This window comes from Pseudomonas tructae (genome assembly GCF_004214895.1).
Lineage (GTDB): Bacteria > Pseudomonadota > Gammaproteobacteria > Pseudomonadales > Pseudomonadaceae > Aquipseudomonas > Aquipseudomonas tructae.
The window spans coordinates 1254385-1307500 of the sequence record NZ_CP035952.1 but is presented as its reverse complement, the minus strand read 5'-3'; the positions used below and the strand labels follow the sequence as shown (position 1 = coordinate 1307500).

56 protein-coding genes and 1 pseudogene (2 of these 57 running past the window's edge) are annotated in these 53116 nt (G+C 61.6%); 19 read left to right on the top strand and 38 right to left on the bottom strand.

The window, feature by feature from the left end:
• The 5 genes from EXN22_RS05960 to EXN22_RS05940 form a co-directional block, all read left to right on the top strand.
• Nucleotides 1-353, top strand: the 3' portion of a protein-coding gene (locus EXN22_RS05960) for a GNAT family N-acetyltransferase (RefSeq protein WP_130263196.1). It extends 142 nt beyond the left edge of the window; only the last 353 of its 495 coding nucleotides appear in the window; the start codon falls outside the window, past its left edge; the stop codon is at nucleotides 351-353.
• A 136-nt stretch (nucleotides 354-489) separates the two neighbouring features.
• Complete coding sequence (locus EXN22_RS05955) at nucleotides 490-1155, top strand: hypothetical protein (RefSeq protein WP_130263195.1); 666 nt, start codon at nucleotides 490-492, stop codon at nucleotides 1153-1155.
• Between the two features lie 96 nt (nucleotides 1156-1251).
• Nucleotides 1252-1761, top strand: coding sequence for a sigma-70 family RNA polymerase sigma factor (locus EXN22_RS05950; RefSeq protein WP_130263194.1), 510 nt, complete (start codon nucleotides 1252-1254; stop codon nucleotides 1759-1761).
• Nucleotides 1758-2750 carry a FecR domain-containing protein gene (locus EXN22_RS05945; protein WP_165392187.1) on the top strand — a complete coding sequence of 331 codons (993 nt, stop codon included), beginning with the start codon at nucleotides 1758-1760 and terminating at the stop codon, nucleotides 2748-2750. Before EXN22_RS05950 ends, EXN22_RS05945 begins: the two co-directional genes overlap by 4 nt.
• Before the next feature lie 113 nt (nucleotides 2751-2863).
• Complete coding sequence (locus tag EXN22_RS05940; protein WP_130263193.1) at nucleotides 2864-5407, top strand: TonB-dependent siderophore receptor; 2544 nt, start codon at nucleotides 2864-2866, stop codon at nucleotides 5405-5407.
• Here EXN22_RS05940 and phnE read toward each other — a convergent pair whose 3' ends face one another.
• The 4 genes from phnE to EXN22_RS05920 are packed head-to-tail and all read right to left on the bottom strand — an operon-like array spanning nucleotide 5408 to nucleotide 8638.
• Complete coding sequence (gene phnE, locus EXN22_RS05935; protein WP_130263192.1) at nucleotides 5408-6175, bottom strand: phosphonate ABC transporter, permease protein PhnE; 768 nt, start codon at nucleotides 6173-6175, stop codon at nucleotides 5408-5410.
• Nucleotides 6172-6999 carry a PhnE/PtxC family ABC transporter permease gene (locus EXN22_RS05930; RefSeq protein ID WP_130263191.1) on the bottom strand — a complete coding sequence of 276 codons (828 nt, stop codon included), beginning with the start codon at nucleotides 6997-6999 and terminating at the stop codon, nucleotides 6172-6174. Before EXN22_RS05930 ends, phnE begins: the two co-directional genes overlap by 4 nt.
• The gene (locus EXN22_RS05925) at nucleotides 6993-7787 is read right to left on the bottom strand and encodes a phosphonate ABC transporter ATP-binding protein (RefSeq protein WP_130263190.1); all 795 of its coding nucleotides are present in this window, start codon (nucleotides 7785-7787) and stop codon (nucleotides 6993-6995) included. The genes EXN22_RS05930 and EXN22_RS05925 overlap by 7 nt, the downstream gene beginning before the upstream one ends.
• Nucleotides 7784-8638 carry a putative selenate ABC transporter substrate-binding protein gene (locus EXN22_RS05920; RefSeq protein ID WP_130263189.1) on the bottom strand — a complete coding sequence of 285 codons (855 nt, stop codon included), beginning with the start codon at nucleotides 8636-8638 and terminating at the stop codon, nucleotides 7784-7786. The genes EXN22_RS05925 and EXN22_RS05920 overlap by 4 nt, the downstream gene beginning before the upstream one ends.
• Before the next feature lie 123 nt (nucleotides 8639-8761).
• On the opposite strand from EXN22_RS05920, the gene selD reads away from it, so the two are divergent.
• Both selD and mnmH read left to right on the top strand, forming a co-directional pair.
• On the top strand, nucleotides 8762-9796 hold the full coding sequence (gene selD / locus EXN22_RS05915) for a selenide, water dikinase SelD (RefSeq protein ID WP_130263188.1): 1035 nt from the start codon (nucleotides 8762-8764) through the stop codon (nucleotides 9794-9796).
• The gene (mnmH, locus tag EXN22_RS05910; RefSeq protein WP_130263187.1) at nucleotides 9796-10899 is read left to right on the top strand and encodes a tRNA 2-selenouridine(34) synthase MnmH; all 1104 of its coding nucleotides are present in this window, start codon (nucleotides 9796-9798) and stop codon (nucleotides 10897-10899) included. Before selD ends, mnmH begins: the two co-directional genes overlap by 1 nt.
• Here the strand turns inward: mnmH and EXN22_RS05905 are convergent, their stop codons facing one another.
• Together EXN22_RS05905 and EXN22_RS05900 are read right to left on the bottom strand one after the other, a co-directional pair.
• Complete coding sequence (locus tag EXN22_RS05905; RefSeq protein ID WP_130263186.1) at nucleotides 10900-11283, bottom strand: lysozyme inhibitor LprI family protein; 384 nt, start codon at nucleotides 11281-11283, stop codon at nucleotides 10900-10902.
• Between the two features lie 86 nt (nucleotides 11284-11369).
• Nucleotides 11370-12269 carry a LysR family transcriptional regulator gene (locus tag EXN22_RS05900; RefSeq protein ID WP_130263185.1) on the bottom strand — a complete coding sequence of 300 codons (900 nt, stop codon included), beginning with the start codon at nucleotides 12267-12269 and terminating at the stop codon, nucleotides 11370-11372.
• A 90-nt stretch (nucleotides 12270-12359) separates the two neighbouring features.
• On the opposite strand from EXN22_RS05900, the gene EXN22_RS05895 reads away from it, so the two are divergent.
• The gene (locus EXN22_RS05895) at nucleotides 12360-12842 is read left to right on the top strand and encodes a DMT family transporter (RefSeq protein ID WP_130263184.1); all 483 of its coding nucleotides are present in this window, start codon (nucleotides 12360-12362) and stop codon (nucleotides 12840-12842) included.
• Here EXN22_RS05895 and EXN22_RS05890 read toward each other — a convergent pair.
• From EXN22_RS05890 to alaC, 5 genes are all read right to left on the bottom strand, one after another.
• On the bottom strand, nucleotides 12839-13390 hold the full coding sequence (locus EXN22_RS05890) for a hypothetical protein (RefSeq protein ID WP_130263183.1): 552 nt from the start codon (nucleotides 13388-13390) through the stop codon (nucleotides 12839-12841). The genes EXN22_RS05895 and EXN22_RS05890 overlap by 4 nt on opposite strands.
• On the bottom strand, nucleotides 13390-13923 hold the full coding sequence (locus tag EXN22_RS05885) for a hypothetical protein (protein WP_130263182.1): 534 nt from the start codon (nucleotides 13921-13923) through the stop codon (nucleotides 13390-13392). Before EXN22_RS05885 ends, EXN22_RS05890 begins: the two co-directional genes overlap by 1 nt.
• Nucleotides 13924-13992: 69 nt before the next feature.
• On the bottom strand, nucleotides 13993-14562 hold the full coding sequence (locus EXN22_RS05880; protein ID WP_130263181.1) for a GNAT family N-acetyltransferase: 570 nt from the start codon (nucleotides 14560-14562) through the stop codon (nucleotides 13993-13995).
• A 54-nt stretch (nucleotides 14563-14616) separates the two neighbouring features.
• The gene (locus EXN22_RS05875; RefSeq protein WP_038997055.1) at nucleotides 14617-14991 is read right to left on the bottom strand and encodes a YkgJ family cysteine cluster protein; all 375 of its coding nucleotides are present in this window, start codon (nucleotides 14989-14991) and stop codon (nucleotides 14617-14619) included.
• Between the two features lie 180 nt (nucleotides 14992-15171).
• Nucleotides 15172-16392 (bottom strand): alanine transaminase, encoded by a 1221-nt coding sequence (gene alaC, locus EXN22_RS05870; protein WP_130263180.1) that lies wholly within the window; start codon nucleotides 16390-16392, stop codon nucleotides 15172-15174.
• 211 nt (nucleotides 16393-16603) lie between these two features.
• On the opposite strand from alaC, the gene EXN22_RS05865 reads away from it, so the two are divergent.
• Nucleotides 16604-18790: a TonB-dependent siderophore receptor gene (locus EXN22_RS05865; RefSeq protein WP_233281684.1), complete on the top strand. Its 2187-nt coding sequence runs from the start codon at nucleotides 16604-16606 to the stop codon at nucleotides 18788-18790.
• Between the two features lie 3 nt (nucleotides 18791-18793).
• Here EXN22_RS05865 and EXN22_RS05860 read toward each other — a convergent pair whose 3' ends face one another.
• From EXN22_RS05860 to EXN22_RS05815, 10 genes are all read right to left on the bottom strand, one after another.
• Nucleotides 18794-19924 (bottom strand): hypothetical protein, encoded by a 1131-nt coding sequence (locus EXN22_RS05860; RefSeq protein WP_130263179.1) that lies wholly within the window; start codon nucleotides 19922-19924, stop codon nucleotides 18794-18796.
• 105 nt (nucleotides 19925-20029) lie between these two features.
• Entirely contained in the window at nucleotides 20030-21790 is a 1761-nt protein-coding gene (locus EXN22_RS05855) for an isocyanide synthase family protein (protein WP_130263178.1), read from the bottom strand.
• Between the two features lie 27 nt (nucleotides 21791-21817).
• Nucleotides 21818-22495, bottom strand: coding sequence for an HAD family hydrolase (locus EXN22_RS05850; RefSeq protein ID WP_233281683.1), 678 nt, complete (start codon nucleotides 22493-22495; stop codon nucleotides 21818-21820).
• A 26-nt stretch (nucleotides 22496-22521) separates the two neighbouring features.
• The gene (locus EXN22_RS05845; protein WP_130263177.1) at nucleotides 22522-23517 is read right to left on the bottom strand and encodes an isocyanide synthase family protein; all 996 of its coding nucleotides are present in this window, start codon (nucleotides 23515-23517) and stop codon (nucleotides 22522-22524) included.
• Between the two features lie 216 nt (nucleotides 23518-23733).
• A complete protein-coding gene (gene cyoE / locus EXN22_RS05840) occupies nucleotides 23734-24621 on the bottom strand; it encodes a heme o synthase (protein WP_038997062.1) in 888 nt (295 codons plus the stop codon).
• A gap of 11 nt (nucleotides 24622-24632) precedes the next feature.
• Nucleotides 24633-24965 (bottom strand): cytochrome o ubiquinol oxidase subunit IV, encoded by a 333-nt coding sequence (gene cyoD, locus EXN22_RS05835; RefSeq protein ID WP_130263176.1) that lies wholly within the window; start codon nucleotides 24963-24965, stop codon nucleotides 24633-24635.
• A complete protein-coding gene (cyoC, locus tag EXN22_RS05830; protein ID WP_130263175.1) occupies nucleotides 24966-25595 on the bottom strand; it encodes a cytochrome o ubiquinol oxidase subunit III in 630 nt (209 codons plus the stop codon). It abuts the gene before it with no gap.
• Nucleotides 25596-25598: 3 nt separating this feature from the next.
• A complete protein-coding gene (gene cyoB / locus EXN22_RS05825; RefSeq protein ID WP_130263174.1) occupies nucleotides 25599-27617 on the bottom strand; it encodes a cytochrome o ubiquinol oxidase subunit I in 2019 nt (672 codons plus the stop codon).
• Nucleotides 27618-27620: 3 nt separating this feature from the next.
• Nucleotides 27621-28565, bottom strand: coding sequence for a ubiquinol oxidase subunit II (cyoA, locus tag EXN22_RS05820; RefSeq protein ID WP_045188200.1), 945 nt, complete (start codon nucleotides 28563-28565; stop codon nucleotides 27621-27623).
• A 565-nt stretch (nucleotides 28566-29130) separates the two neighbouring features.
• Complete coding sequence (locus tag EXN22_RS05815; RefSeq protein ID WP_130263173.1) at nucleotides 29131-29637, bottom strand: disulfide bond formation protein B; 507 nt, start codon at nucleotides 29635-29637, stop codon at nucleotides 29131-29133.
• A gap of 225 nt (nucleotides 29638-29862) precedes the next feature.
• On the opposite strand from EXN22_RS05815, the gene EXN22_RS05810 reads away from it, so the two are divergent.
• Nucleotides 29863-30126: a YebG family protein gene (locus tag EXN22_RS05810; RefSeq protein ID WP_130263172.1), complete on the top strand. Its 264-nt coding sequence runs from the start codon at nucleotides 29863-29865 to the stop codon at nucleotides 30124-30126.
• 7 nt (nucleotides 30127-30133) lie between these two features.
• On the opposite strand, the gene EXN22_RS05805 is transcribed toward EXN22_RS05810, so the two are convergent.
• Nucleotides 30134-31153 (bottom strand): Leu/Phe/Val dehydrogenase, encoded by a 1020-nt coding sequence (locus EXN22_RS05805; protein WP_130263171.1) that lies wholly within the window; start codon nucleotides 31151-31153, stop codon nucleotides 30134-30136.
• A gap of 125 nt (nucleotides 31154-31278) precedes the next feature.
• On the opposite strand from EXN22_RS05805, the gene EXN22_RS05800 reads away from it, so the two are divergent.
• A complete protein-coding gene (locus EXN22_RS05800; RefSeq protein WP_130263170.1) occupies nucleotides 31279-32085 on the top strand; it encodes a SirB1 family protein in 807 nt (268 codons plus the stop codon).
• On the opposite strand, the gene EXN22_RS05795 is transcribed toward EXN22_RS05800, so the two are convergent.
• Genes EXN22_RS05795 through hmgA form a run of 4 tightly spaced genes read right to left on the bottom strand, consistent with a single transcriptional unit; the run spans nucleotide 32006 to nucleotide 36684 of the window.
• Nucleotides 32006-33400 carry an MFS transporter gene (locus EXN22_RS05795; protein ID WP_130263169.1) on the bottom strand — a complete coding sequence of 465 codons (1395 nt, stop codon included), beginning with the start codon at nucleotides 33398-33400 and terminating at the stop codon, nucleotides 32006-32008. The genes EXN22_RS05800 and EXN22_RS05795 overlap by 80 nt on opposite strands.
• 48 nt (nucleotides 33401-33448) lie before the next feature.
• Nucleotides 33449-34075 (bottom strand): maleylacetoacetate isomerase, encoded by a 627-nt coding sequence (gene maiA, locus EXN22_RS05790; RefSeq protein ID WP_130263168.1) that lies wholly within the window; start codon nucleotides 34073-34075, stop codon nucleotides 33449-33451.
• 11 nt (nucleotides 34076-34086) lie between these two features.
• The gene (gene fahA, locus EXN22_RS05785; protein WP_130263167.1) at nucleotides 34087-35379 is read right to left on the bottom strand and encodes a fumarylacetoacetase; all 1293 of its coding nucleotides are present in this window, start codon (nucleotides 35377-35379) and stop codon (nucleotides 34087-34089) included.
• Nucleotides 35380-35382: 3 nt separating this feature from the next.
• Nucleotides 35383-36684, bottom strand: a complete 1302-nt coding sequence (gene hmgA, locus EXN22_RS05780; protein ID WP_130263166.1) for a homogentisate 1,2-dioxygenase — start codon at nucleotides 36682-36684, stop codon at nucleotides 35383-35385.
• Nucleotides 36685-36857: 173 nt separating this feature from the next.
• On the opposite strand from hmgA, the gene EXN22_RS05775 reads away from it, so the two are divergent.
• Nucleotides 36858-37649: an IclR family transcriptional regulator gene (locus tag EXN22_RS05775; RefSeq protein WP_130263165.1), complete on the top strand. Its 792-nt coding sequence runs from the start codon at nucleotides 36858-36860 to the stop codon at nucleotides 37647-37649.
• A gap of 309 nt (nucleotides 37650-37958) precedes the next feature.
• Here the strand turns inward: EXN22_RS05775 and EXN22_RS05770 are convergent, their stop codons facing one another.
• From EXN22_RS05770 to EXN22_RS05750, 5 genes are all read right to left on the bottom strand, one after another.
• Nucleotides 37959-38312 (bottom strand): hypothetical protein, encoded by a 354-nt coding sequence (locus EXN22_RS05770; RefSeq protein ID WP_130263164.1) that lies wholly within the window; start codon nucleotides 38310-38312, stop codon nucleotides 37959-37961.
• Nucleotides 38313-38386: 74 nt separating this feature from the next.
• Complete coding sequence (locus EXN22_RS05765; RefSeq protein WP_130263163.1) at nucleotides 38387-39301, bottom strand: SDR family oxidoreductase; 915 nt, start codon at nucleotides 39299-39301, stop codon at nucleotides 38387-38389.
• 124 nt (nucleotides 39302-39425) lie between these two features.
• Nucleotides 39426-40331 carry an alpha/beta fold hydrolase gene (locus EXN22_RS05760; RefSeq protein ID WP_130263162.1) on the bottom strand — a complete coding sequence of 302 codons (906 nt, stop codon included), beginning with the start codon at nucleotides 40329-40331 and terminating at the stop codon, nucleotides 39426-39428.
• Nucleotides 40332-40511: 180 nt separating this feature from the next.
• Nucleotides 40512-41198 (bottom strand): LrgB family protein, encoded by a 687-nt coding sequence (locus EXN22_RS05755; RefSeq protein ID WP_130263161.1) that lies wholly within the window; start codon nucleotides 41196-41198, stop codon nucleotides 40512-40514.
• Nucleotides 41188-41574: a CidA/LrgA family protein gene (locus EXN22_RS05750; protein ID WP_130263160.1), complete on the bottom strand. Its 387-nt coding sequence runs from the start codon at nucleotides 41572-41574 to the stop codon at nucleotides 41188-41190. Before EXN22_RS05750 ends, EXN22_RS05755 begins: the two co-directional genes overlap by 11 nt.
• A 95-nt stretch (nucleotides 41575-41669) precedes the next feature.
• On the opposite strand from EXN22_RS05750, the gene EXN22_RS05745 reads away from it, so the two are divergent.
• A complete protein-coding gene (locus tag EXN22_RS05745) occupies nucleotides 41670-42557 on the top strand; it encodes a LysR family transcriptional regulator (RefSeq protein WP_130263159.1) in 888 nt (295 codons plus the stop codon).
• On the opposite strand, the gene EXN22_RS05740 is transcribed toward EXN22_RS05745, so the two are convergent.
• On the bottom strand, nucleotides 42558-43013 hold the full coding sequence (locus EXN22_RS05740) for a flavodoxin (protein ID WP_130263158.1): 456 nt from the start codon (nucleotides 43011-43013) through the stop codon (nucleotides 42558-42560). It abuts the gene before it with no gap.
• A 141-nt stretch (nucleotides 43014-43154) separates the two neighbouring features.
• Here EXN22_RS05740 and EXN22_RS05735 point away from each other — a divergent pair, with 141 nt between their 5' ends.
• The gene (locus EXN22_RS05735; protein WP_130263157.1) at nucleotides 43155-43616 is read left to right on the top strand and encodes a PAS domain S-box protein; all 462 of its coding nucleotides are present in this window, start codon (nucleotides 43155-43157) and stop codon (nucleotides 43614-43616) included.
• A 68-nt stretch (nucleotides 43617-43684) separates the two neighbouring features.
• Complete coding sequence (locus EXN22_RS05730; RefSeq protein WP_130263156.1) at nucleotides 43685-44302, top strand: hypothetical protein; 618 nt, start codon at nucleotides 43685-43687, stop codon at nucleotides 44300-44302.
• Here EXN22_RS05730 and EXN22_RS05725 read toward each other — a convergent pair.
• On the bottom strand, nucleotides 44287-45237 hold the full coding sequence (locus EXN22_RS05725; RefSeq protein WP_130263155.1) for a MerR family transcriptional regulator: 951 nt from the start codon (nucleotides 45235-45237) through the stop codon (nucleotides 44287-44289). The two genes, EXN22_RS05730 and EXN22_RS05725, sit on opposite strands and share 16 nt — an antisense overlap.
• A gap of 238 nt (nucleotides 45238-45475) precedes the next feature.
• Here EXN22_RS05725 and EXN22_RS05720 point away from each other — a divergent pair, with 238 nt between their 5' ends.
• The 4 genes from EXN22_RS05720 to EXN22_RS05705 are packed head-to-tail and all read left to right on the top strand — an operon-like array spanning nucleotide 45476 to nucleotide 47455.
• The gene (locus EXN22_RS05720; protein WP_130263154.1) at nucleotides 45476-46045 is read left to right on the top strand and encodes an antibiotic biosynthesis monooxygenase; all 570 of its coding nucleotides are present in this window, start codon (nucleotides 45476-45478) and stop codon (nucleotides 46043-46045) included.
• 56 nt (nucleotides 46046-46101) lie between these two features.
• Nucleotides 46102-46800 carry a dihydromonapterin reductase gene (folM, locus tag EXN22_RS05715; RefSeq protein ID WP_130263153.1) on the top strand — a complete coding sequence of 233 codons (699 nt, stop codon included), beginning with the start codon at nucleotides 46102-46104 and terminating at the stop codon, nucleotides 46798-46800.
• Nucleotides 46801-46824: 24 nt separating this feature from the next.
• Nucleotides 46825-47121, top strand: coding sequence for a DUF1244 domain-containing protein (locus tag EXN22_RS05710; RefSeq protein WP_130263152.1), 297 nt, complete (start codon nucleotides 46825-46827; stop codon nucleotides 47119-47121).
• Entirely contained in the window at nucleotides 47114-47455 is a 342-nt protein-coding gene (locus EXN22_RS05705) for a HopJ type III effector protein (RefSeq protein WP_130263151.1), read from the top strand. Before EXN22_RS05710 ends, EXN22_RS05705 begins: the two co-directional genes overlap by 8 nt.
• On the opposite strand, the gene EXN22_RS05700 is transcribed toward EXN22_RS05705, so the two are convergent.
• The 5 genes and pseudogenes from EXN22_RS05700 to ampE all read right to left on the bottom strand — a co-directional run.
• Nucleotides 47439-48383, bottom strand: a complete 945-nt coding sequence (locus tag EXN22_RS05700) for an alpha/beta hydrolase family protein (RefSeq protein WP_130263150.1) — start codon at nucleotides 48381-48383, stop codon at nucleotides 47439-47441. The genes EXN22_RS05705 and EXN22_RS05700 overlap by 17 nt on opposite strands.
• 9 nt (nucleotides 48384-48392) lie before the next feature.
• Nucleotides 48393-49079 carry a GNAT family N-acetyltransferase gene (locus EXN22_RS05695; RefSeq protein ID WP_130263149.1) on the bottom strand — a complete coding sequence of 229 codons (687 nt, stop codon included), beginning with the start codon at nucleotides 49077-49079 and terminating at the stop codon, nucleotides 48393-48395.
• 180 nt (nucleotides 49080-49259) lie between these two features.
• The gene (gene fabV / locus EXN22_RS05690; RefSeq protein WP_130263148.1) at nucleotides 49260-50474 is read right to left on the bottom strand and encodes an enoyl-ACP reductase FabV; all 1215 of its coding nucleotides are present in this window, start codon (nucleotides 50472-50474) and stop codon (nucleotides 49260-49262) included.
• Nucleotides 50475-50645: 171 nt separating this feature from the next.
• Nucleotides 50646-51218, bottom strand: a pseudogene (locus tag EXN22_RS26630) (methyl-accepting chemotaxis protein); the annotation flags it as partial.
• 1659 nt (nucleotides 51219-52877) lie between these two features.
• Nucleotides 52878-53116 carry the 3' portion of a regulatory signaling modulator protein AmpE gene (gene ampE, locus EXN22_RS05680; protein ID WP_130263146.1) on the bottom strand. Its footprint extends 583 nt past the window's final position, so 239 of the gene's 822 nt are visible here — the last part of the coding sequence; its start codon lies beyond the right edge, outside the window; the stop codon is at nucleotides 52878-52880.

The window sequence follows — 53116 nt, the reverse complement described above, 5'->3', positions numbered from 1 at the left end:
AGCGCAGCGGCTCGACTGTGATTGAAGGCGATGGTGTGCTTCTGGCCTTTGCCAACTTCTATAAAGCCGAGCAGGGTGGCGTCTGCGCCCTCGGCAATGTGGTGGTGGCTCCCGCCGCCCGCGGCCATGGCGTGGCGCGCTACCTGGTGCAGAGCATGATCGAGCTGGCACGTCGCCAGTTCGAGGCTCGCGAGGTGCAGGTATCGTGTTTCAACAGCAACACCGCCGGGCTTCTGCTCTATCCACAGCTGGGCTTTGAACCCTTCGCCATCGAGGAACGCCAGGGGCCCGGAGGTATTCGGGTGGCGCTGGTGCAGATGAAGCAGGCATTTGTAGTCGATGAGCTGAAATGACGCTTGAACCCGCGGCGGCGCCCGGTCTTCTGGATCCGCTGCACGAGATTCACCGCTTGCCACAAGCCAAAGCCCAGTGAGGATTTGCCCAGTTCGGCCGTTATCCTCAAGGTAACCCCCTGTACCCGAGGTAACGATGTTTCAACAATGGAACGAAATGCTGCAGTTCTACAAACGCAGCCGCCCGAACTATTGGCATGCCATCCGCAACAATCCACTGGCACCACACCTGTTGCCGACCTGGCTGGTGGTGCTGGCAACCATCCTGGTGGCCAGCGCCTCGTTCAGCGTGCAACAGCACCCGCTGGGCCCGGTTACGGTCATGTTCAGTACCAGCCTGTGTATGTGGGCGCTGTTACTGGCCCGCGAGTATTTTGTCGCCGAGCAGTTCAAAAGCCTCTATCAACGCCACGCCATCGCCAGCCAGCCACTGCTGCAGCGCGAAAGTTACCTGCGCTATGCGCATTTCCTGCAGATGCTGGAACAGAACGCTGTCAGCTCGGCCCAGGCGGCCGAGATCGCGACATTCGCGAAGATTTCCGAGAACCCGCCCAAATCCTTGAACCTGACCCAGAATGCGATGTTCGTGGCGATCATGACCTTCCTCGCCACCATTGCCGCCGAGAAGGCCAAGCTGACCGCGTTGTGGAAGTTCGGCACAGGCAACCTGGTCATCTTGCTGACCTTCGCCGTGTTGCTGCTGCTATGGCTGGGGCTGACCGTGGTGCGTGATCATCTGCATTACAAGGAACGGATCATCCGCTACCTGGAATGGGCCAGCCATGACCTGCCCAGGCCCTGATCAACACGCAGGTCTGCATTGAGCAATTGCATCCGCCCTCCGGCCTCCAGTAGCATTGAGAACAATTATCAATAACACACTGGCGCCAGCACCTCCATGGATACGCCCAAGTCTTGGCAGCGGGATGTCGAACACCTTTATCTCGAGTACAACGGCTGGCTACGCAATTGGCTGCGCAAGCGCTTGAGCGAAAGCGCCGATGCCGACGATCTGGCGCAAGACACCTTCTTGCGGGTGATGCGCACGCATCAGCCACTCAACGAGTTGCGCCAGCCCCTGGCGTACCTGGCCACCATCGCCAATGGCCTGCTGGTCAATCGCTGGCGGCGTCAGGCGGTGGAGCGGGCTTATATTGAAGCCTTGGCGGCGCAGCCCGAAGCCGTGGCCTTGTCGGCCGAAGACCAGTACCTGCTGATTGAAACCCTGGTGGAAGTCGATGCGCTGCTGCACGGCCTGTCGCCGCGGGCGCGGGAGATTTTCCTGTTGTCGCAACTCGATGGCCTGACCTACCGGCAGATCGCCGCGCAACTGGGCCTGAGCATCGACCAAGTGCAAAAGTCCATGAGCAAGGCCTTTGCCTTGTGTTACGCCAGCCAGTTCGAATGAACCCCATGCCGGCCCAGGAGCCGCCGATTCCAGCAGCCATTCGTGATCAGGCCATTGCCTGGTTCACCCTGGCCCAGTCAGGTGAGATGTCTACGCAGGAGCACCTGCACTTGCAGCAATGGCGCCAGGCTGATCCGGATCACGAACGCGCCTGGCAACGCCTGGCGGGTATTCCCCGACAGTTGCAGCAACAGGCCCAGTTGCTCAACTCTCCGGTCGCCCGCAATGCCCTGCAGCAAACCCGCACGGTCAACCGCGACCGTCGGCAGTTGCTCAAAGCCCTTGCCGGCCTTGGCCTATTCGGCGCCAGTGCCTGGCAAGCCCGCGACAGCCTGTGGCTGCAAGGCGCGCTGGCCGACTACCGCACCGGCACCGGCGAGCGCCAACACCACACCCTGGCCGACGGCACGCAGATCTGGCTCAACACCCGCACGGCCCTTGATGTGCGCTTCAGCGCCACTGAACGGCAACTGCTGTTGCGCCAGGGCGAGCTCGACATTCTCAGCAGCCAGGACACCGCCGGCAGGCCATTGCAGGTGTACACCGCCGAGGCACGGCTGCGCCCTCTGGGTACCCGCTTTATGGTGCGCAGCGATAACAATGGTAGCGGCACCCTGCTGGCAGTCAGCAGTGGCCAGGTCGCAGCCATGCCGATCAGCGAGGTGGGCGAGCAGGTTATCCACAGTGGCCAGCAAACGCGCATCGACCGGTTCGGCGTAGCCACGCCACAGGCCCTGGACCCGAACGCCAGTGCCTGGATCGATGGTCTGATCGTTGCCCAGCGCATGCGCCTGGGTGATTTCATTGCCCAGCTGTCGCGCTACCACGTCGGCATCTTGCGCTGCGATCCGGCAGTGGCTGGCCTGTACCTGACCGGATCCTTCCCGCTCAACGATATCGAGCGCATCTTCACCCTGCTGGAAAAGAGCCTGCCCGTGCACCTGCAACGCCGTACCCCGTACTGGATCACGGTGACCGCACGAGCCTGAAAAACGGTCGATAAAAAAATCAAAAAAAAGCGGCAGGTTTCTCATTCTCGTTTGGCTTTAGAGGAAATCCCCGCCAATTACGCGCGGGCCCACTTCTGAACCCGGTATTCGTCATGATTCTGCGCCCCCATCCGCTGGCCCGTGCCATCGCTACCACCCGTGCTTCCCGGCTCAGCCTGGTGCTGATCAGCGGCTTGAGCCTAAGCGCACTTGCCGTGCCCGGAACCTGGGCCGCCGAGTCGCACCCGCAAGCCGCAGTGGACTTCAGCATCGCCTCAGGGCCACTGGATCAGGTACTTGGCCAGTTCGGCCGGCAGGCCGGCATTGCCCTGTCCACCGATGCCCGCCTCACGGCCGGCAAAGTCAGCGCGGGATTGAGCGGGCAATTCACGGCTGACGATGGCCTGGCACGCGTCCTTGCCGGGAGCGGCTATCGCGCCGAACAGCAAGCCGACGGCAGCTACCTGCTGGTGCCCCAGGCCAGCACCGGCGCGGTGCTGGAGCTGGGTGCGACGACCATTCAAGGCCAGGGCATGGGCGAGGCCACCGAGAACTCCGGCTCCTACACCACCGGCCTGACCAGCGTCGGCTCCAAGACCCCGACCAGCCTCAGGGACACGCCCCAGTCGGTCTCGGTGATCAGCCAGCAGGCCATCGAAGACCTGCGCATGACCAACCTGTCCGATGCCATGAAACGCACGCCCGGTATCACCGTGAAGAACGGCAACTTCCGCCTGCCCAAGTTTGTCTCGCGTGGCTTTGGTATCGACAACATCCAGATCGACGGCGCCGCACCGATGGATATCGGCTCGGGCATCGGCACTTTCTATGGCGACAAAATCTACGACCTGGCCGAGTTCGACCATGTCGAGATTCTGCGCGGCTCTTCCGGCCTGCTCGGCGGCACCGGCGACCCCGGTGGCATCATCAACCTGGTACGCAAGCGTCCGCTCGACCAGTACCAGCTCAAGCTCAACACTTCGGCCGGCTCCTGGGACAACTACCGCAGCGAGGTCGACGTCACCGGCCCGCTTGGCTTTGACGGCAAGCTGCGCGGGCGAATGGTCGCCGCCTATAGCGATCGCCAGTACTTCTTCGACACCCGCAGCACCGAGAAGCCACTGATCTACGGCATCCTCGAAGCTGACTTGACCGATGACACGATGATCACTGTCGGCGGTAGCTACGAAAAAACCCACGAAAACGGCACAGGCGACGGCCTGCCACGTTACAGCAGCGGGGGTGACGTCAAGTTGCCACGCCACAGTTGGTACACCACCAATCAGGCCTACATGGACGGCTACGCTCGCGAACTGTTCGCCAAGCTCGACCATAGGTTCAACGATAACTGGAAGCTCAACAGCTCCTACACCTACTCCTATGACACCTCGAACACCGAAGGGATCATTCCCTACGGATCAGTGGATGAAACCACCAATACCGGCCCTTACTGGTGGGGCAGTTATGTCGAGTCGTGGAGCAAGCAGTCGGTGTTCGACGTCAACCTTTCCGGGACCTTCCAGGCCCTGGGCCGCGAACATGAACTGCTGGTGGGTGCCGACTACCAGAAGGTCACCAGCCGCTGGCGTGCTGCCCACGGCATGCTCGGCAAAGGGGGCCTGATCGACCTCTGGGACCCGCAGTCGACGCCCTTGAGCTCGAACGCGTCCGATCATGATTTCTGGCGCGACTACAGCCCCAACACCCGCGAGCAATATGGCCTGTACTCAACGCTTAGGCTCCAGATCAGCGACCCACTGAAGCTGATCGTCGGCGCCCGTGCCCAACGCTACAAATACGAACAGGCCTACCAGTCCAAGAGTAACGATGTCTGGCGCTATGAATCGCAAATCAGCCATCGCGAGCCGACCAAAGTGGTGCCCTACGGTGGTTTGATCTATGCCTTGAACGATCAATGGTCGGCTTATGCAAGCTACGCCGAAGTATTCAAACCCCAGGCGCAAAAGCTCAAAGGGCCTGAAGGCAACAGTTCAGCAGTGGAGGCCATGACCGGCAAGACTTACGAAACCGGACTCAAGGGCGAACTGTTCGGCGGCGCACTGAACCTGACAACCGCGCTGTTCTATACCAAGCGTGAACACGAAGCGATCAACGACCCTGCCTACCCACGGGCCCCCTTCAGCTATAGCGGTGCTTGCTGTTTCATCGGCCAGGGCAAGGTGATCAGCAAGGGCATCGATATCGAGGCCAGCGGCGAGGTGCTGCCCGGGCTGGAAGTGATCGCCGGGTACACCCTCAACCTGATGGACAACCAGACCGAACAGAGCGACTACACCAGCATCACGCCCAAGCATCTGTTCAAGCTGTGGTCGGTGTATACCCTGCCCAACGACTGGTCGGCCTGGCGAGTTGGCGGCGGGGTGAACATCCAGAGCAGCAACTTCGTCAAAGGCACCGCCTACGACTTTGATGCGAAGGGTAACGCGATCAACGAGAAGCCTTACGACTTCACCCAGAGCGGCTATGCGGTGTACGACGCGATGGTTGAGTACAAGGTCGACGAACACTGGACCGTCGCCCTCAACGGCAACAACCTGTTTGATCGGCGTTACTACGCGACGGTCGGCACCTCGGAGTACGGCAACTACTATGGTGAGCCGCGCAATTACATGCTGACGTTGCGCGGGGCATTCTGATCACGCCCGCACAAAGCGCTGCCGGAGCACCTCACTCAAGGCATCCACCAGCAACACCAGCACCAGCATGGCGATGATCACCGTGCTGGCCCGGGCTTCCTGAAACAGGCTCAAGGTGGTGTAGAGCATCTGCCCCAGGCCGCCGGCGCCGACAAAGCCGAGCACGCTGGCCATGCGGATGTTGTTTTCCCAGCGGTACAGGCTGTAGGCAAGCAGCTGCGGCCAGAGGTTGGGCAAGGTGCCGAAGCAGAACGCAGTGACCTGGCTTGCGCCTTGCAGGCGAATGGCCGCAGCCGGTTCTGGCGGCGCGTTTTCCAGCGCTTCGGCGAACAGCCGGCCAAGTACGCCCGAGGTGTGCAAGGCCAGGGCCAGCGTGCCGGCATTGGGCCCAAGGCCTGCGGCCAGAACGGTCAAGGCCGCCCACACCAGCTCCGGAATCGCCCGCAAGGCGTTGAGCAACAAGCGCGCCGCCCCCTGCAACGGCCAACCGAAACGCCCGGCGGCCGGCAAGGCCAGCAACAGGCCGAGGACTACCGCAAGCAAGGTACCCAGGCCAGACATGGCCAGGGTTTCCACTGCACCTGTGGCCACTGCACGCAGATGCTCGGGGCTCAAGTCAGGGCTGAAAAATCGCAGGGCGTAGACGCCCATTTGCCCCATCCCGCCGTCGCCAAACAGCGCCTGCAGGTCAAGGCTCAGGTAGGCAAACGAACTCACCACCGCCACCAGCAGTGCCAGCAGCAGCGCGACATTGCCCAGCCGCCTCATGCCAACCTCCCGCGCAACAGGCGGCTGAGCTGGTCGGCCAGCCAGACCAGCAGCAGGAACGCCAGCAACATGCTCGCCACCTCGGCACCGGCGAACATGCGCATGGACAAGTCGATCTGCTGCCCCAGGCCACCCGCGCCAACAAAGCCCATGACCACCGAAGCGCGGATCGCGCACTCCCAGCGATACACCGTATACGACACAAGCTCTGGCGCCGCATCCGGCAAGATGCCGTAGAAGAAAGCGCTCAGTCGGCTGCTACCGGCCTGCAGCAGGGCATGGGCCGGGCGCTGGTTGACCGACTCGAAAATCTCCGCATAGACCTTGCCGAGCATGCCGCTGTAGGTGATGGCAATTGCCAGCACGCCGGCAGTCGGGCCCAGGCCCACCGCGCGGACGAACAACAGCGCCCAGACGATCTCCGGCACGCTGCGCGAAAAGATCAACAGGCCGCGCACCGGCAGGCGCAAGGTCCGCGACCAGAAGCCCAGCCGCCCGCCTCGGGAGGCGGCGCGCAACGACAGCGCGCGACTGGCCAGCAGGCTGGCCGGAATCGCCAGGAGCAAAGCCAGGGTCATGCCTGCGGTGGCCACGGCCAGGGTCTGCAAGGTGGCTTCGAGCAATAGGGCGAGAAAGTCCGGGTCATGGGCCGGCGGCCAGAAGGCGCTGACGAAGTTGCCCATTTCGCGGCGGCTATCCGCCTGCAGCAGTACGCCGGGGCTCAGTTCGCTAAGCTGGATGCCCGGCCACACCAGGGCAAGCGCCAACAGACTCAGCAGCAGTCTCGGTAGCGCCGCCGGGTCGCGGACATGGGTGTTCAGCATCGGGGAATCTGCAGGTGCAGGTCCAGCAACGGCAGTGCTGGTGAAACCAGCTGCTCGTTGGCATACAGCGCATCGAGCATTGCTTTGCAGACTTCAGCAGCCGGCCGGTCGAACACCACCTGCCCTTCGCGAAGGCCGATCACCCGGGGGAAATGCGCCAGCGCCAGTTCCACCGCGTGCAGGCTGGCGACCAGGGTGACACCGCGCTCGCTGGCGTGCTGGTTGAGGGTTTTCAGGCTGTGTTCGGCCAGCACCGGGTCCATCGCTGAAACGGGCTCGTCAGCCAGCAGAATCTGCGGTTGCTGATATAGCGCCCGGGCGATGCCGACGCGCTGCAATTGCCCGCCGGACAGTTGCCCGCACTGCACGAAAATCTTCTCGGCCATGCCCAGCCCCGCCAGTACTTCACGCACACCGGGAATGTCCGACGGGTGTAGCAAATTGAGTAGCCCACGCAGGGTGCTCCACTGCCCCAGGCGCCCGGCCAGCACCGCTGTTACCACTCGTTGCCGAGGGGGAAGCGGCGGTGCCTGATGGATCAGGCCAATACGTGCACGCAGGTGCTGGCGCGCCCGGGCAGATAACCGCCACGGCGCTTCATCGAGCAGCTCGACAGTGCCGCTACTCGGTTGGTTGGCCGTGGCGATCAGCTGCAACAGGCTCGATTTGCCCGCGCCCGACGGGCCGATGATCGCAACTCGCTCGCCGGCCGCAATCTGCAGATCCACCCCGTGCAAGGCCTGGACCTGACCATGGCGCAGGCTGGCGCCGGTCAAACGGATGCTCATTTGAGCAGGTCGGCGGCGCGCGCGGCTTCTTCGATGCCCTTGTAGTTGTCCGGTCTGGTTTCAATGAAGCGACTGGCGGCTTGCAGGTCAAGGATTGCCTTGTCGGCCGGTTTGGCCGGATCAAGATCAAGGAAGGCCTGCTTGATCTTGTCCTTGAGTGCCGGGTCGAGACTGCCGCGCACCGTCCAGTTGTAGTCGTAATAGCTTGGAGTGGTGGCGAACACCTTGACCTTGTTGGTGTCGACCTTGCCCGAGGCGACCAGTTTGTCCCAGACGCTGGCATTGAGGACGCCAGCATCGACCTTGCCAGCCTGAACCCAGGCGGCCGTTGCATCATGGGCGCCGGAATAGGCAACGCGGCTGAAGTAGTCTTCAGGCTTGATGTTGTTGTCCTTGAGCATGAAGTAGCGCGGCATCAGGCTACCGGAGGTGGACGAAATCGAGCCAAAGGCGAAGGTCTTGCCCTTGAGGTCGGCCAGGCTCTTTACGTCCGGGTTGGCGGTGATGAATTTGCTGGTGAACCTGGCGTCCTGCTCACGCTGCACCAGCGGCGTGGCGGTAGGGCTCTTCAGGTGCACCTGAACGAAGGTGAAACCACCCAGCCAGGCCATGTCCAGGCGATCGGTGGCCAACGCCTCGACCACCGCCGGGTAGTCGGCCACCGGCACGAACTCGACCTTCATACCAAGCCTCTGCTCAAGGTATTCACCCAGCGGCTTGAACTTGCGCAGCAGCTCGGTCGGCGCCTCGTCAGGGATGGCGCTGACCCGCAGGGTATCGGCCGCCTGGGCCAGGTAGGACGAGCAGGACAGCAGGAGGCCGGCGAACAGCGTCAGGGGACGTTTGAGCATGGGGACTCTCCGGTTCAATAGCGGGGAATGGGCCGTGGGCGGGCCCGCCCGGAAATTATAAGAGGCATCGGCGCAAAGACCAGCTTTGCTACACTCGGGCCTTCCGGATTTTTCGAGGTGCGTATGAGCGAGCCGATTCGCCTGACCCAGTACAGCCATGGCGCCGGTTGTGGCTGCAAGATCTCTCCGAAGATGCTCGAGGTGATTCTTGCCGACAGCGGTACCCAAGCCCTGGACCCCAAACTCTGGGTCGGCAACGCCTCGCGCGATGACGCGGCAGTCTATGCCCTGGATGACGAGCGCGGTGTGGTTTCGACCACCGACTTCTTCATGCCCATCGTCGACGATCCTTATGACTTTGGCCGCATCGCCGCCACCAATGCCATCAGCGACATCTATGCCATGGGCGGCGACCCGCTGATGGCCATCGCCATTCTCGGCTGGCCGATCAATGTGCTGGCCCCTGAAGTTGCCCGCGAAGTAATCCGTGGCGGTCGCGCTGTTTGCGCCGAGGCAGGTATTCCACTGGCTGGCGGCCATTCCATCGACGCACCCGAACCGATTTTCGGTCTGGCCGTGACTGGCGTGGTGCAAAAACGCCACATGAAGCGCAACGACACCGCCACCGTCGGCTGCCGCCTGTACCTGACCAAGCCGCTGGGCATCGGCATCCTCACCACCGCCGAGAAAAAAGCCAAGTTGCGCGAACAGGACAAGGGCCTGGCCCGCGACTGGATGTGCACCCTGAACACCCCCGGCAGCCGCTTCGGCAAGCTGGCCGGGGTCAAGGCCATGACTGACGTCACCGGTTTCGGCCTGCTTGGCCATCTGGTGGAACTGGCCGATGGCAGCGCGCTGAGCGCCCGCCTGAACTACAACGCCGTGCCGCGCCTGCCGAGCGTCGAACACTACCTGGCCGAGGGCTGTGTGCCCGGCGGCACCCTGCGTAATTTCGACAGTTACGGCGAAAAGATCAAGCCGTTGAGCGACGAGCAAAAGCACCTGCTGTGCGACCCGCAAACCAGCGGTGGCCTGCTGGTGGCGGTAACCCCTGAAGGTGAAGCAGAGTTTCTCGCCGCCGCCGCCGAACTGGGCCTGAACCTGGCACCGATTGGCGAGCTGGTCGAGCGACAGAGCCATGCAGTTGAGGTGTTTTGATGCGTGACAACTGCACCGACTACCGCCAGCTGTTTCTCAATGATGTAGCCATGATGGACATGCGCGCCCCGGTTGAATTTACCAAGGGCGCATTCCCCAACGTCATCAACCTGCCGCTGATGAATGACCTTGAGCGGCAAAAGGTCGGCACCTGCTACAAACATCACGGCCAGCAGGCCGCCATCGCCCTCGGCCATCAACTGGTCAGCGGCCAGCTCAAGGATCAACGCATTGCCGCCTGGGCCGCCTTCGCCCGGGCCAACCCCGAGGGTTACCTCTATTGTTTTCGTGGCGGCCTGCGCTCGCAGATCGCCCAGCAGTGGCTCAAGACTGACGTTGGTATCCACTACCCCAAAGTGGTCGGTGGCTACAAAGCCATGCGTAACTTCCTGCTCCATACCACTGAGCAAGCGGTGGCCGAATGCGACTTCGTGCTGATCGGCGGATTCACCGGCACCGGCAAGACCCACGTGCTGCAACGGCTCGATAACGCTGTTGACCTGGAGGGCCACGCCAATCACCGCGGCTCCAGTTTCGGCAAGCGCGCCACCGGCCAGCCGACGCAGATCGATTTCGAAAACCACCTGGCCATCGATGTGCTGAAAAAGCGCGCACGCGGTGTCGAGCAGTTCGTGCTGGAAGATGAAGGCCGCATCGTCGGCAGTTGCACGCTGCCGCTGGAGCTGTACCAGGGCATGCAACGCTATCCGCTGGTGTGGCTGGAAGACAGTTTTGACAACCGGGTCGAGCGGATTCTCGGCGATTACGTCATTGACCTCAGCGCCGAGTTTGTCGCCCTGCACGGTGATGAACATGGCCTGCGGCTGTTTGCCCAACGGCTTACCCAGAGCATGGCCAACATCCTCAAGCGCCTCGGTGGCGAGCGCTATCAGCGGCTGTCGGCATTGCTTGAGCAAGCGCTGCAAGAGCAATTGCGCAGCGCTGCGGTGGACCTGCACCGCGCCTGGATCTGCGGCCTGCTCAATGAGTATTACGACCCGATGTATGCCTACCACCGCGACAGCAAGGCTGAGCGAATCGAATTTGCCGGGAATCAGCGCGAGGTGCTTGAGTACCTGCGTGCCCGGGCTGTCCGCACCTGATCAGGGTTCGAGCAGTCTCTGTAATTCGTCGGCCCGCGCCTTGGTGCTGCTCAGTAGGCATCCTGCGCCATTGAGTTGATCGACAGTACCGCCGGTGAGGCTGTAATACAGGTTGCAGTTGGCGTCGCGGTACTTGATCCACGCCCGCTGGGCTTCACGCAACTGAGTTTGCTGCGGCTCTTGGAGGCCGGCCATGGCTTTTTTGTAGGCACTGTTGAGGCGACTGTCCTGATGCTTGATCTCGGCACCGTTGCAGTTGTTCATGGCCAGGGTGGATCCGGCGGTTTTCATGCAGGCGCTGTAAGTCGGGGAGTATTCGTCCTGGGCCTGGGCAGCCGTTGAAATGACAGTGAGCAAAGCAATTGTCAGAAGGGGGTAATTCATGAGGCGGGCTCCTTGGTTGATTGGCTCACAATGCAAGGCTTGGCGGGCGATAACAATGGTCAGGAGTTCCTTGCAACCCATCACAATCATTGGCACGCCTGCAGCACCTTCTCGCGCAACCAGCGATGCCCCGCCTCCCCTTCACGGCGTTGATGCCAGACCTGTTGAAAGGCAAACGGCCGGATAGGTAACGGAGGCGCAAACCTGCGCAGGCGTGAATCGGGCTTGCTGCTGTCCAGGCTGCGCCGGGCCACGGTAAGGATCAGGTCGGTCCTGGCAATCACTTCCTGGGCAGCCGCCCAATGCGGCATGGCCAGCACTACCCGTCGCTGGGCGCCGATCGCCTTGAGGGCCAGATCAATCTCGTTGTCGACACCCGGGCGCACTGCCACCAGCACATGCGGCCGCGCCAACCAGTCTTCCAGGCTCAGCGCACCCCGCGCCGGCAAACTGCTGCGGTCGGCAATACAGGTAAAGCGCTCCTCGAACAGGGTCTGCGCGCGCAGTTCAGCCGCCAGTTCAGGGAACACCGCCAGCGCCAGATCGGCCTCGCCATCGAACAATTGACCGAGCATGGCCTCGCGGCTGCCCTGCGAGACGATCAGGTCAATGCCCGGCGCCTCTTCGCGCAGCACCCGCATCAACCCTGGCAACACCACCCGAGCGCCGTAGTCCGACATCGCCAGGCGAAAACTGCGCTGCGCACGACGCGGGTCGAAGCCTGGGCTACCCAATAGGCCATCCAGTTGTTCCAGCGCCTGCTGCAACGGCTCGATCAACGCCTGCGCCCGCGCGGTAACCTGCAAGCGCCCACCGCGACGTACCAGCAACGGGTCGCCGAACAATTCGCGCAGTTGCGCCAGGGCGTGACTGACCGCCGGCTGGCTGCGGTGCAGGCGCAAGGCCGCACGCGAGACATGCTGCTCGGCCAGCAGGGCATGCAAGGTCAACAACAGGTTGAGGTCGATTCGGCGCAAGTCATCCATCAGGCGAATAATTCCTGTGCATCATTCGAATTTCCATTATTGGGATGGATAATAAAGACTTTGGCAAGCCACTTTTCCAGGAGCCTTGCCATGAACCTGCCCGCCATCAGCGCCACCCTGCTGCCATTGAGCATCGCCTTGCTGGCCGGCGCCGCCGTGCCCTTCCAGGCAGGCAGCAACGCAGCGCTTGGGCGTTTGCTCGGGCATCCGTTATGGGCGTCGCTGGTATCGCTGGTGGTCAGTGTACTGATGGTGATCCCGGCATTGCTGGTGCTGCGTGCCCCGCTACCGCAACTGGGCGCGGTGGCTCATGCCCCTTGGTGGGCATGGCTCGGCGGCGTGGGCGGTGTTGCCTACATCACCGCCGCCCTGGTGCTGACGCCACGGCTGGGCGCCGCCGGCTTCATCGTCTGCGTGATTGCCGGCCAGGTGCTGTCCTCATTGATCATCGACCACTGGGGTTTGATGGGTTTGCCCGAACGCCCGGTCAACGGCTTGCGCCTGGCCGGGGTCGGACTGATGGTGCTCGGCATGCTGGTGGTGCAATGGGGCACATCGACTTCAGGCCGCTAAATAGCGTCCTTGTCGATCTGCACCGATGCCGGGGGTTCGATGACTTTCTTCAGCTGAAAGTGCAGCTCAGGGCTCTGGATTGCATAGACAATGGCCACGTTGAGTGCGATTGCCAGGCCACCATCGAGCAAGTGCCAGCCTGGTATCGGTGCGCCCTTGAATACCTGTCGACACCACCAGGCCTGCGCCGCGCAGAAGAAGCCGATAGAGGCCAGCCAGAGGTAGTACCCTGGCCCAAAGCCTGTGACATCGAGAAAATCGTAGCTGTGGTTGTTGGGCAGTCGTTCGACCAGTAACGAACTCAGCGCCAGGTACAAAGCGCCAAAACCCAACAGCAGCGACAACCAGCGCCAGCGTCGATGCGCCAGGATTGCCAAGCCCAGCAGCGGGTTGGCAAACCAGGCATAGATTTGCATGACCACGCCCCAGGGCCCGTACAGCATTGCCTGCAAGGCATGCAGCCGGCTGTCGCCAGACAGATAGATGGCATCAAAACACAGGCTCAGCACGAACAAGCCCAGGGTGATTGCCACATAAAAACGTGCCATCAGTTGCCTCCACACGCGCCACAGGGTGTTTGTGCCTGCTCGGGGATCGAGCGAAACGGCACTTTGCTCCAGGGTGTGAACGCCAGCGGCACAGTCATGACGATCCCGGCAATCAGCACCCAGGCGGGCCAGCCCAGCAGCGGTACCCTGCCACTGCCCGCCGGCTCATGCCGATAGCGCCACTGGCCGAGGATGAACACCAGCATCGCCAACAGCCACACATAATAGCCGAGCAGCAGCCCCGGTCCGTTGGCCGAGTCGGGCACCGGGGTCCAGCCGAGCCAGCCCAGCGGCACCATCAGGCCACTGAGCAACAGCGCCGCGCAGCCCAGGTAGAGGGCCACCTGCGGCTTTGTGCGGTGCATCAGCAGTGCGGCGAAATACAGCGGATTGGCGTACCAGAAGGAGCCACCCAGCACCCCCAGTGCCAGGGCGTGCATGCCGCGCATCACATCGTGCTCGCGGGCGCAGGCCTGGAGGAATAGGCAAGTGAAGTAGCACGCAAGACTGAGGGTCAGATAATTCAGGGGCACCAGTAAATCCATTTGGCTGGTCGAAGAGCGCGCGACAATAACGCAGACAGCGCTGCCGCGCTTGAATATTCAACCGTCCAGCGGCGCCTGATCGAGCAGCAACCCGTACAAACCTGAGTCCGACAACTCACCGGCCACACACCAACGCTGGCGCAACAGCCCTTCGAGCACGAAACCCTGACGTTCCAGGGTGCGCGCCGAGCCATGGTTGCGCGGATCGATCTCGGCCTCCAGGCGTCGCAGGTGCAGGCCGTGGGCCAGGTAGTCGATGAAACTGGTGAGCGCCTCGTCCATGAAGCCACGGCCTTGTGCACTGCTGGCAAGGCAATAGCCAATTTCGCCACGGCGCGAGCCAGGGTCGAGGTTGAACAGCTGGGTCATGCCGATCAGTTCGCCATTGTCGCGCCGATAGATGCCCAGCTTGAGCATCTGCCCGGCGGACTGGGCATTGCGGTCGTCGGCCAGTGCCGCCTGTGCCTCTGCCAGCACTTGCCAAGGGCCATGGTTCCAATAACGCATGACCTGCGGGTCGGCCATGATGGCAAACCATGCTTGGGCATCGTCTGCCGCCATCGGCCGCAGGTGCAAGCGCGGACTTTGCAGACACAGGTCAGCGGGGAAACTGTACGTGCGGGTCACGCGGGACCTCCTGTCCGATTCATGAACCGCCCAGTGTACCCCTCAACCCACGCCTCAGGCGACTTCAGCGCCCTCGTCCGGCCAAATCGGCTCGTTGGCCTCCAGGGGCGGCAGCCCATAGGCGGCGCGAGCGGCATCGCAACTGGGGTTGGCTTCGCCATTGACCCAGGCCGCATCGAACTCCCGGCACGGGGTCGAGCGCTGCTCATACAAGGTGCAACTCACACCTTTGCCAATTTCGCCTTCGAGCCCGATGCAGCGACACGGCTTGCTGTCGGTACCGATCATCGCCACGCGGCTGGGGCTGATCTGGACCACCAGGTCGTCGGGCACCACACCTCCGGCCGAGGTGCACTCACCCCAGAAGAAAGACACACGGAAATACCCGCAGCAGGCGCCGCAGTTCAAACAGGGATTATGTTCGGACATGATGAGAAGGGGGGAGGTTGATTATCGTTATAGGGAGAAACCCGCCGCCATTCTATGCGTTGCCGCTTGTTTGAGAAGGGGGGTGATGCAGAAATAAATCGCCGCTGACGGACGGTTGCTTCGCGGGGCAAGCCGGCACCCACCGTAGGAGCCGGCTAGACCCGCGATGGGGTCTTGCGCTTACTTCTGGGTTGGCTTGGCGCCTACCCCATCAGCGCGAAACATCTGCCGGATGCCGCGCACCGCCTGGCGAATGCGGTCCTGGTTCTCGATCAGGGCAAAGCGCACATGGTCGTCGCCATAGTCACCAAAACCGATGCCCGGCGACACGCAGACCGTGGCCTCGGCCAGCAGTTTCTTGGCGAACTCCAGCGACCCCAGGTGTGCATACTCCTCGGGGATCTTCGCCCAGACGTACATCGAGGCCTTGGGGTTCTCGACCATCCAGCCCAGCTCGTGCAAGCCCTTGACCAGCACATTGCGGCGCTGGCGATACTGCTCGGCGATGTCGCGCACGCACTGCTGATCGCCTTCGAGCGCAGCAATCGCCGCCACCTGCAACGGGGTGAAGGTACCGTAGTCGTGGTAACTCTTGATCCGCGCCAGGGCGTTGACCAGTTCAGGGTTGCCGACCATGAAGCCGATCCGCCAGCCCGCCATGTTGTAGCTCTTGGACAGGGTGAAGAACTCCACCGCAATGTCCTTGGCGCCCGGCACCTGCATGATCGACGGCGCTTTCCAGCCGTCATAGACGATGTCGGCGTAGGCCAGGTCGTGGATCACCAGCACATCGTACTGCTTGGCCAGGGCCACCACCCGTTCGAAGAAGTCCAGCTCGACGCACTGCGCGGTCGGGTTGGAGGGGAAACCAAGGATCATCATCTTCGGTTTCGGGATGGATTCGCGGATCGCCCGCTCCAGCTCGTTGAAGAAGTCCACGCCCGGAATCAACGGCACCGAACGCACCTGGGCACCGGCAATCACCGCACCGTAAATGTGAATCGGGTAGCTGGGATTGGGCACCAGCACGGTGTCGCCATGGTCGAGGGTGGCGAGCATCAGGTGCGCCAGGCCCTCTTTGGAACCGATGGTGACAATGGCTTCGCTTTCCGGGTCGATCTCGACCTCGTAGCGCTCCTTGTACCAGCGCGAAATGGCCCGACGCAGGCGTGGAATACCGCGGGAAGTCGAGTAACCGTGGGTGTCTTCGCGCTGAGCGACCTGCACCAGCTTTTCAACGATATGCGCCGGCGTGGCGCCGTCGGGGTTGCCCATGCTCAGGTCGATGATGTCCTCGCCGCGACGGCGTGCAGCCATCTTGAGTTCGGCGGTGATATTGAAGACGTAAGGGGGGAGACGATCAATGCGCGCAAAGCGGCGCGGCGAACCTTGGTCAGCCATGGCTTCCTCGAAGACGTAAGCGCCCGGAACCGTCCGAGCGACGTTGGCCACTGCGGTGGCCGAAGCAGACGATAGAGCCTTTGCCGGCAGCGTGTCCAGTGCCTGCTGAAAAATCCCTCACCCAGGCTGAGTTTTATGTTACAACTCGACATATCAAATGATAATCATTTGTATCACTTATATCATTCTCATGGCATTCAAAGGAACTGCAATGCTGTCACCTTCCGCCAAGCGCCACCCTTTCAACCCAACACTGCTAGCCATTGCCCTATGCGTTGCCAGCACCAGCCTGCAGGCCGCCCCTGCGAGTGATGACACCGAAAACACCGACGAGCATAAGCATAGTGTATGGGAATTGGGCGAAACCCATGTCATCAGCAACCAGCTGGGTACGGTGACCGAAGGCAGCGGCGGCTACACCCCTGGCACTATCGCCACCGCCACCCGACTGGTGCTGACCCCTAGGCAGACGCCTCAGTCAATCTCAGTCATCACCCGCCAGTTCATGGATGACTTCAACCTCAACGCCATCGACGAGGTGATGCGCCATACACCAGGCATCACCGTCTCGACGCTGGACAGCGAGCGCACCACTTACTACGCCCGCGGCTACGCGATCAGGAACTACCAGTACGATGGCATTCCTACCCTGGACAACGGCGTCAACGCCGCCGGCAACAACCTCAGCGACACCGCCATCTACGACCGCATCGAAGTGATCAAGGGCGCCAACGGCCTGCTCTCCGGGGCCGGCAGGCCCGGTGCGGCAATCAACTTCGTGCGCAAGAAACCCACTGCCGACTTCAATGCCCACCTCGGTGCCAGCGGCGGCTCATGGGACAACTACCGCAGCGAGCTCGACGTCTCTGGTGCACTCAACGACAGTGCCAGCGTACGGGGTCGAGCCGTGGCCGCCTTGCAGGACAAGCACTCGTTCCTGGATCACTATGAACGCAAGACCAGCGTCTATTACGGCATCGTCGAAATGGACCTGGATGACACCACCTTGCTAACCCTCGGCGCCGACTATCAGGACAACGATCCCAGGGGTTCCAGCTGGGCGGCGATTCCCATGTTCAACAGCGATGGCAACCTGAACAAGGTCTCACGTTCGTTCAACCCCGGTGCACAATGGAGCCGCTGGGAGCAATACACCCGCACGGTGTTTGCCAGCCTGGAACACCACTTTGCCAATGACTGGGTGAGCAAGTTCGAGCTGAGCCACAAACTCAACGGTTACCACGCAAGGCTCGGCTCGCTCAGCGGCGGCGCGCCCAATCCTCGTACCGGCAGCGGTAGCACCCTGTACTCGGGCAAGTTCACCGGCGAGACCAAGACCGACACTGCAGAACTCTACGCCACCGGCCCGTTCGAGCTGTTCGGTCGCGAGCATGAGTTGGTGGTTGGCACCAGCTATTCGCGGGCCAGGTTCGATGCCAAGGCCTACAACGCGCAGGCGGGTTATGACAACCGTGTCGACAACTTCTACACCTGGGATGGCAACATTGCCGAGCCGGCCTGGGACTTGGCGCGCACCAACGACCAGACCACCCGTCAGACCGCCAGCTACATCACCGCACGCTTCAAGCCCAGCGATGACCTGGCGCTGATCCTCGGTAGTCGTTTCGCCAACTTCACCGGTTCTGGTGACAGCAACCAGAAAGAAAGCGGGCGTGCCGTGCCATACGCGGGCGTGGTCTACGACCTGAATCCGACCTATTCGGTCTATGCCAGCTACACCAGCATCTTCGAACCGCAGTCCAGTGAGGATCGCTTCGGCAAAATGCTCGAGCCTAACGAGGGCGACAACTACGAGGTCGGCCTCAAGGGTGAATGGTTCAACGGGCGCCTCAACGCTAGCCTGGCATACTTCGAGATTCACGAAGACAACCGCGCCGAACAGGACCGCAGCGGCCAGCCTTCGCTGGTGCTGAGCCCTTATGTTGCCACCAAGGCCAAGTCCAAGGGTTACGAAGCGGAGATTTCCGGCGAACTGGCCCCGGGCTGGCAAGTGCAGGCCGGCTACACCCATAAAATCATTCGTGACGACGATGGCGACAAGATCTCCACCTGGGAGCCCGAAGACCAGGTCAGCCTGTTCTCCAGCTACAAGTTGCACGGAGCCCTGGAAAACGTGACCGTGGGCGGTGGTGCGCGCTGGCAGGGCAAATCATGGCAAGAGGTGCGCAACCCGGTTCGCGGCAGTGAAGACTACACCCAGGAAGCCTACTGGCTGGTTGACCTGATGACCCGCTATCAATTCAGCGACCACCTCTCAGGCCAGGTCAACCTGAACAACCTGTTCGACAAGAAGTACTTCACCAACGTCGGTTTCTACAACTCCTACTACTACGGCGATCCGCGCAATGTGAGTGTCAGCGCACGTTACGACTTCTAGGTCTCAGCGAATCTCCTTGTAGGCGTTGGTTTCCCACCTGACTGCGGCCGCCAGGCCGCGATCAGGCGCAAAGGCCGTGCCGGATACACCGGTGAAGGCCCTGCCCTCGCTGCCCAGGCTTACCGCACGCTCGTTTTTGTCCGACTCGGTGAGCATGGTGTAGGAGTGGCTGCGCATCGCCTGATAGCGGCTCTCGTCCCGTACTAGCGTCTGGTGATACTGCGCAAGCGCCTGGTCGCTGAGGTTGAGCATCTTTTGCAACTTGACCCCCCAGCGGCTCAGGCAGACTTCGGCGAAGTGGCGCACGATCAGCCCAGGCTCGACCAGCACTTTGCCAGCGCCAGCACCATCAGCCGAAGCGTTGCCCACCAGCGTCGCGTGCCGGCCCGGCATCGGATAGATGTGGCAACGGGTCGAGCCATGGGTCCTGGGCACAACGCAGGCAAAGCCTTTGGACCGCTCATCACGGGAATAGAAACCGACGTACTGCTTGACGTTGTCGCCCAACTGAACCCGATGCGCCTGAAAGTTCAACAGGCCCGGTACCGGATCGATGGCAAAGATATTCACCGGGATGTGCTTGAGGCTGCTGTCCCCGAGCATGGCATTGGCCAGCATATGGCAGCTCACTCCGCCGCGGCTCCAGCCCACGAGGTTGACCTGGGTCGGCAGTGGCCCGTTCTTGCGAAACATCTTGATGATCTGCTCCTGCAGTTGCTGCGGTGTCACCACGCGATTGCCGTAGCTGTAGGTACGCCAGAACCAGGAGCCGATTTTATCGACATCCTCGATGGGAATGCCGGCGGCCTTGAGCTGTTTGTACTCAGCTTCGCTTAGGGTTTTGCGCTGCCAGGCGAACGAGCCTTTGATGACGTGCAGGGCGTGGTTGACGTTCTCTTCCCAGCCCTTGCCGAACAAGGTACCGGAAAGCCCGTAGGCCTTGGTCTGGATGAACAGTTCATCGGCTTGCAGATTGTCACTGCCTGGGCCATCGATGGCCACCCAGTGGGCAAACTCCCTGCCCTGGTCGTTGGCAGCCAGGGTTGAAACCAGCTCGCCGTTCCAAAAGTTGGGGTTCTTGTCGTCGAAGCGGTGAGAACCGGTGCCACAAAAGTAAACGGTCAAAATGCTCATGCCATGATCCTGTGAAGTTGAGGATCGGCACACACTATTGCAGCCCAGCCACCACCAACAGGCGGAAAGACACCCTGACAACGGAACCCGCTGCCAGGGCATCACTCAGTAGACCTGTACCCGCCACAGCTCGCGCGAAGCCGACGCCGGCGACATCGGCAGACGCCCGTGCAGGGTCTGGTAGTTGTCGATCAGCACCAGGTCCCCTTCGACCCAGTCGTGGGCAATCAGACAGTCCTCGTCGTAGACCAGCGCGTCGAGCTGTTCAAGCAGCGCCTGCTGGGCCTGTTCGTCATAGCCTTGGACTTCCTGGCTCAGGGTCTGCAGGGTCGAATCGGTACCTTCCTGATAGCGCAGGATGCGTTCACCGGTACGCGGATGCAGGTCCACCAGGCCGTAATGACGAGGCGACCCACCGAAGTAGGTCATGCGCGTGTAGTAGGTGATGTCCACCGCCTGCCACTGCCGCGCCACCTGGTTGCCAACCTTGCGCAGGGCGTTGCGGCTATCGACGATGGTGGTCTGGCCTTCGCCCGCTTGTGGCGGCGTCTTGCAATAGAGCATGAACTTGCTGGCGCAGAACTTCGGATCGCGCAGAACCTGGGCGTCGCTGTCGGGCAGCATGTTCAGGTCCCAGTGCAGCGGGGTCTTCTCCAGCGAATGCACGACACCTTCGGGTTTGTCGGCCGGCTTGACCACGTGCACCTTGCCAAAGGCCCACTGATAGATGGTGCCAAAGCGCTCGCAATCGCGGGCAAAGCTGTCGCGGTCCTCGAACTGACAGCCACGCAGGCAGACAAAGCCGAAGGTTTCCACCAACGATTCCAGCAACTGCGTCGAGAAACGCTCGAAGCCAAGGCCCAGCGGGTCCCGTACCAGCAAGCCGAACAGTGGCAGCTTCTGCATCTGGAACTCGAAGCCTTGCAGTGCTTCGCCAGTGGTCTGGTGATAGAGCCAAGGACGGCCCTGATACTGCACCAGCACGTGCTTGTCGATATCAACCTCGGCATGGCCGCGCAGGGTCTGGCTGCCATCCAGATGGCGCACCGGCACGGCGTGCCAGGGGCTGGACACCCGCTCCAGGCCGTCCGCCAGGGCCAGGGTGAATTTTGGCCCGGCGTTGTCGTACTGGTGCACCGACAGGCGAATGTCATCAGGGAAGAAGCGGTTGACCGCTGCATTCAGCGCCTGGCCGCGGAACATCATCTGGTAGGCCTTGTAACCGATCTGCAGCAGGTGCTCGTCCTCGCTCTGGCCGGCTTCACGGCACAGCCGCAAGTCGTTGTAGAGGTGGCTGCAAAGCTTGTCGTGGGCGTGGCTGAGGGTTTCGTCGGTGCGGCTCTGCTCGATCAGCGCCTCGACGTTCTTCCAGGGCAGGCGCGCCTGCTTGACCAGGGTCGCGCGCACGGCATCGGCGCTGCTGGCCTGGGGGAACAGGTCCTCCATGCTGACCCAGTTGATCGTGTGGGTCGTGCACAGCTCGCGCAGCGCCTGGTTATAGGTTTTGCGCACCTCGTCGGGCACACCGACGATGTCGTTGAAGGTAGTGCCGTCACTGAGGATCGACACCACGCAACCTGGTGCATGTAGCGCGGCGATGTCCTGGCCCAGTTGATCGAGGCGCTCGATGGCCATGGCTTCGCCGTAGTCGGGCAGCACACCGAAGGTCTGGTCACGGGCATTCGGCGACTTGCACGGAAAGCCAGGCAGCACCAGGCGAACGGGGGCTTGCTGTTCGTAGAAGTACGCAAGGCTCTGCGCCAGGTTGGCCCTGCCCGCCGCGTCGAAGCGATCGTCGCTGTCCTTGAGCAGATAACCCGCCAGCACGTCGCTGACCGCCTTGATCCAGGTGTCCTTGTGTTGCATGACCTATCTTCCTTGAGAGGTGGTGTTTCAAAATTGGCTGGCGAGCGTGCCAGTTTGGCAAGTGGTGTCGGCCTTGCGCAGAACGTGCAGCAAATCCACCGGTTGATCGCAGTACAGGTCCGCTGCCTGCGCCTGCAAGGCATAGAGCCGGCCGTAGCCCCAGGTCACGGCCGCAGCCTGCATGCCCGCTGCGCGCGCGGTCATCAGGTCGATCACCGTGTCGCCCACGAACAGGCAGCGCCCAGGCTCCACCGCAAGGTGCCGAGCGGCTTCCAGCGCTGCGTCAGGTTGCGGTTTGAGCGGCTGGCCAAAGCGCTGACCAAGCACAATCTGGAAAGTGCCCGCAGGGAACAACTGCGTTGCCAGCTGCAGCGCCATGTCTTGGGCCTTGTTGGTGACAATGGCCAAGGGCAGGTGCAGTTGTCGGCAACCCTTGAGCAGCTCGAGGATGCCCGCGTAGGGCTGCGAGAACTGCACCAGATGGTTCTGGTAGCAGGCGATGTAACGCTCATGCAGGGCCTTGTCGTCAGCAATGCCCAGGCGCGCAGCGACCCGTTCGAGCATCGCCCCGGTGCCACCGCCGACATAGGCACTGATGGTCTCCAGGGGCAACGGCGGGTAACCCTGCTCCTGCAGCACCTGGTTAAGGCACCAGACGATGTCCGGCAAGGTATCGACCAGCGTGCCATCAAGGTCGAAAATCACGGCGTCTGCCGTTAGCGGTGCAGGCATCATTGCGCGCTGGCGTAGTGGCAAGGACGACCCTGGCGGAACACCAGGCGACTGTAGCGCTCGTCGATGTTGCTGCGCTTGTCGAGCATCACCACGCCACGCCGCTTGATCGCCACCGAGTGCCAGGGCGTGCGCCACAGGTCGCTGGTGGGCACCAGGCGAATACCGATTTTCTGCGACACGGCCAATTGCGGGTGGATCGACAGGCGCAGGCACTGTGGATAACGCGCTTGCAGCAGCGCACTCCAGGCCTCGCTGCGCTGGATCACGCGCTGGGAGGCCGGTTTGGCGATCTTCTTCACAGCATTGAGGCTCATGCCGGTGAACTCGGCAAGGCCCGAGTAATCTTCGGACAAGAAACGGTGAATGCCGCAGTACATCAGCATCATGTGCGGCTCATCCTGAAAGCGCTGGCCGAGCGCGATCAGCGACTGACCGTACTCGATCATCAGCTCTTCGCGCATGGAGTCCAGGCAGCCTAGCTGTGGGTAGGCGTCCTTGAGGTCGAACAGAGCAAAACTGTGCGGATAGTGCTGTTCGGCGTAGCGCTGGATCTCATCGGTGTAGTCCTTGACGTGGGCATCGGGCACCCGCACCAGGTCGGAAAACACATAGCCGTCGGAGCAGATGTGGATCAATGCGCCCGGCGCGTAAAGGGCCTGGATTTCTGCGCACAGGTGCTGCAGCTCGTCGATGGCATGGCGCTCGGCAAGATCGGGCAGGTGGCTGAGGGTCTTCTGCCGGTTCGGCGATTTACCCGGAAAGGCAGGCAGCACCATTTCGATGCGCTGGCCGCTTTCGATTGCCTTGAGGACCTTGTCCAGATGCGGCTCGAGCACGTCTGCGGACAGTTCGTCATCCTGACCAGGAGCCAGGCTGCGGCGGCGGAACAGGCAGTCGAGTACCTGCAGGGCGGTATCGAGGTGCAAAGAGGTGTAGCGCTCGCGCAGCGGCGCAAGGCACGCCCGTTGAGCAACGGCGTTTGGCTCGGTCATGAACAATCCCTTGTGTGGTGGATCACGGCCAGTATCCTCTGGCCATGCGCAGATATTCCCTACCTGCGCGGCGATAAAATCCGGCAAACCCGGGGTACTTGTCAACAGCAGTTTCGGTCGTTGTGAGAGCGGGCTTGCCCCGCGATGAGACTGCACGCACAAACAAAAACGCCCCAGGCTTCGCAGCCTGGGGCGTTTTCATTACACGCTGATGAATCAGTGTGCGTAAGTCAGCAACAACTCGGTCGGCACCTTGGTGTCCAGCGACATCATCACGCTCAGGGCGGTGATGGTGAAGATCGAGAACACGAACAGCTTGCGGGCCCACAGACGATCGTCCACCGCCTTGTAGCCGGTCCAGGCCATGTACAACCAGTACATGCCCATGGCTGCGGCAACGGCCATGTAGCTCATGCCGGCATAGCCACCCAGGGTCAGCATCAGGGTCGCTACCAGGAACGCCACGATGTACCAGAGGATGTGCTTCTTGGCCACCAGGATCCCACGCTTGACCGGCAGCACCGGAATCGATGCGGCCAGGTAGTCGTTGAAGCGGAAGATCGCAATGGCGTAGGAATGCGGCATTTGCCACAGGCTGAACATCACCAGCAGGGTCAGTGCAGCCAGGTCGAAGCTGTTGCTCACCGCGCAGTAGCCGATCACCGGAGGCATGGCACCGGACAGGCTGCCAACCAGGGTGCCGTGCACCGATTTGCGCTTGAGGTACAGGCTGTAGAACCCGACGTAGATGACAAAGCCGATCAGGCCGAACAGCGCCGCCAGGGCATTGGCCTGCACGTACAGCAGGCCAAGGCCGGCCACCCCGAGCAGGGTGGCGTAGGCCAGCGCGACTTTCAGCGAGATCTGGCCCTGGACCATCGCACGGTTCTTGGTGCGCTCCATCTTGATGTCGATGTCACGGTCGATGCAGTTGTTGAACACGCAACCGGACGCCACCACCAGCGAAGTGCCAATCACCGTGGCCAGGAACAGCATGAAGTCGACATGCCCTTGCGCGGCAAGGAAAAAACCGCCTGCCACAGAAAGCACGTTACCGAAAATGATCCCCGGTTTGGTGATTTGGATAAAGTGCTTAACGGACATGTCGTCTTACCTCACTTCGCCATCATGCTGGTGTGGATGCTGAACATGATCCACAGCGACAGGCCGACCAACAGTGCAATGACCATTACCGTAAACAGGAAGGTCGACACGTTGGAGCGCTGCTCGGCAGAACGGTCCATGTGCAGGAAGTACACCAGGTGAACCACGACCTGGATGACCGCCAGGGCCACCACGACCATGATCGTGATGTCTTTGGGCATGCTCGGGAACATCACCAGGCCGAACGGAATCGCCGTCAGGATGATCGACAGGACGAAACCGATCACATAGGACTTGACGCTACCGTGGTTGCCCTCGGCGTGGCTGTTATGTGCGTTAGCCATTTACAGAACCCCCAGCAGATACACGACGGTGAACACGCAGATCCAGACCACGTCCAGGAAGTGCCAGAACAGGCTCAGGCAGCTCATGCGGGTCTTGGCGGTACCAGTGATACCGTGCTTGTTGATCTGGTACATCATGACCGCCATCCAGATCAGACCTGCGGTTACGTGCAGACCGTGGGTACCGACCAGCGCGAAGAACGCCGACAGGAAGCCACTGCGCTGCGGGCCAAAGCCCTCGGCAATCAGGTGATGGAACTCATAGACTTCCATCGCGATGAAGCCCGCACCCAGCAGGAAGGTGATGGCCAACCAGCCCAGCACGCCGCCCTTGTTGCCTTTGAACATCTGCAACATGGCGAAGCCGAAGGTGATACTCGACAGCAACAGCAGGCCGGTCTCAACCGCGACGAAGTCCAGCTGGAAAATATCGTGACCCGACGGGCCGCCGGCAAAACTGCCGGACAGCACCGCGTAGGTGGCGAAGAGCGACGCAAACAGGATGCAGTCGGTCATCAGGTACAGCCAGAAACCGAATACGGTCATCTGGCCCGAGTCGTGGTGGTGGTCGTCATGCCCATGGTCGTGACCATGAGCATGAGTATCAGCGTTAATTACATGACTGGACATTGATTAAACCCGCTCAAACGATTCGACACGTGCGCCAACCGGCGTACCGGTAGCCAGGCCCAGGGACTTCATGCGCTCACCTTCGATGCGCGCCACTTCCTCGGCTGGAACCATGTAGCCCTGGTCGTCACGAGCAGCATGGGCGACGAAGACCGCGATGGTACCGATCAGGCTTACGCCAACCAGCCACCAGATGTGCCAGATGAAGGCGAAACCGAACACGGTCAGCAGCAAGCCCATGAACACACCGGTGGAGGTGTTGTTCGGCATGTGGATCGCTTCGTACTTGGCTGGAACCTTGTACGCGATACCGGCTTTCTTGGTTTCGTGCCAGGCGTCCAGATCGACGTTCTCAGGCATGGTGGCGAAGTTGTAGAACGGTGGTGGCGACGAAGTCGACCATTCCAGGGTACGGCCGCCCCATGGGTCGCCGGTCACGTCCATGTTGTCCTTGCGGTCGCGAATCGACACGTACAGCTGGATCAGCTGGCAGGCGATACCGAACAGGATCAGCACGGCGCCGAACACGGCTACGTACAGGTAGGGTTCCCACAGTGGGTTGTCGGAATGGTTCAGACGACGGGTCATACCCATGAAGCCCAGTGCGTACAGTGGCATGAAGGCCACGTAGAAACCGGAGATCCAGAACCAGAAGGCAGCTTTGCCCCACTTCTCGTTCAGGGTGAAGCCGAAGGCTTTCGGGAACCAGAAGGCGAAGCCAGCAATGTAGCCGAACACCGCACCACCGATGATCACGTTGTGGAAGTGGGCGATCACGAACAGGCTGTTGTGCAGAACGAAGTCAGCACCTGGAACAGCCAGCAGCACGCCGGTCATACCACCGATCGAGAAGGTCACCATGAAGCCCAGGGTCCACAAGACTGGCGCGGTGAAGCGCAGACGGCCCTGGTAGATGGTGAACAGCCAGTTGAACAGCTTAACCCCGGTCGGAATCGAGATCAGCATGGTCGCCAGACCGAAGAAGGTGTTGACGCTGGCGCCCGAACCCATGGTGAAGAAGTGGTGCAACCATACCGCAAAGCCCAGTACCGCGATCGCGCCCGAAGCGTAGATCATCGACTTGTGGCCGAACAGGCGTTTGCCAGCGAAGGTCGAGGTGACTTCCGAGAACACACCGAAGGCCGGCAGGATCAGGATGTAAACCTCAGGGTGACCCCAGGCCCAGAACAGGTTGACGTACATCATCGGATTGCCACCAAGTTCATTGGTGAAAATGTGGAAATCCATGTAACGGTCAAGCGTCAGCAGTGCCAGGGCGGCGGTCAGGATCGGGAACGACGCGACGATCAGAACGTTGGCCCAGGTGCAGGTCCAGGTGAAGATCGGCATGTCCATCAGCTTCATGCCAGGCGCGCGCATTTTCAGCACGGTGGCGAGGAAGTTGACACCCGTTAGCGTCGTACCCAAGCCGGACAGCTGTAGCGCCCAGATGTAGTAATCGACACCCACGCCAGGGCTGTACTGGATACCCGCCAGCGGCGGATAGGCAACCCAGCCGGTCTTGGCGAACTCACCGACACCCAGGGAGACGTTGACCAGCACGACGCCGGACACCAGCAGCCAGAAGCTCAGGGAGTTCAGGAACGGGAAGGCAACGTCACGCGCACCGATCTGCAGAGGCAGGGCCAGGTTCATCAGGCCGGTGAAGAATGGCATTGCCATGAAGATGATCATGATCACACCGTGAGCGGTGAAGATCTGGTCATAGTGTTCGGGAGGCAGGTAGCCCTCGGAGCCGCCAGTGGCCATGGCCAACTGCGTACGCATCATGATGGCGTCGGCAAAGCCGCGCAGCAGCATGATCATCGCGACGATGATGTACATCACCCCGATTTTCTTGTGGTCGACCGAGGTCAGCCACTCGGACCACAGGTAGGTCCATTTCTTGAAATAGGTGATTGCACCGATCAACGCGAGACCGCCGAGCGCGATCATGGCAATGGTCACCATGACTATCGGCTCGTGATACGGAATCGCATCCAGACTTAGTTTACCGAACATCTCTTACTCCTCTGCCCCAGCAGCTGAATGCATACTCACGTCCATCCCTTCGGTACCGGCCGCTTCTTTGCTCTGCTCTTTTTCGTGGACCGGCCGACCGCGGTTCATGCCTTCGTACTTGTCGACGATGGACTGGAACTGCTCTGGCGAGGCCACGCTGTACAGCGCGACTGGATTGTTTTCGCTCGTTTTGGCCAATGCCGCGTATTCAGCCGCATCCAGCTGTTTCGGCGATTGCTTGACTTCGTTCACCCATGCTTCGAAATCAGCCTGGGAAGTGGCGGTTGCCTTGAACTTCATACCGGTGAAACCGGCGCCGCTGTAGTTGGCGGAGATACCGTCGAACTCACCGTTCTCGTTGGCGATCAGGTGCAGTTTGGTGGTCATGCCAGCCATTGCGTAGATCTGCCCGCCCAGGCCCGGAATGAAGAACGAGTTCATCACCGAGTCGGAGGTCACGCGGAAGTTGACCGGGGTGTTGGCCGGGAAGACGATCTTGTTGACCGTGGCAATGCCTTGTTCCGGGTAGATGAATAGCCATTTCCAGTCCAGGGCGACCACGTCGATCTGCACCGGTTTCACATCGGAAACCAGCGGACGATACGGGTCCAGCTCGTGGGTGGTTTTGTAGGTCACGTAACCCAGGGCGATGATGATCAGAACCGGGATGGTCCAGACCGCCACTTCGATCTTGGTCGAGTGCGACCAGTCAGGCGTGTAGGTCGCAGCCTTGTTGGAAGCGCGATACTTCCAGGCAAACGCCAGGGTCATGAAAATGACAGGAATCACCACCAGCAACATCAAGCCGGTAGCGATCAGGATAAGGTTCTTTTGCTCAATGCCGACCTGGCCCTTCGGGTCGAGCAGGGTCCAGTTGCACCCACTGAGTAAAAGCATGCCTAAAAAGGGCAGAATGCCAAACAGTCTGGGGTAACGCTTTTTACTCATCTCACGACCTCTAGAGCAGCTTGCTTCAATGCAATTTGTGTTTTGGTCGCCAACACTTCGTCCTGCCAAGCGTTAGCATTTATGGGATCGAATACGGTCATGCCTTGAGGCCAGCTGCGGCGGCTCGGCATAAACCAGGTATTGCGGTGTTTATTATTTTGACTTCAGTAGGCAACGGGCCTGTCTTCAGACCAATTCCATTTGGTGCGGGAAATCACGGAGGGGGGTCAGCCCGGCATCGCCGCAGGCGATGCTCGTCAGAGTCAGCGAAAAGAGCCCTGAAGCTCCTTTAATCCTGCGACTCACAAGCGGTGCCGAACGGAAATTGGGGGCGATTGTAGATAGGTAACCTATCGTTGACTATGACTTATTGAGCAACAGTCCTTTACCGATTATGTAATAATCGTGCGCAAAAAATCAGTTTCGCGACAGTTTGTCGCACCCCTTTCAATACCCCTGGAACGCCCGTTCTACAAGGGCTTGAACTTGATCAAGATCAAGTTTGGTGCGACAAACCTGGCAAATCTCATTGCACAATGGGCTTGCGTCAATACATGACTTTTGTCTAAGCCTGACGGCGGTTGCGGTAGATACCCAGGGGCACCAGAACGGCGGTCAGTATAAAGGCTACGAGCGCCCATTGTGCCAGGGACAGGCCCATGACCGGTGGGTAGGGGGTGGAGCAGAAGCCATCGACCTGGAACACCAGCGGCAGCACCGAAGCCAGTGGCAGGCCGTCGACGATCGGTTGCAGGGTGTCGATGCCGCAACTGATCGCAGGATTGGCCAGGACATACACATGATTGCCGGCGGCAGCGATGCCACCAATGGCGCTGAGCACCACCAGGCCTTCGAGCAGGGTCAGGCTGCGCTTGCCAGGCATCGCCGCGCCGATGAAGGCGAACAGTGCGATCAACAACAAGGCATAACGTTGCAGGATGCACAGCGGACATGGCGCCTCGCCCAGCACCACCTGCATGTACAACGCACCACCGATGAGGGCCAGGCAGATCACCCCCAGCAGCACCAGAAAGCGCCGTTCCCGATTCAGGTGCGATGTTTGCTCGTTCATTGCTAATCCTTCGTAGACTGGATGGCTCGACTGCCGATGCGCAATTCTACACGCTCAAGCAGACCATAGAGAGCGGCAAAAGTGCCGCGCCAGGCGGCATGGAGAGTGGCGCAAAGCAGAATATTGATTTGCCACTATCTTAGTCCTGTGGATTACCCTATCATTAACACTGTACAAATAAACAGTATCGAATACATCGATTACCAAAGGCATGTGAGGTGATGAATGGCCGTCGAAGTGGTATACCGCAGCAGCCGCGACCTGGAGCGCTTGTTCATGGATAAAGCCGAAGCAGACCGTCACGACAAGATGCTCGAACTGGCTGAACTGCTGGCCGAGGTCCTGAAGAAAGCCGTGCCGTCGCTGAGCGAACAGCAGGTCGAGGATGCCGGTATTTACATGGCGAAAAACCGCGACATATTCGCCAGGGCCTTCAAGAGCCAGCCTGACGCCTTGTCCGAGCTGCTTGGCGACGGCGCCGCCCAGTAAGCGCGGCTCAACGGTAGATCAGCCCCTCGGCGAGCATTTGCGCCACCCGCGCCGGCGAGCGCTTCTCGGCCTGGGCGTGGGCAAACACTTCGGTCAGGCGCGAGGGGATGCGCGCCAGGTGCGCGGTGATGGTGCCCAGGTCTTCGCCACGGTGCTTGAGTGCCACGTAGATCAGCCCTCCCGCGTTGATCACATAATCCGGCGCATAGAGGATTCCGCGGCTTTCCAACTGGTCGGCGACCTGCAAGGTGGTCAGCTGGTTGTTGGCCGCTCCCGCCACCGCTGCACAGCGCAGTTGCATCACGCTCTGGCCATTGAGCACCGGCCCTACCCCGCACGGGGCGAAAATGTCGCAGGGCGTACTGATCAGCATGTCGTTGGCTACTGGCCGGGCATTGAACTGCTCGATCGCCAGTTGCACCCGGCCCGGATCATGATCACTGACCAGCAGCTCGGCGCCCGCCGCATGCAGTTGCTCGGCCAGCGCATAGCCGACGTTGCCCAGGCCCTGCACGGCAATGCGCAAGCCTTCTAGGTTGTCGCTACCCAGGCGCGCCATCGAGGTAGCGCGAATGCCGGCGAACACGCCCATGGCCGCATGCGGTGAGGGGTCGCCTGCGGCGGTTGTACTGGTGACGTGCTGGGTGGTCTGGGCGATGCAATCCATGTCCAGGGTCGAGGTACCGCTGTCTACTGCGGTAATGAAGCGCCCCTGCAGGGTTTCGACAAAGCGCCCGAACGCTTCGAACAAAGCCGCGCGGTTTTCCACGTGCGGGTTGCGGATGATCACCGCCTTGCCACCGCCAAGAGGCAACCCCGCCAGTGCAGCCTTGTAGCTCATGCCCTGAGCCAGGCGAATGGCGTCGATCATCGCGCTGTCGTCGTCTGGATAGGCCAGGTAGCGGCAGCCGCCCATGGCCGGCCCCAGGTGCTCGCTATGAATCGCGACCACAGCCTTGAGGCCGGTCGGCGGGTCGATGCACAGGTGCAGCGATTGCGTACGGGTGCTTTGCATAAGTGCAAACATCGGCAGGCTCCTCGATGAGGTGCTGATCCCAGTATAGGCCGCGCTTTCCCCCCTGACGGCCACACTCGGACCACTGGACGAAAGGCCCCGCCAGCGCTACAACAGAAGCTTGAGCGGAGATTGCCATGAACCCACGTAATGCCTGTCTGGCTTGCCTTGAGCGTGACCCGGTCGCCCTGCTGGAAGCAGCGCTGTGGATCGCCGCGGAGCACGACAACAGCGTGGTGCCGGCCAAGGTACTGGACGAGGTGAAGGCCTTGCAGCAGGAGGTCAGCGCCGGATTGCCGATGCTGCCGCTCAGCGAACTGGCCCAGCCGTTGTTGCGCCGCCTCAATGCCCTGGGCTTCCAGCAGGACGAGTACCATCCCCTGCGCCCCCAGGCGGCGTTGCTCGACAAGGTCATGCAACGTCGTCGCGGCCAGCCCCTGGCGCTTGCGTTGCTGACCCTGGAACTGGCCCGTGGCCTGTCGATCCCCCTGGAAGGTGTAAACTTCCCCGGGCATTTCCTGTTGCGCGTCCCCGGCGCCGACCACCTGCTCGACCCCTGCGGCGGGCGACGCCTGTACCCAGCCGATTGCCGTGAACTGCTGGGCCGTCAGTTCGGCCCGCAACTGGCGCTCAGTGCCGATCACCTACTCAGCGCAAGCCCTGTGCAGATGCTTCAGCGCCTGTCGCGCAATCTGCGTCAACTGCACGCCAGTCATGATGATGACCTGGAAGCCCTCAAGGATGCCGAACGGGTGTTGCAACTGGGTCCTGGTACCGCCGCCGACTACATGGCACGCGCCACCCTCTATCAACACCTGGAGTGCCCGCAGGCCGAGCGCTTCGACCTGGAGCACGCCTTGCTGCTCAGCGACGATCCAATCCAGCGCTTGCGCCTGACCGAGCGCTTGAATCATCTTCCGCCTGCCTCACCTTTGGTGCACTGAGCGCCTCGCCCGGGCTGCGTACCTGGATGATCAGCAAGGCAGCCAGCACCGCCGGAATCGCGCAGAAGAAAAATATCTGCTCGACCGGTAAATGCATGGCCAGCAACAGGCTGCCGAACAGCGGCCCGAGGATCGAACCGAAACGCCCCACCCCCAACGCCCACCCCGTGCCGGTGGCACGTACCTGGGCCGGATAGAAATTGCTGGTAAAGGCATTGAGGGTCAACTGACCGCCGATGATGCAAAAGCCTGCGGCAAATACGCAGACCACCAGCCAACGCGGATTGTCATGGTTCAGGCCGAGCAACACGGTGAACACCGCCGCCGCCAATAGCACGGCGCCGAGCAGGCGCACTTTACGCTTGAGGCGATCGGCGATCCAGGCCATGAACACCGCACCCAGAGTGCCAGCAAACAGGAACATCGAGGTGGCCAGATTGGCCTGGTTCAGCGCCAGGCCGCTTTCCAGCAACAGGGAAGGCAACCAGCTGATCATGAAGTACAAGAGGATCAAGCTGACAAAGAAGGTCGACCAGATAAACAGTGTCGACCTGGCATAGCCGTCGCGAAACAACGCCAGCACGGTGAGTTTGTTATGGTTTTCTGCCTGGGCCCGCGCAGTGGCCGCAGGCGGCTGCCAGCCCGGGAGCATCTTTGCCGTGACCTTGAGCAAACGCGCATAGGGTGGCACATCGCGCAGCAGTCGCGGCAACGACTCGGGCAGGTACACAAGCAAGAATGGAAACAGCAACAGCGGCGCGACACCGCCAGCGAGGAATACCGCCTGCCAGCCGAAGCTGTCGATAAACCCGGCAGCAACAAAACCTCCCGCTGCGCCACCCAACGAAAAGCCGCAAGCCGCCAGGGTGACCATCAAGGTGCGCAAGCGCGGCGGTGCATACTCGGACATCAGCGCCATGGCGCTGGGCATCGCCCCACCCATGCCGATGCCGCAGACAAACCGCGCCAGCATCAGGCTGTTGAGCGAGTTGGCAAACACCATCAGCAGGGTCAGGCTGGAGTACAGCAGCACACAACACAGCAGCACCCGGCGCACACCGAAGCGATCTGCCAGGGGCGTCACTGCCAGCGAGCCCAGGGTCAGGCCCAGCAGGTTGGCGCTGAACACCGGCCCGAACGCGGCCTTCTCCAGGCCCCAGTCCTGGGCCAGGGAAGGAATGACATAACCCAGCACCTGAGCATCATAACCATCGGTAACCAGCAACAAAGCGAGTAACAACAGCAGTAACCACTGATAACGCGACACGGGCCGGGCATCCAGCGCCGTGCGAAAGCTGGCAATCTGATTGTGCATCGCAAGGTACCTTTTATTGTTATGGGTATCAGGTGCGGGCAGCCAGGTTTATGGGGTGTCGGGCTGCCTCGAAGGGTGGGCCTGGGCAAATGCCGAATGCGCCTCGGCCAGGGCGGCGACCCGGCGAATGCGCGGGAAGCCACTGAGGTCGATATTGAAGCGCTCGGCGGCGTACAGTTGCGGGATCAGGTAGACATCGGCCAGCCCGGGCGTATCGCCGAAGCAGAAGCCTTTGTCACCAATCAACTGCTCGACCGCAGCCAGGCCCTGGCTGATCCAGTGACCAATCCACTGATTGACCTCGCCGTCGTCATGGCCCAGCTCGCGCAATTGATTGAGCACGCTGACGTTGTGCAGCGGATGAACATCGCAGCCGATCAGCGCCGCCACACCGCGGGCGTGGGCCCGGCGAACCGGGTCCTGAGGCAGTAGTGCCGGTTGTGGATAAACCTCTTCCAGGTATTCAATGATCGCTGGCGACTGCACCAGGATCTCACCCGAGTCGGTCTTCAGCGCCGGCACCCGCCCTTGTGGGTTGCGGGACACGAAGGGTTCTTCGCGCTGCTCGCCCTTGAGCAGGTTGACCGGCAGCGACTGGTAATCCAGCCCCTTGAGCGCCAGGGCAATCCGCACCCGGTAGGATGAAGTCGAGCGGTAGTAGGTAAAGAGTTCCATGGCCCCTGCCCTCAGTGCGCAGCAAGAATCTTGCCGCGGCATTCGCCGAAACCGATCGAGGCCACGCCATCGCGCTTGCAACGGGCGCGCAGAATGATCTCGTCGCCGTCTTCGAGGAACTTGCGTACCTCGCCCGACGCAAGCTCAACCGGCTCCTTGCCGCCCTGGGTGATCTCCAGCAGGCTGCCGAACTGGCCAGGCTGGGCGCCGGAGAGCGTGCCCGAACCGAACAGGTCGCCCGGCTGCAACTGGCAACCGTTGACACTGTGGTGGGCAACCATCTGCGCCACGGTCCAGTACATGCTCAAGGTGTTGCTCAGGGTCAGGCGATGGGCCGGCAGGTTCTGCTCGCGCATGCGCTCGGTCAGTAGCAGTACTTCCAATTCGATATCGAAGGCGCCGCCGGCCTGGTCGCGCTTGTCGAGCAGGTACGCCAGTGGCTGTGGGTCGCCCTCCGGACGTGCTGGCTGGGCGCAACGGAACGGTTCCAGGGCTTCGGCGGTCACCACCCATGGGGAGATGGTGGAGATGAAGCTCTTGGACAGGAACGGTCCAAGTGGCTGGTATTCCCAGGCCTGGATATCACGCGCCGACCAGTCGTTGAGCAGGCAGAAGCCTGCGATGTGTTCAGCGGCTTCGGCCACCGGGATCGAATCGCCCATATCGTTGCCCTGGCCGATCCAGATACCCAGCTCAAGCTCGTAGTCCAGGCGCGCGCACGGGCCGAAGCTCGGCTCGCTCTGGCCGGCAGGCAGGGTCTGGCCCTTTGGCCGGCGTACGTCGGTACCCGACGGGCGAATGGTCGAGGCGCGGCCGTGGTAGCCGATAGGTACGTGTTTGTAGTTGGGCAGCAGCGGGTTGTCGGGGCGGAACAGCTTGCCGACGTTCTTGGCGTGCTCGATGCCGACATAGAAGTCGGTGTAGTCACCGATGCGCGCCGGCAGGTGCAACTGGCACTCACTGGCCGCATGCAGCAGCGGCTTGAGCGCCGCCTGGTGTTCGCTGTGCTCGCCGAGCAGTTCCAGCAGGCGCTCGCGCAGGGCTACCCGGGCACCACGGCCAAGGGCGAAGAAGGCGTTCAACGCACCACCACGGGTGGCCTCGACTGCGGCGCGGGCCTGGCCGTCGAACAGGCCGGCGGCCAGCACCGCTTCAAGGTCGAGGATGGCGTCACCGATCGCCACGCCACAGCGTGGTGCCTGATCCTTGCGGCTGAAGATGCCCAGCGGCAGGTTCTGCAGCGGGAAGTCGCCGTGGCCATTGGCGTGTTCTACCCAACTGCGGGCAAGGGCGGACTGATTCATGGGTTATCTCCGATTCGGGGTGAAGGTGCTCGGCAACGAGGCCCAGCAACTATCGTAGTCGGCCTGCAATTGCGGGCATTCAAGCGCATGGCGGCTCGGACGCAGCACCTGGCTGGTCTCGAACATGAAAGCCATGGTGTTGTCGATCTTGTTCGGCGCAAGCTCCACGGCAATGGCCTTGCCACAGGTTTCGGCATCCGGGCCATGGGCACTCATGCAACTGTGCAACGAGGCACCACCGGGTAGAAAGCCATCGGCCTTGGCGTCGTACTCGCCCTTGATCAGGCCCATGAACTCGTTCATCAGGTTGCGGTGGAACCATGGTGGACGGAAGGTGTTCTCGGCCACCATCCAGCGCGGCGGGAAGATCACGAAGTCGAGGTTGGCCATGCCCGGCACGCTGGTCGGCGAAGTCAGCACGGTGAAGATCGACGGGTCCGGGTGGTCGAAACTGACCGTGCCGATGGTGTTGAAGCGGCGCAGGTCATATTTGTACGGCACGTTGTTGCCGTGCCAGGCGACCACGTCCAGCGGCGAATGCTTGAGCTCACAGCCCCACAGCTCGCCGAGAAACTTCTGCACCAGTTGCACCGGAGCATCGACTTCCTCGTAATGGGCCACAGGGGCCAGGAAGTCGCGCGGGTTGGCCAGGCCATTACTGCCGATCGGCCCCAGGTCCGGGATACGCAGCGGCGCACCGTGGTTTTCCGCCAGGTAGCCACGGGCCTGGCCGTCGAGCAGTTCGACACGAAACTTCAGGCCGCGGGGCAACACCGCGATTTCCAGCGGCTCGACCTCCAGTACGCCCAGCTCGGTGACGATGCGCAGGCGGCCCTGCTCGGGCACCAGCAACAGTTCACCGTCGGCGCTGAAGAACACCCGCTCCATGGAGCGATTAGCGCAATAGGTATGGATGCTGATACCAGCAGGTTTCTCACCAGCCGAGTTGGCCGCCATGGCCACCCAGCCGTCAATGAAATCGGTTGGCTCGCTGGGGATCGGCTGCGGGCTCCAGCGCAGGCGGTTAGGCGTCACCGCTCCTGGCGGGCCGCCGGCCAGTTGACGCTCCAGGCGCTCGAAGCGCGGGTGCAGGGCCGAAGGCCGAATGCGGTACAACCAGGTGCGCCGTTGCTCGCTGCGTGCCATGGTGAAAGCGGTGCCAGAAAACAGTTCGGCATACAGACCGTACGGGGCCTTTTGCGGCGAGTTCTGCCCGACCGGCAAGGCGCCGGGCAAGGCTTCGCTGGCGAATTCGTTGCCGAAGCCGCTCTGGTAATCGAGGACGGGGGTGTTATCGAGGTTCATCGAGCCTCCGGGCCCACTGCAGGCCGGTGATGGCAGTTGGCTGCAGGCCTTGAAGGGAGGGCAGCGCTTCTGCGTTATTTTTATCGTAATTACATTACGCATAACGTAATTTGATTGGTGAACAGCGTCAAGTTATAAAGGCGCCCACTTGCACTCCCCGGATCAACTGCACCATGGCCAAAGCCAGCTCCCCCGCCGACAGTTCCAGCAAACAGAAGGTCCGCTCGGCCGAAGTCGGTACCGACATCCTCAAGGCCCTGGCGCAGCTGTCGCCCTCCACGTCGCTGTCGCGCCTGGCCGAGCATGTGGACATGCCGGCCAGCAAGGTGCACCGCTACTTGCAGGCACTGATTGCCAGCGGTTTTGCCGAGCAGAACCCGGCCACCAACCATTACGGGCTGGGGCGTGAAGCGTTGCGTGTCGGTTTGGCGGCACTGGGCGCGATGGATGTATTGAAAGAAGCGGCACTGCCGCTGTCGCAGCTGCGCGATGAACTCAACGAAAGCTGCTTTATCGCCGTGTGGGGCAACCAGGGTGCGACCGTGGTCAACATCGAGCCGGCGGTACGCGCGGTTACCGTAGTCACCCAGATCGGTTCGGTACTGCCCTTGCTGAGCTCCTCGACTGGCCTGGTGTTTGGCGCCTACTTGCCAGAGCGCGAAACCATCGACCTGCGCGAGCAGGAACTGGCAGCCTCGGGCCAAGGTTTCAACGACTACGAAGCATTGTTCACAACGATCCGCCAGCGCGGCCTGCACCATGTTCATGGCTTGCTGATGCCAGGAGTCGATGCTCTGTCGGCACCGGTATTCAATGCGGTGGGCAAGATTGCAGCGGTGCTGACCGTGGTTGGCCCGACATCCATCTTCCATGCCGACGAGCAGGGGCCGGCAGCGCAACGACTGTTGTCAGCGGCCAGGTTGATCAGTTGGCGCATGGGTTACGAAGAATCACCCGCTGGTTGAACTGCCTGACAGACGGTCCCGGCATTTCATCAGGCCAGCGCCTGATCTAACCAGCAGCACTGTTACTAGACCTGTAACAGTAAATGTCACAAACGGCTATTTTTCCTCACTGATCAGCGGCTTATCCTGAACTCACTTACCCAGTAACGGCCGATTCCCACAGGCCAGGTGTCTAGCCCGGACATCTTGAGCCTGATCGCAACGCGCCAGCCAACGGTATGACCGAGTTCACCGACGTTGATTTTGAAGCTCCTTGATCTGCGTCTTACTTGGCCGCTGCACTGCAGCGGCCTTTTTTATGCCTGCAGGTCAATCGTCACCGCCGTCGTCAAAATGAAAACGGTGCAACAATCGGTGGGCGATGGGGGCCAGGATCAGGCCGATAGTGGCGACAAACACCAGCCCGACATACAAGCCGTAGCCTGCGAAAAACAACTTCCCGCCAATCGACTCGGGGAGAATCACCGGCCCCACCCCTCCCAGCAGCAGGGTGGCGTTGAACACCGCGTCGTGCCAGGGCACCTGCGGCTCGAAATACAGGTGGCCGACCACCCCGAACAGGATCGAGCCGATCAGCAGCAGGCAGGCCGCGATGCCGTGCCGCATCAGACGGTAGCCAAACTGTCGAGTAGAGATGACAGCGTCCGCTCTGGATTCGTACATTCACTGTGCTCCTGCAACCTGGGTGACCGTCCAGCATAGGCAACTTCAGCCGGTGGCCACAACCTTCGCAAGGTTCAGCCCTGTGGGTACTTCTGCAGGTTGGCCATCATCTGCTGCAAGGCTTGCAGGCTGTCTTGCGGGTGCACGGCGTTGTCGAAGTTGCCAATCTGCTCCCAGTTGGCGGCAACATCTTGCGCTGAAAAACCCTCACGCGGATCAAAACCGACGCCCAGGCTACGCTCCCAGCGGACCTTGCCGACCCAGCCACCACCCACTTCATACAAACCGCCACTGTCCTGGCACTCGCCGCTGCCCAAGTACACCACCAGTGGGCTGACCAACTCCGGCTTGAGCTGCTCGAATACCTGCGGCGGTATCAGCCCTTCGGTCATGCGCGTGCCGCCGGTGGGGGCAATGGCGTTGACCAGGATGCCGTGCTTGCGCCCCTCGATGGCCAAAGTCCGGGTAAGCCCGTAGAGGCCGAGTTTGGCCGCGCCGTAGTTGGCCTGACCAAAATTGCCGTAGATGCCCGAGGTCGAGGCGGTGAAGATCACCCGCCCCCAGTTCTGCTCGCGCAGGTGGGGCCAGGCGGCGCGGGTGACCTTGTAGGCACCCTCGAGGTGAACCTGGTAGACCTGCTCCCAGTCGCTGTCGTCCATCTTGTGAAAGGTCTTGTCACGCAGAATGCCGGCGTTGTTGATCACCACGTCGACCCGGCCGAAGCTGTCCATGGCCTGTTCGACAATGCGCTGGCCGTCGCTGACCGAGTCGTGGTTGGCCACGGCCGTGCCACCTTCTTCACGGATCTGTGCCACCACCCGGTCGGCGGCTGAAGCGCTGGCGCCTTCACCATGGGTCGAGCCGCCCAGGTCATTGACCAGCACGTTGGCGCCATGCCGGGCAAACAGCAGGGCATGGGCGCGACCCAGGCCGCCACCGGCCCCAGTGACAATCACCACTTTATCGTCCAGGCGAATCGACATGCGCATTTCTCCAGCAAAACCAGACAGGGGTGGGCCGAGTGTCAGCCAGCAGGGGCCTGTACACAATCAAGCAGGCAGGCGCTGAATGGCAGACGATAAAGACAGACGATGATGGCGCAAACCTGGCGACTCAGAACCAGGCGACCTTCTGCGGCACATGCACCAACGGCTGCTCACGAAACGCCAGGTAATGACGCAGCACCTGCACCGGTGCTTCGGTGTGAGGATAGTGACCGATGCCCTGGAGCATCACGGTGTCGGCGTTGGGCACCAGTTCCTGGTAGCGTTCCACCATGTGCGCGCCGGAAATCGGATCGACCGCACCATTGATCAACCGCAACGGCACACCGTCGGTCTGTAGTGCTGAGACCCAACGCTCGCGGTGGGCAACCCGCTCGGGCAGGTAGGCGATCAGCTTGTGCAGGATCCGCGTGCCACGGTTGGAGGCAATCAGGCTCCAGTAGTCGTCCAGCGCGCTTTCGCTGGGATGGGTACAAGGGCCGTAGATCTGCGTCACGCTGCGAACCAGGTCATCGCGCCCGAACGAGCAACCCACCAGCCAGCCCAGGCGGCTGAGCAGCAGTTTCTGAATCAGCAGCGGTCGATGGCGCTCAGGGAACAGGCCGCCATTGAGGAATACGCAACTGGCGATCTGCGCCCGTCCCTCGTGGTGGCGGGCGAGCAATTCCTGGGCGACGCTGCCGCCGTAGTCATGTCCGAGCACATGCACGGGTTGATCGACCTGCAAGTGCGTAAGCAGCGCCTGTTGCAAGTCGGCCTGCTCCAGCAGGCTGTAGTCATGGCGCAACGGTTTGGCCGAGTCACCAAAGCCGAGCATGTCACAGGCGATGACGCGAAAACGCTGGGTCAGGGGCGTCCACAGGTAATGCCAATCCCAACTGGCGGTGGGAAAACCATGAATGAGCAGTAGCGGCTCGCCCTGCCCCGCAGTCCAGTAACGGATGGTCTGGCCACGGAACGAGAAATTCAGGCCCCGGGTCCGCCAGACGCACAATGGAATCTCGGCCAAGGGCATCACAATGGTCCCGTCAGGTGGTAGGTCGTCGTGTTGGGCAAGGCTGCGATCATTGCAATCACCTCGGCACATACGTGTGCTCTACTGATCGACAGTCTAGTCAGACCCGCCACGGCCGAGAGTTGCATTGGCAGCCAGCTTATTGACCCTGTGAGTCAGCGGGCAAAATAGCGCAGTGCATCACAGCAGCATTGTCAGCACCGGCGCGGCAAACAGATTGAGCAGACCGGTCAGGACCATGACCAGGCCGGCCACCGAGCCCTCTTCACTACCCACTTCATGGGCGCGGCTGACACCGGCGCCATGGGCACCGACGCCAAACAGCGCGCCACGGGCCAGGGGCGTGCGCAGCGGCAGGTATTTGAGCAGCACACCACCCAACATCGCTCCGAGTACGCCGGTGAACATCACGAACACCGCCGTCAGCTCAGGCACCCCACCCAGGTCCCTGGCCAGGGGCATGGCAAAGGGCGTGGTGATCGAGCGCGGCACCAGCGACAAGCTGACCGTGCTGTCCAACGCCAGCACATGCGCCAGGCCCCAGGAACTGCCAATCGAGGCCGCACTGCCAACCAGCATGCCCAGGCTCAGGGCCGGCCAATGGCGAGCCAGCAAGGCGCGCTGTTGCCAGATCGGCACGGCAAACGCCACAGTCACCGGGCCCAGCACCGACATCAGCCAGTGGGTGTTGCGGGCATACTCTGCATACGCGGTATGCAGGGGCACGGCGATCGCCATCAGCACGGCCGGCACCAGAATCAGTGGCGACAACAGGTAACGTCCGCTAAGTCGGTACAACCAGCGGCTACCCAGGTAAGCCAGCAGGGTCAGGGCCAGCCAGAACAGCGGCATCGGCTCAAGCGTCATGGCGCAGCCTCCAGCGGCAGATCCACTCCACCGTCAGCGCCGTCACGACCATCACCAGCAAGGTGCTCACACCGATCACCAGCAAGATGCGCCAGCCTTCATCGCGCAGCAGGCTGCCGTAATCGAGCAGGCTCATCAGCGCCGGAATGAAAAACAGCAGCATCTCGGCCATCAGCACCCCGGCACCCAGCTGCAGCATCGCCGGCTTGAGCACGCCACCGGCGAACAGCAGCAACAACAGCGCCAGACCAATAACCCCGCCCGGAATCGGCCAGGCCAACCAGGCGGCCAGCACACCACCCAGCTTATAAAGAGCAAGCAACACTGCAAGCTCGCTGAGCAGGCGGATAAATCGTTTCAACGCAGGGGGTTTCATCGCGGGGTCCTCTGAGGCGTTCATTTTAGAAGCCCGCTCCCCACGCCAAAAGCGAATTGTTAGACTGCAAAGTATTCCAGATTGGAATTGAGCGAATGGAATTCAAACAGCTACGCAGTTTTCTTGAAGTGGTGCACCGTGGCGGCTTCACCCAGGCTGCGCAGACCTTGCACATCAGCCAATCCGCCGTAAGCAAGCAAGTTGCGCAGCTGGAACAGGACCTCGGCGTACCGCTGCTTGAGCGCCAGGGATCGCAGTTGCACCTGACCGCCGCTGGCAAGGTCGTGCTTGAGCGCGGCGAAGCCATGCTGCGCCTGCGTCAGGAGCTTCTCAGCGAGCTCGATGACCTCAGCCAGCTGGCACGCGGCGAACTGCGCCTGGGCTTGCCGTTGCTCGGCAGCGACGCGCTGTTTGCCCGGCTGTTCGCCGAGTACCGGCGGCGCTACCCGAACATCAGCATTCAACTGCTCGAAGGCGGCAGTCGCAGCGTCGAACAGGCCGTACTCAGTGGTGAACTGGAGCTGGGCGGCAGCCTGACTCCAAACGATCCGGCCTTCGCCTACCAGCCCTTTTGCAATGAACCCCTCGATGCCCTGCTGCCCAGCAAGCACCCATTGGCCGCCGCAGACCGGGTCAGCCTGGCACAACTGGCCGACACGCCATTCCTGCTTTATCAACGCAGTTTCGTGCTCAATGACCGGCTCCTCAGCGCTTGCCAACAGCTGGGCTTCACCCCCAAAGAGGGTGGGCGCAGTGGTCAGGCCGACTTTCTCGCAGCGTTGGTGGCGGCGGGCCAAGGGGTGGTGTTGCTGCCCCGGGTGGTTGCCCGTGGCCTGGAGCGGCCCGGGGTGGTACGCCTGGCACTGAGTGAGCCAACGGACTTGCGCTGGGACATTGCCTTTATCTGGCGTCGGGGCGCCTATCTCTCCCAAGCGGCCCAGGCCTGGCTGCAACTGCTGCGCGAGCAACCGCAGCCGCAATGATCAGCCGCGCAGTTTGTCGGCCAGTTCGGCCAGCCAAGGTTCGGCATCGGTTTCCGGGGTGACGGTTTCGCTGGCATCCAGGCGCAGCATCGGCTGCACCTCTTTCAGGCCCATCTCGGCGAACAGTTCACGCAGTTGCTCACCGCCGCCACAGAAAGTGTCGCCGTAGCAGGAATCGCCCAGGCCGATCACCGCGCCAGGCAGTCCGCGCCACTCGGCGGGCAACTGATCACGCATGGCACTGAACAGCGGCATGAGGTTGTCCGGAAGCTCGCCCATGCCAGTGGTCGAGGTGACTGCGAGAAACGCCTGCGGGGCAAAGCCCTGGATGTCCTGCAGGGTGGCCCGGTTAGCGTGCCAGGCTTCAAAACCTGCGGCGCTGAGTAATTTCGCGGCGTGCCGAGCAACTTCGTCGGCGGTACCGTAGACCGAACCGGAAAGGATCACGACTTTCATAGAGTTTTCCGAAACTGAGTAAAAACGTAGGATACTAGCATCAGGCACTGGCAAAAGGCCTTAATCTGCCCTGTACAGCGACGGCCAATCCACTAGAATCAGCCAGCATGCCCGATCTACAGCCCTTGCGGACCTAACAAGATGATCAATGCCACACTGCTGCAGCGCATGATTGATGCCTCCAACGACGGGATCGTGGTGGCCGAACAGGAAGGCGACGATGACACCATCCTGCTCTACGTGAACCGGGCCTTTGAACGTCTGACCGGCTATGACGCCAACGATATTCTCTACCGCGACTGCCGCTTCCTGCAGAACGACGATCGCGACCAGAGCGCCCGCGCCTTGATCCGCCAGGCGATCAAGGATGGCCTGCCAAGCCGGGAAATCCTGCGCAACTACCGCAAGGACGGCAGCGCGTTCTGGAACGAACTGTCGATTACCCCGGTGTTCAATGAGGCCGACAAGCGCAAGTACTTCATTGGCATCCAGAAAAACGTCAGCCGCCAGGTCGAAGCCGAACAGCGAGTGATCGAGCTCGAACGCCAGTTGGCCGAGGCGCAGGAACGCATCGCCGCACTGCAAGCCGACCAACGGTCTTAACAAACCCGCCGTTTGGATGTCCATGACGGTGAAGAAACGCATTCACGAGTGTAATTTCGAGTTCGCCCATGCAAGCAGATGCCCTTCTGACCCAGGATGAGCTGGATTTCATCCGGTCCATGCAGCACGCGCCTCAGCCCATTGCGGCTGAACCGGCGCCGCGCCTGATGGTCAATGGCGGCAGCGAAATCAAAAACCTGCTGACCCGCCTGATCGCCTACGACCAGGTGACCCTGCAGGCACAATTCGACAACCAGCAGATGACCTTCCCCCTGCAACTGGTCGAAGACGAGTTTCATGCCCTGCACCTGCAACTGGGTGCCCCGAACATTTATGAAGAAGGCGCCGTGGTCCGCCCCTGGCGCCTGACCCTGGAACAACCGCTGGCCCTGGAAGACGAACTGGGGTTGAGCACGGGCCTTTGGGTCCGGGAAATTTCCTTCAAGGGTGTGCTGCTGGAGGTCCGTGATCAGCCAGAGCCCCCCCGGCACTTCGACCTGTGGTTCAGCCCCGACGGCGATGCCCCTATCGCCCTGCGCGGTACCCTGCAACGGCGCACCGGCGAACGCCTGGCCGCCTACAACCTGGGCCAGAGCCTGCCCGGTGAAATCGAACGGTTACGCGAGTACATTCTCCAGGCCCACCGCCGCGCCCATCCCGAGTTGCACCCTCAAGAATCCAGGTGACCGTCCAGGTACTGCTGCAGTCGCCGGCGCATCAACCGCCCCTCGCTGCCCAGGCACGCTACCTGCGAACCGATCAGACTGTCTTGAGCCAGATCCGCCGCCTCCCCCGCCAGCAACAACGGGCACTCCAGGCTCAACGCCAGGCGCGCCAGGCGCTTGGGCAAGTCGCTGGCCGGCGGATGGTTGGAAAACAGCACCAGGGCCTGGGGCATCATGCGCTCGCAGACCAGACTCAGTTCTTCCAGCGGCTGGCCCAGGCCGAGCACGCTGATGGCGATCTCGCTGGTGCCGAGCAACAGCGCCGCCACCAACAGTTCCAGCTCGTGGCACTGACCGGGAATGGCCGCCAGCACAACGCGCAGCTCCTGTTGTTCGCGCGCCAGCTGCAAACGCTGCAACACCCGCCCACGCACAAAGCTGTCGAGAAACAACCATTCACTGGCCTGGCCGAAAGCATCATGGGTGCAGCGCAGGTCCTGCCAAACCGGCATGAAAATATCCTGGAACACCACCAGCTGTGGATAACTGCTGAACACCTGACCGTAGACCTGCTCCAAGCGCTGCTCGTCGAACCCGCGCACGGCCTGGCGCAACTGCACCTGCCATTGCTTGAAATCCGCCTGGGATTCGTCGCTGCGCGGCGGCAGGTTCTGCTCTTTGCTGTTCTGGCTCTTGGCCAGGATACGCCCGACCTTACTCACCGCCACACCCCGCTCGATCCAGCCGAGGATGCTACGCACCTCGTCGATATCGGCTTGTGAGTACAAACGGTGTCCACTTTCGGTGCGCGTAGGCTGAATCAGCCCATAACGGCGCTCCCAGGCACGCAGGGTGACCGGGTTGATGCCAGTAAGTCGGGACACTTCGCGGATCGGGAACAGTTCTTCGTGGTCGAGTGCACGCGTACTCATTGACGGCTGGTCTGGTTCGATCATTGCCGGGAAACCGCGAGTTTATGGGCCTGCACCTATTCTACTCCGGCCGTGCTCAACGCGACCATTGGCATTTCTATCAGGTCGGCGATCACCAGCACTGACGGGTCAGCTTATTTAAGGAATAATCCGCGCCCGCTTCTTGCATCGATTCTTGCAAAGAAGCGAATGCCACCCACCACCCCGGGTGGCGTTCAAGCGGCAGGCCTATCCGCCACGCCCAGTTGCCAGGAGATACACCATGTCTACCCCACCCGTAACCTTGATGGTTACCCGCCGCGTTGCCGAGGGCCGCTACCAGGACCTTATGGCCTGGCTGCACGAAGGCGAACAGCTGGCCACCGACTTTCCTGGCTACCTGGGTTCAGGTGTACTCGCCCCGCCCCCACAAGGCGACGAGTTCCAGATTATCTTTCGCTTCACCAATGAACAGACCCTGCACGCCTGGGAACACTCGGCCTCGCGCAAGGCCTGGCTGGGGCGCGGCAACGGCCTGTTTGCCGAGCCATTGGAACAGCGGGTCAGTGGCCTGGAAGGCTGGTTCGGCAACAACCCGGTGCAACGCCCACCGCGCTGGAAGCAGGCGGTCGCCATCTGGCTGGCGTTCTTTCCGGTTTCGCTGCTGTTCAACCTGCTGTTCGGCCACTGGCTGGGCCCACTCGATCTGGTACCGCGTATCCTGCTCAGTACCCTGGGCCTGACACCGTTGATGGTGTACCTGTTCATTCCACTGTCGACCCGCCTGCTGGCCAATTGGCTGAACGCCAGAGCTGCCCGTCCGGGGCCGCAGGGCGCGCGCAATCCCGCCTAGTTCGGGTATGCTGGGGGGTATCCACGCGAACCGATAAAAGTTGACCGCCCCCCACCATGAATAGCCCAATTCTTGTCACCGGAGCCAGCCAGCGAGTCGGGCTCGCGCTGGCCCTGAACCTGGCGCAGGCCGGCCATACCGTGGTCAGCGCCAGCCGCAGCATCAGCCCTGAGGCTGCGCACCCGAACATCCACCAGTTCCAGGCCGACCTGTGCCAGGAAGAACAGCGCCTGGCCCTGATCGAGCATCTGCAAGGCAACTACGACGGTTTACGCGCCATCGTGCACAACGCCTCATTGTGGCTCGATGATGACCTGGCCAACCTCAACACCATGTTCAAGCTGCACGTCGAGGCGCCCTACCACCTGAACCTGGCCCTGGGCACGCAACTGGGCAAAGTGGACAAGGCCGACATCATTCATATCTGCGACGAGACCTCCTCGCGTGGCAGCGGCAGCCATATCGGCTACGCCGCCACCAAGGCCGCCCTGCAGAACATGGTGTTGTCGTTCGCCGCCAAGTACGCACCGAATATTCGCGTCAACGCGATCTTGCCGGGCTTGTTGATCCTCAAGGAAAACAGCGACGAGGCCTACCGCCAGCAAACCCTGAAAAAAGCCCTGCTGGAGTTCGAACCCGGCGCCCAGCCATTGATCGATGCCGTACGCTTTTTACTCGACAGCCAGTACAGCACCGGCAGCAACCTGGTCATCAACGGTGGCCGTCACTTGAAAAACCGCATCGCGGTAGACTGACCTACCGCTGTCACGAGAACGTCCATGAACGATCAACAGAAACTTGAACTCGAAGCCGCTGCCTTCCGCCGCCTGGTTGCCCACCTGGACAGCCGCAAGGATGTGCAGAACATCGACCTGATGAACCTCGCCGGCTTCTGCCGCAACTGCCTGTCCAAATGGTACAAGGCCGCCGCCGACGAGAAGCAGATCGAGCTGAGCATGGATGAGGCCCGCGAAGCGGTCTATGGCATGCCTTACGCCGAATGGAAATCCCTTTACCAGCAAGAAGCCAGCGCCGAACAGCAAGCGGCGTTCGCCAAAGGAAAGCCCAATGACTGATCTGAACACCCTGCGTGCCAGCCTGAAATCCGGCGAGCACGCCTTCGCCGACACCCTGGCCTTCATCAGTGCAAACTACAGCTACCAACCACAAGCCTTCAACAACGGCGGTGTGGAAAACGCAGCCGGGCAGAACGAAGGTTCGTGCAAGACCCTGGGCCTGGTTCTGCTCGAAGGCCTGAACGATGAAGAAGCACTGCTGGCGTTCGGCGAACACTACCGCTCGGTGCTGGCCACCCCGCAAGGCAGCGACCACGGCAATATCCGCGCGTTGATCGCCCATGGCCTGGCCGGGGTCAAGTTCACCGCGCAGCCGCTCAAGCGCCTGGCCTGATCAAACGTCCTGGCGTGCCTTCGGCCAGTTGCCCGTGCTGCAACCAGTGCAGGGCAACTGACCAGAGCCGAGCCTCAAAGCGGCTGTGGAAGAAGGCGAAGTGGCCGATCCGATCCTCGTCGATATCAGCGGGGGCAATGCGCAGATGACTACGCTCACTGGCCGCAAAGTACGCCAGCAATCGCTCGATGGCAGCGACCGTGCCGAATGGATCGTCGGTCAGGCTGATGGCCAGGGTCTTCGCCCGCACCCGGGCGAAAGGCAGTTCCCCCAGCGCCCTGCCACTTGGGCGCTGCTCGTAGCCTGAGGAGCGCGTGCTCCAGTCCCGCACCACCCCGGCCGGAGTATCCTCCAGCCAGCCCAGGCGCTTGCCGGGAAAGTAACCCAATACCTGCGTCAACAGCGGCATCAGCACATGCCACTTGCCGAACAGCTGCCAGCGACTGTCGGCGGCGTAATCACGCCAGTAGGCGAACTGCGCACCAACCGTCACCAGCCGGCGTACCTGACCGGCCGACTGCGCCAGCCCAGCGGCGCATCCACCAAAACTGTGGCCGACCACATCGATGGGCTGGCCGGGAAACTCGCGCTGGGCGCGTTGCAGCATGGCTTCGAAATCCAGCGCGCCCCAGTCGGTCCAGGACGCCTTGAAGTGACGCATGGAGGCCGGACGCGACTCACCGATGCCACGATAGTCATAGGTGATGACCTCAAAGCCATGGGCGAACAGGTACTGGGCAAAGCGTGCGTAATAGCTGCAACGCACCGAGGTGGCGGCGTTGATGATCACCAGCGGGCGCGTGGTGTCCGGCACCTGGTGGCGCCAACAGAAACCGCCGAGGGAGTACCCGTCGGCGGTTGTCTCACGAAAGGTCTGCACGCTGTTGTTGGCGACGGGCAAAACCGCAAACACTTCAAGACTGCTCATCGACCTCTGTCACGCCGAAGCCGCTACCCGCGGTGCAGGAACCTTGCGCAAGCCGCTCAGTCGCGAGCCATCGTAGCGGGTTTCGCGGAACAGGCGCCAGCGCCCGAACAACCCGTACACATGCATCACCCGGCCCTGCTCGTGATAGCCCATGCGCAGGTGCAGCTTGAGTGCCGGGATATTGTGGGTTTCACAGACGTCCACCACCTTGTGGCAGCCCTTGGCACGCATGGCCTCCCACAGGTTGACCTGAGCATCCACCGACAAGCGGGTACCAAAGAAGGCAGGGGTCATCTCGCCGCCGAATTCAAAGAACTCACCGGGTTTGACCGGGAAGTTGCAGCCGTAATAATGACGGTCGTGATAGTCGCGCATGCTGGCGAAGATAAAGGCTACGGCGTCGCCCTGCTCGTCCAGGTACATGTGCCCGGTATGACCTTCAGCGGCCAGCTCGCGCATGGTATGCACGCGGTCGCCAAAGTAGCGGGCAAAGGCGTCGGCATTTTCTTCAGTGATTTCCACCAGGCGTACCGGTGCATGGTCACGCAGGTTATGCGCAGGCACCGGGCTGATGAGGTCGCGCTCCATCCACAGCAACTCCCAGTGGAAGAAGATGTAACGCTCACAGAGGGTTTTGAGGACTTTGTGCAGTCCCTTTTGCCTGATCCGCTCTTGTAGCTTTTGTATTCCACTCATGGTGCCTCCTGTCGAAACCTTGGCGGTTTTATAGGGCATGTAGAGAGTGGTATAGAACAGCGCGGCGAGGGAGTAGCAAAGGGCCAGTTATGGACTTGTTTCAAATTGTGTTTCGAGTCTGAAACGGTTGCCGCACCCGGCTAAAAACAGGTGCGGCAACAAGCACTTAGTTAGCGCTTCTTACAGCTCGATGCAGTCGAACCGTACGTCGGTAGCGACATCGGCGTCATAGTCAACATCATGACGCTCGAAACCGAACAGGTTGAGGAACTGCTTCTTGTAACCGGCATAGTCGGTCATGTCGAACAGGTTCTCGGTGGTCACCTGCGGCCACAGGGCCTTGCAGGCATCCTGTACGTCGTCACGCAGCTCCCAGTCATCCAGACGCAGGCGGCCTTTCTCATCCAGCTGTGCCGAGGCACCGTCAGCACGGTACATGCGGTCACGGAACATGCGGTCCAGTTGGTCCTGGGTACCTTCGTGAACGCCTTTCTCCTGCATGATCTTGAAGACCATCGACAGGTACAGCGGCATCACCGGAATGGCCGAGCTGGCCTGGGTGACCACTGACTTGAGCACAGCCACGTTGGCGCTGCCTCCGACTTTGTTGCTCAGGCGCTGGGCAGTCTCGTCCAGATCCTGCTTGGCCTTGCCAAGGGCGCCGTGCCAGTAGATCGGCCAGGTGATCTCGGTGCCGATGTAGCTGAAGGCCACGGTGCGCGCGTGTGGCGCCAGAACACCGGCGGCGTTCAGGGCGTCGATCCACAATTCCCAATCCTGGCCACCCATGACAGTGACGGTGTCGGCAATTTCCTGCTCGCTGGCAGGCTCGATCGACGCCTCGATGATGGCGTCCTTGTTGGTGTCGATAGCGGTCGACTTGTATGGCTGGCCGATCGGCTTGAGCGCCGAGCGCACCACTTCGCCAGCGCGCTCGCCAGCAGAAGCAGGCAGCTTGCGTACCGGCGAGGCCAGCGAGTAGATCACCAGGTCAACCTGGCCGCCCATTTCGTTCTTGATCAGCTCGATGACCTTGGCCCGCGCTTCGTCAGAGAAGGCGTCGCCGTTGATCGATTTGCTGTACAGGCCTTCGGCCTTGGCGAACTTGTCGAAAGCAGCCGAGTTGTACCAGCCCGCAGTACCGGCCTTGGTTTCGGTGCCCGGCTTTTCGAAAAACACGCCCAGGGTATCGGCCTTGAAACCGAACGCGGCGGTGATGCGCGCTGCCAGGCCGTAGCCGCTGGAAGCACCGATCACCAGGACCTTTTTCGGACCATCCTCGCGCACGCCCAGTTTGCGGGTGGCTTCGATCTGATCACGTACGTTCAGCTCGCAACCGGTCGGGTGCGTAGTGGTGCAGATAAAACCGCGGACTTTGGGATGGATGATGGCCAATGTCTGTACCTCGTCAGTGAATGTGCTGAGGGAGCCGAATCGTTTGGACTCGAGGTTCCGCTTGCTGTGAGGGTGAGACTACCCCCGCAGCGTTGCCGACACATCCGGCCCCCTGGAATCCTTCAGGGCGCTACTTTGTCACAGCGCGGAAAACTTCAGCAACCGCTGATCTCAGACCCGGAATGCACCGATCAGGCGCTTGAGCTCCAGCACCTGGGTCGACAGCTGGCGGCTGGCGTCCTCGGTCTGGTGCGCGCCCTGGGTGGTGTTCTCCGCCGCCCGGTTGATCTGGACGATGTTCTGGTCAATGTCGTGGGCCACTGCCGTCTGCTGCTCCACTGCCGCGGCGATCTGCTGGTTCTGGTCGACGATGCTGCCGATGGCGCCGAGGATATTCTCCAGCGCCTGCTGCACCTGCTGCGACTCGCCGACCGTGCCTGCGGCCATCTGATGACTGCTGTCCATGGCCTTGACGGCCGCGCCAACCCCGCCCTGCAGACGCAAAATCATCTGCGCGATTTCTTCGGTGGACTGCTGGGTCCGTTTGGCCAGGGTCCGCACCTCATCGGCAACCACGGCAAAGCCACGGCCCTGCTCACCCGCCCGGGCGGCCTCGATTGCCGCATTGAGGGCCAGCAGGTTGGTCTGCTCGGCGATACTCTTGATCACCTCCAGCACCCGGCTGATGGCCTGGCTGTCACTGGCCAACTGGTTGATCACCGCCACCGACTGATCGATCTCGCCGGCCAGGCGGGCGATGTTGCCTTGCTGGGTTTGCACCAGGCCACGCCCGCTGACGGTTTCCTGATTGACGCCATGGGCGCTGCTGACCGCCGCTGCGGCGCTGCGTGCCACCTCCTGGGCGGTGGCCGACATCTGGTTCATCGCCGTGGCGACCTGTTCGATCTGCCCGCGCTGGCCGCTGACCGCCTGGTTGCTACGGGCCGACACCGCGTGTACCTGCTCGGCCTGGCGCTCGACCTCGGCGACGGTATGGCCAACTTGCTCGATCAGGTCGTGGATGCGCCGCACGGTGCCGTTGAACACCTGGCCCAACTCGCCCAGTTCATCGCGGCTGCTGGCCTGGAAGTTGACCGTCATGTCGCCGGCGGCAACCTTGTCCATCACCGCACCCAGGCTTTTCAGCGTGTTGCGGGTCGAGGCGTAGAAGCCGCTGTACAGGTACACAATCAGCAGGAACACCGCCGCCAGCGCCGATACCAGCAGGATCATGTGCAAGCGGTGCTCGGCCAGACGCTGCTCCAACTGCTGGCCGAGAAACTCACCAATGCCGCTGTTGAGCTTATAGGTTTGCGCCATCAGGTCACTGAGCTGCTTGTAGAACGCAGGCCAAGGCGCGTTGAGGGTCTCGGCCACCACAACTTGCTCTTCGATCAGCTCGCTGGCCTGCTTGAGCGATGCCTGGCTACTGCTGGCCAGGCTGCCCAGACGCACCTGCGCCCCAGGCTCGGTGGCCAGCGCATCCTCCAGGCGGATGGCGTAGTCGGCGCCGAGCTTTTCCAGCTTCAGCAACAAATCGTCAAAGCGCGCGCTGGAAGCCGAGTTGACGAAACCCTGGCCCAGTGAATAGGCACCGATGGCCCGCCCTTCGCCAAGAATCTGGGTCACTTGCGGAGTAATGGTGGTCATCAGCTCGCTGAGCTGGCGGATTGCCGAGTCACTGTCCTGACTGAGCCCGGCCTGGCTGGCGATGACCTTGCTCAACACCTGGGCCTGACCCAGCAGTTTGTCCAGCAACGCCACTTTGCTGGACAACGACGACTCACCCTGAGCGCTCCTGAGGGTGTCGAGCATTTCGCTGCGCTTGTCGTCGAAGGCTTTGGCCTGGGCCTCATCGGCGACCATCAAGGTCAAGCCGGACAAGCGGCTCTGCACCTGTTGCTCGATGCTGGCGATCTGCGCCTCGACATCTTCGGCCTTGCCCGACTGGCCAAGCACGGCGTTGATCTGCACCAGGTTGCCCAGGGTTTCCACGTCGCCGCGCAAGGCCAGGCTGTTGCCCAGCAGTTCCAGGCTCTGCAGCTCGCTGCGGGTGGCATGGAACTGCGCATAGGAGTCGCGGACCAGGTAGTAGTTGGTCACCAGCATGGGCAGGAAAAACAGAATACTGATCAAGCTGAACTTCATGCCGAAGCTCAGTCGGTTCATCAGCGCGACGGCCGGATACAACAGGCTCTTCACAGGTGGTGCCCTCCGATTCTTATTGTTTTTACGCTTCCTGCCTTTGCACCACCCCCCGTGGAAGCGGCGATGCGGCGGCCCACAATGGCACAAGGCCACCGAATGAATTCAGCAACACTTGTATAGCGCATATCGGATCGGGGGTTTGTAACTTAAGGTTAACCGGCAGCGGAGCGACCAGTGGCCGCTCCGCCCAAGGCTTCAACCGAGCACGGTCCAGAGGGCGAAACAGGCGTACCAGAGCACTGCCGAGCGCAGCAGCAACTCCCATAGGTTATCCAGGCTGAGCAGGCCTTCGCTGCCTGCCGGCAGATCCCCGGCGACGCGCCCGACGGCTTCGATCAGGCCGGCAGCACTGATGTGCCAGTTCAGCAACTCGTGCAGCATCACCCGGCTGACTGCAACGAAATTGCCGACCAGGGCAAAACTGGCACCCAGCA

Excerpts from the sequence above, each read along its gene's own strand:
- EXN22_RS05705 (WP_130263151.1), top strand. The coding sequence starts at position 47,114 with ATGACTGATCTGAACACCCTGCGTGCCAGCCTGAAATCCGGCGAGCAC.
- EXN22_RS05875 (WP_038997055.1), bottom strand. The coding sequence starts at position 14,991 with ATGTCCGAACATAATCCCTGTTTGAACTGCGGCGCCTGCTGCGGGTAT.
- EXN22_RS05815 (WP_130263173.1), bottom strand. The coding sequence starts at position 29,637 with ATGAACGAGCAAACATCGCACCTGAATCGGGAACGGCGCTTTCTGGTG.
- EXN22_RS05930 (WP_130263191.1), bottom strand. The coding sequence starts at position 6,999 with ATGCTGAACACCCATGTCCGCGACCCGGCGGCGCTACCGAGACTGCTG.
- EXN22_RS05760 (WP_130263162.1), bottom strand. The coding sequence starts at position 40,331 with ATGCCCTTGGCCGAGATTCCATTGTGCGTCTGGCGGACCCGGGGCCTG.
- EXN22_RS05765 (WP_130263163.1), bottom strand. The coding sequence starts at position 39,301 with ATGCGCATGTCGATTCGCCTGGACGATAAAGTGGTGATTGTCACTGGG.
- EXN22_RS05700 (WP_130263150.1), bottom strand. The coding sequence starts at position 48,383 with ATGAGCAGTCTTGAAGTGTTTGCGGTTTTGCCCGTCGCCAACAACAGC.
- EXN22_RS05955 (WP_130263195.1), top strand. The coding sequence starts at position 490 with ATGTTTCAACAATGGAACGAAATGCTGCAGTTCTACAAACGCAGCCGC.
- EXN22_RS05890 (WP_130263183.1), bottom strand. The coding sequence starts at position 13,390 with ATGGCACGTTTTTATGTGGCAATCACCCTGGGCTTGTTCGTGCTGAGC.
- folM (WP_130263153.1), top strand. The coding sequence starts at position 46,102 with ATGAATAGCCCAATTCTTGTCACCGGAGCCAGCCAGCGAGTCGGGCTC.
- cyoC (WP_130263175.1), bottom strand. The coding sequence starts at position 25,595 with ATGTCCAGTCATGTAATTAACGCTGATACTCATGCTCATGGTCACGAC.
- selD (WP_130263188.1), top strand. The coding sequence starts at position 8,762 with ATGAGCGAGCCGATTCGCCTGACCCAGTACAGCCATGGCGCCGGTTGT.
- EXN22_RS05795 (WP_130263169.1), bottom strand. The coding sequence starts at position 33,400 with ATGCACAATCAGATTGCCAGCTTTCGCACGGCGCTGGATGCCCGGCCC.
- EXN22_RS05725 (WP_130263155.1), bottom strand. The coding sequence starts at position 45,237 with ATGATCGAACCAGACCAGCCGTCAATGAGTACGCGTGCACTCGACCAC.
- phnE (WP_130263192.1), bottom strand. The coding sequence starts at position 6,175 with ATGAGGCGGCTGGGCAATGTCGCGCTGCTGCTGGCACTGCTGGTGGCG.
- EXN22_RS05925 (WP_130263190.1), bottom strand. The coding sequence starts at position 7,787 with ATGAGCATCCGTTTGACCGGCGCCAGCCTGCGCCATGGTCAGGTCCAG.
- cyoE (WP_038997062.1), bottom strand. The coding sequence starts at position 24,621 with ATGTCCGTTAAGCACTTTATCCAAATCACCAAACCGGGGATCATTTTC.
- EXN22_RS05945 (WP_165392187.1), top strand. The coding sequence starts at position 1,758 with ATGAACCCCATGCCGGCCCAGGAGCCGCCGATTCCAGCAGCCATTCGT.
- EXN22_RS05845 (WP_130263177.1), bottom strand. The coding sequence starts at position 23,517 with ATGACCGAGCCAAACGCCGTTGCTCAACGGGCGTGCCTTGCGCCGCTG.
- cyoD (WP_130263176.1), bottom strand. The coding sequence starts at position 24,965 with ATGGCTAACGCACATAACAGCCACGCCGAGGGCAACCACGGTAGCGTC.
- alaC (WP_130263180.1), bottom strand. The coding sequence starts at position 16,392 with ATGGCTGACCAAGGTTCGCCGCGCCGCTTTGCGCGCATTGATCGTCTC.
- mnmH (WP_130263187.1), top strand. The coding sequence starts at position 9,796 with ATGCGTGACAACTGCACCGACTACCGCCAGCTGTTTCTCAATGATGTA.
- EXN22_RS05755 (WP_130263161.1), bottom strand. The coding sequence starts at position 41,198 with ATGACGCTTGAGCCGATGCCGCTGTTCTGGCTGGCCCTGACCCTGCTG.
- EXN22_RS05730 (WP_130263156.1), top strand. The coding sequence starts at position 43,685 with ATGCAAGCAGATGCCCTTCTGACCCAGGATGAGCTGGATTTCATCCGG.
- EXN22_RS05860 (WP_130263179.1), bottom strand. The coding sequence starts at position 19,924 with ATGAGCATTTTGACCGTTTACTTTTGTGGCACCGGTTCTCACCGCTTC.
- EXN22_RS05710 (WP_130263152.1), top strand. The coding sequence starts at position 46,825 with ATGAACGATCAACAGAAACTTGAACTCGAAGCCGCTGCCTTCCGCCGC.
- cyoA (WP_045188200.1), bottom strand. The coding sequence starts at position 28,565 with ATGAGTAAAAAGCGTTACCCCAGACTGTTTGGCATTCTGCCCTTTTTA.
- EXN22_RS05720 (WP_130263154.1), top strand. The coding sequence starts at position 45,476 with ATGTCTACCCCACCCGTAACCTTGATGGTTACCCGCCGCGTTGCCGAG.
- fahA (WP_130263167.1), bottom strand. The coding sequence starts at position 35,379 with ATGAATCAGTCCGCCCTTGCCCGCAGTTGGGTAGAACACGCCAATGGC.
- EXN22_RS05865 (WP_233281684.1), top strand. The coding sequence starts at position 16,604 with ATGCTGTCACCTTCCGCCAAGCGCCACCCTTTCAACCCAACACTGCTA.
- EXN22_RS05745 (WP_130263159.1), top strand. The coding sequence starts at position 41,670 with ATGGAATTCAAACAGCTACGCAGTTTTCTTGAAGTGGTGCACCGTGGC.
- EXN22_RS05940 (WP_130263193.1), top strand. The coding sequence starts at position 2,864 with ATGATTCTGCGCCCCCATCCGCTGGCCCGTGCCATCGCTACCACCCGT.
- EXN22_RS05770 (WP_130263164.1), bottom strand. The coding sequence starts at position 38,312 with ATGTACGAATCCAGAGCGGACGCTGTCATCTCTACTCGACAGTTTGGC.
- EXN22_RS05900 (WP_130263185.1), bottom strand. The coding sequence starts at position 12,269 with ATGGATGACTTGCGCCGAATCGACCTCAACCTGTTGTTGACCTTGCAT.
- EXN22_RS05735 (WP_130263157.1), top strand. The coding sequence starts at position 43,155 with ATGATCAATGCCACACTGCTGCAGCGCATGATTGATGCCTCCAACGAC.
- EXN22_RS05950 (WP_130263194.1), top strand. The coding sequence starts at position 1,252 with ATGGATACGCCCAAGTCTTGGCAGCGGGATGTCGAACACCTTTATCTC.
- EXN22_RS05750 (WP_130263160.1), bottom strand. The coding sequence starts at position 41,574 with ATGAAACCCCCTGCGTTGAAACGATTTATCCGCCTGCTCAGCGAGCTT.
- EXN22_RS05695 (WP_130263149.1), bottom strand. The coding sequence starts at position 49,079 with ATGAGTGGAATACAAAAGCTACAAGAGCGGATCAGGCAAAAGGGACTG.
- maiA (WP_130263168.1), bottom strand. The coding sequence starts at position 34,075 with ATGGAACTCTTTACCTACTACCGCTCGACTTCATCCTACCGGGTGCGG.
- EXN22_RS05810 (WP_130263172.1), top strand. The coding sequence starts at position 29,863 with ATGGCCGTCGAAGTGGTATACCGCAGCAGCCGCGACCTGGAGCGCTTG.
- EXN22_RS05855 (WP_130263178.1), bottom strand. The coding sequence starts at position 21,790 with ATGCAACACAAGGACACCTGGATCAAGGCGGTCAGCGACGTGCTGGCG.
- EXN22_RS05775 (WP_130263165.1), top strand. The coding sequence starts at position 36,858 with ATGGCCAAAGCCAGCTCCCCCGCCGACAGTTCCAGCAAACAGAAGGTC.
- EXN22_RS05805 (WP_130263171.1), bottom strand. The coding sequence starts at position 31,153 with ATGTTTGCACTTATGCAAAGCACCCGTACGCAATCGCTGCACCTGTGC.
- hmgA (WP_130263166.1), bottom strand. The coding sequence starts at position 36,684 with ATGAACCTCGATAACACCCCCGTCCTCGATTACCAGAGCGGCTTCGGC.
- EXN22_RS05905 (WP_130263186.1), bottom strand. The coding sequence starts at position 11,283 with ATGAATTACCCCCTTCTGACAATTGCTTTGCTCACTGTCATTTCAACG.
- cyoB (WP_130263174.1), bottom strand. The coding sequence starts at position 27,617 with ATGTTCGGTAAACTAAGTCTGGATGCGATTCCGTATCACGAGCCGATA.
- EXN22_RS05920 (WP_130263189.1), bottom strand. The coding sequence starts at position 8,638 with ATGCTCAAACGTCCCCTGACGCTGTTCGCCGGCCTCCTGCTGTCCTGC.
- EXN22_RS05740 (WP_130263158.1), bottom strand. The coding sequence starts at position 43,013 with ATGAAAGTCGTGATCCTTTCCGGTTCGGTCTACGGTACCGCCGACGAA.
- EXN22_RS05895 (WP_130263184.1), top strand. The coding sequence starts at position 12,360 with ATGAACCTGCCCGCCATCAGCGCCACCCTGCTGCCATTGAGCATCGCC.
- EXN22_RS05800 (WP_130263170.1), top strand. The coding sequence starts at position 31,279 with ATGAACCCACGTAATGCCTGTCTGGCTTGCCTTGAGCGTGACCCGGTC.